Source organism: Neotabrizicola shimadae (assembly GCF_019623905.1).
Taxonomy (GTDB): domain Bacteria; phylum Pseudomonadota; class Alphaproteobacteria; order Rhodobacterales; family Rhodobacteraceae; genus Neotabrizicola; species Neotabrizicola shimadae.
In genome coordinates this window covers 54,454-109,483 of record NZ_CP069371.1, presented here as the reverse complement: position 1 = coordinate 109,483, position 55,030 = coordinate 54,454, and the positions used below count along the sequence as shown (strand labels likewise).

Below are 55,030 nucleotides of genomic sequence, written 5' to 3'. Positions count from 1 at the left end.
GGCTGTCGGCGAAGCGATGACCGTCTACGCCCAAAGCTCTGCGATCCGGGCCATGCATGTAGCCCTTGGTGACCCCTGGCAGATCGAGCCCCGGGCGACGATCGTGGGTGCCTTCCTCGCCGCCATCGCGTCGCGGCTCATCGAGGCGCGACGCGTCAGATAGACCCGGACCATGCAACAGAATTCGATGAACTGCCTGCGATCACTCGCAGGCAAGCTCGGGCAGCGGCGCTGTCTCGAAGGTCAGGCTGTCGGCGCTCGTGACCAGGGCGAACTCACCGCCCGCCCGGAAGGTCGCAACCATCTTCGCCCAGTCCACAGCTTCAGCCGACGCTTGGGCAGCGACGCCGTTCTTGAGCGGCAAACGGGCTTGTTCACCGGACTTCGCGAGCACGACGACCATGTCCGGCGCGGCGTCCTTTTCGAAGCGGACCACAAGAGAACCGTTGGACGTCGGACCGAAGACGCGATCCGGATCGCAGACAAGCCGCACCTCACCTGCCTCGCTGATGAGCGCGTAGGTCGGCAGGCCACGCTCGACACCGACCGTCCAGGCGTCAAGCGCGTGGACAGGAACAGACATCGTCGCAAGCGCGGAAGCAACCAGAACAGGGGAGAGAACATGCATCGACAGGAACGCCTTTCGTGGTTCGCGTGGCGACAGCAAAGCACCACTTATGATGGCGTTAGATATGTCCTGAAGGCGCCTCTGTCCATGACTGCAAATCGTCAGCGACCGATCGGAGGCTGGCATGGAGGACGTCACTAGACCCAGATCCAAAAACCCGACCATTGATCGTCGTCTGTGGCGGATCGACCGTGAAGGCAGGGAACTCGTCGCAGAACGGCACCGTACCGCCGGCGGTCGCTTCAGGACCGTATGGCTGGTCCCGGAGGAAACCCTGCGCGGCGTCCTTTGGGTGGAGGTTGTCGAGAAAGAATCGGGCGATCCGTCGCTATGACCCATCAGCTTTCTGAATCGGAGCGCCCGGATCGATTCAGAAAAGCAATTGGACTTGGAGGGCAGCAAGTCGGAGTCTGTGCAGGGGAGGACCGCCATGGCTCTGGCGCATCTGCATCGCATCGACTCTGAGGGCAACATGGCGCGGCTCTACTGCATCGATGTTGCGGCGACGTTGTTCGGCGACGTCTCCGTCTTGCGAACCTGGGGCCGGATCGGGACCCACGGCCGGACGAGCATCGAAACCTGTGCTTCCGTTGAAGAAGCGGAGAGGGCGGCATCCCACACGCTCCGACAGAAGATGCGGCGGGGCTATCTGCCGGCAGGCCAAATGGTACCGCCAGACCTTGCGGTGTGAGATCTGTCAGGCCTTCCGCTGAAGCCTGCCCTCCAGCTCGGCTCCGGCCTCGATGGCGATCCGATCATGGATGACATCGGCCTGCACGATCGCACTTGGCGCGAGCTGAACGTTTCGAGCCGAGATCATGCCCGAAACCGCCCCAAGCACGACGAGGTCGTGGGCGACGACGGAACCTTCAACACGACCTGACCCAGCGACGGTGATCTCCGGCGCCCTCAATGAGCCAATTACGTTGCCTTGGACCTCGATCGGTCCACTGGAGGTGGTATCGCCTTCGACGACAAGGTCCTGCGCGAAAACGCTGCGGCGGGCGTTTGCGACGGCCGGGTCCGGCCAACGGTCGAGGTCGCCATGTGGGGTCTTCATCTTGGTGCCGCCTCAGCTCAACTTCGTGCCGCACGACTGGACCAGAAGCGAAACGAAAGGGCAACGCGCGGCGCTGTGATCGGCGAAGAAGCGCGGCAGCACTCGGCGATGTACAACACATCCGGCCAGGGTCGTCGCCGGTCGTCCCTCATGAGCAATACAGTTTGCGCCTATCGCTCATGAGGAAGCGTCAGACTGTTGGTTGGTGTTGTCCACGATGAAAACGAAGGGCTAGGGTATTCCGGTGAACTTCCGGCGAGGGTGATGATGATGGAACACGAAGGGCGCAATAGCTTGACTGATCCCGCCTCCAACTTCAGGCATGAGGAGTTCGAAGGCGAGATGAAGCTGCGCCTCGCCGTTCCCTTCGATGCCTGGGAGCCCGTCTGCAGGGGAGGGTCTATAACGACCGGAGCGCGCGCTCATCTGGCCCGCCTTTCCGAAGCCGGCAACGGAGGCATGGCCTGATACGCTCGGGTCGGGCCTAGTAGTCGACCGCCATCTTGTCTGCAGTTGTCCGGATCCCATGCGCGACCGGTGGTTCCGCCGCTAATCGGGTGTAATTGGGTCAAGAAATGGGTTGCGGGAAATGGGTGTTATTGGGTATAGAATTGGGCATGATCCAAACCCATACGCTCCGCATCACCCCGACCTTTCTTTCGATCATCGCCGAAATTGACGAGTTCAAGGGCGCATGGCGCGCGCTCGGAAGTCTCGCTCCCGAGCGGCTGTCCGCCTTACGCCGTGTCGCTACGATCGAAAGCATCGGTTCCTCGACCCGCATTGAAGGAAGCCGCCTCTCAGATCAGGAGGTCCAGCGTCTGCTCTCCAACCTCGACATCCAGACCTTCTCGACCCGGGACGAAGAGGAGGTCGCAGGCTACGCCCAGGTCATGGACACGGTCTTCGCCTCGTGGCGCGACATGGACGTGACCGAAAACCATATCCGCCAGTTGCACCGGGACCTCCTGCGGCACAGCAGCAAAGACCAGCGACACAGGGGGGCCTGGAAGACCGCGCCAAACTCGATCGCAGCTTTCGACGAGACAGGGCGGCAGATTGGCGTCGTGTTCGAGACCGCCACACCCTTCGACACCCCGGGCCGCATGGCTGAACTGATCGACTGGTACAACACCGCCACCCGGGACCGTGATCTGCATCCGCTGCTTCTGATCGGAGTCTTCGTCGTGGTCTTCCTCGAGATCCATCCGTTCCAGGACGGCAACGGACGTCTCAGCCGGATCCTGACCACCCTGCTGCTTCTGCGCGCAGGCTACGCCTATGTACCGTATTCCTCCCTCGAAAGCGTGATCGAGCAAAGCAAGGAGGCCTACTACCTGGCCCTTCGACAGACCCAGGGAACGATCAGGTCCGACAGCCCGGACTGGGAACCGTGGCTCAGCTTCTTCCTCACCGCGCTGCAGCGCCAGATGCATCGTCTGCGCGCGAAGATCGAGCGTGAACGACTGTTGATGGGCAGCCTTCCGGAAGTTTCCGCGCAACTCTTGGACCTCGTGCGAGACCACGGTCGTCTGACCATTGGCGACGCCGAGCGCCTGTCCGGCCAGAACCGAAATACGCTGAAGCAGCACTTCCGCGCGCTGGTGGCAGATGGCCACCTGAGCCTTAACGGCGCCGGGAGGGGGGCCTGGTATTCGCTCCGATAATTTTGATTATGTAATTTTGAGCATCGCTCCGATCCGGCAGGCGAGACGCCGACAGTCGAGTCCCACATCCGCTGTAGGATGATCTACAGCACGGGATCGATTGACAATGGCGCCGCTGTAGTTTACGTGCTGTAGAGAAATCTACAGAGTTCCAAACATGCTGCTCCCAGATGTTTGCACCATTCATAGTGGATACACGGCCAGGGGCCGCCTGGAAGGCACGCACGATGGCGGCGTGCTTACGATCCAGCTGGGGGACATTTCGACAAATGGCAACATCCACCCAGAACGACTAACGCGCGTCCCGCTGGATGACTTGCCTGATCGTTATTTCGTAAGGCCTGGCGACGTTGTGTTTCGGTCGCGGGGAGAACGCAACACGGCCTCCGTTATTGACAAACGCCTCCAAGAGCCTGCGCTCGCTGTCTTGCCACTGCTGGTGCTCCGCCCAAACATTGATGTTGTGCTGCCGGAGTATTTAGCATGGGCCATCAATCAGCCGCCTGCGCAACGCCACTTTGATTTAGCAGCGCGTGGCACAAACATCCGGATGATCCCCAGATCTAGCCTCGACGACCTAGCCCTTGAGATTCCCGACATCGGAACACAGGAAAAGATCGTGGCGATCGATGCACTTGCTGAACAGGAACGGGCGCTAGCCATACTAGTCGCTGAAAAACGCAGAAAAATGCTGAGCCTGATCCTCGGTGAACGAGCGAACAAGCTTCGACCCGCAACATTGCAAGAAAGGGCGTCTAGATGACCGACCAACTCACGCAGCAACAGGTCAACCAGACGGCTTGGGCTGCTTGCGACACATTCCGGGGCGTCGTCGATGCCGGTCAATACAAGGACTACATCCTCGTGATGTTGTTCCTGAAGTACATCTCTGACCACTGGAATGATCACCTCCAAATCTATCGCAAACAGTATGGCGAGGATGAAACCCGGATCCGTCGCAGGCTGGAGCGCGAACGTTTCGTCCTTCCCGAAGGCGCCAGCTTCTACGACCTCTACGAGTCCCGGAACGAACCCAATATCGGCGAGCGGATCAACATCGCGCTGGAACGGATCGAGGATGCCAACCGCGCCAAGCTCGAAGGCGTGTTCCGCAACATCGACTTCAACTCCGAAGCTAACCTCGGGCGCGTCAAGGACCGCAACCGGCGCTTGAAGAACGTACTGGAGGATTTTGCCAAGCCTGCGCTCGACCTGCGCCCGAGCCGCGTGACCGAAGACATCATCGGGGAGTGCTACATCTACCTGATCTCGCGCTTTGCCTCCGACGCGGGCAAGAAAGCTGGCGAATTCTACACGCCCTCCGCCGTCTCCCGTCTGCTGGCCAAACTTGCGGCCCCGAAGCCGGGTGACACGATCTGTGACCCGGCCTGCGGGTCCGGGTCGCTGCTGATTCGTGCGGCCGAGGAAGTCGGATCGGAGAACTTCGCCCTCTACGGCCAGGAAGTGAACGGCGCGACCTGGGCGCTGGCGCGGATGAACATGTTCCTCCACGCGAAGGACGCCGCGCGCATCGAATGGTGCGACACACTCAACAGCCCCGCACTGGTCGAGGGCGACCACCTGATGAAGTTCGACGTGGTGGTCGCCAATCCGCCGTTCAGCCTCGACAAGTGGGGTGCGGAGAACGCGGATACCGACCAGTTCAAGCGTTACTGGCGCGGCATCCCGCCGAAGTCCAAGGGCGATTATGGCTTCATCACCCACATGATCGAGATCGCCAAGCGCCAGAGTGGCCGGGTGGCCGTCATCGTTCCGCATGGCGTGCTGTTCAGGGGTGGGGCCGAGGGGCGCATCCGCCAGGCGCTGATCGAAGAAAACCTGCTCGACGCAGTGGTGGGCCTGCCCGCCAACCTGTTCACGACCACGGGCATTCCGGTGGCCATCCTCGTCTTCGACCGCTCTCGCGAACAGGGCGGCGCCAACGAGGGCCGGCGCGATGTGCTGTTCATCGACGCCAGCAAAGAGTTCACGCCGGGCAAGACCCAGAACGTGATGGACGAGGCGCATATCAACAAGGTGCTGGAAACCTACGCTGCGCGGGAGGAGATCGAGAAGTACTCGCACCGCGCCAGCCCCGAAGAGATCGCCGAGAACGAATTCAACCTCAACATCCCCCGCTACGTCGACACCTTCGAGCCGGAGGAGGAAATCGACGTGGCCGCATTGCAGAAGCAGATCAACACCATAGAGGCCGAGCTGACCGAGGTGCGGAGCAAGATGGCTGGCTACCTGAAGGAGCTGGGCGTCGATGTCTGAGGGCGAGCTGATCCTTTACAGCACCGAGGACGGCACTGCGACGATCGGCCTGCGGGCCGTGGACGGCACCGTTTGGCTGAGCCAGCGGGAAATCGCGGAGCTGTTCGACAAGGACGTGCGCACCGTGAACGAGCACATCCGCAACGTTTTCGCCGAGGGTGAGTGCGATCCGGGAGCAACTATCCGGAAATTCCGGATAGTTCAAACCGAGGGCGCCAGGCAGGTCGAACGCGAGGTCGACACCTACAACCTCGATGTCATCCTGTCGGTAGGCTACCGGGTCCGCTCGACGCGCGGCACCCAGTTCCGCCGTTGGGCCACCACTGTCCTGCGTGAATATCTGGTCAAGGGCTTCGCCATGGACGATGCCCGGCTGAAGCAAGCCGAGCAATGGGACTATTTCGACGAGTGGCTTGCCCGCATCCGGGATATCCGCGCCTCGGAGAAGCGCTTCTACCAGAAGGTCCGCGACCTCTACACGACCGCCATCGATTACGACAAGACGTCCGAGCAGGCGCAGGCCTTCTTCAAGAAGGTGCAGAACAAGATGCTGTGGGCGGTCACGGGAAAGACGGCCGCCGAACTGATCGAGAACCGCAGCGATCCGAGCGCCCCCAACATGGGCCTGACCAGCTGGAAAGGCACAGTCGTACGCAAGGGCGATGTCGGCACCGCCAAGAACTACCTGAAAGCCGAGGAGGTCGAGGAACTCAACCGCATCGTCGTGATGTATCTCGACTATGCCGAGGACCAGGCGAGGCGCCGCCGCCCGGTCGCCATGGCCGAATGGGCCGACAAGCTTGACGCTTTCCTGTCCTTCAACGAACGCGACGTGCTGACCCATGCGGGGCGGCTGCGGATGGACGTGGCGCAGAAGCTGGCCGTCGAGCGGTTCGAGGTGTTCGACGCCAACCGCCGCGCCGCCGAGGCACTGGCGGCGGATGAAGCGGACATCGCGCAGTTGGAGGAGATGGAAAAGGCTGCGAAGGGGCGAAAGCCGGGTGACTACAATGAATAGACGGTTCCCGATGATGCCTGTGGCGGCCACCGGTGAAGTGCAAGGAGGACGCCAGCGGTCCCCTCACATGATCGAAGGACGAGTTGTCCCATATCTTCGTGTGGCAAACGTGTTCGATGGCTATATCGACTTCAGCGACATCAACGAAATGCCCTTTAAGCAGCGGGAGATTGAAACCTTCCGCCTCAGGCCCGGAGATATCCTCCTGAATGAGGGGCAAAGCGTGGAACTAGTTGGGCGTTGCGCAATGTACGCCGACGGGCCGGAAGATTGCTGCTTCCAGAATACGTTGATCCGTTATCGCGCTGGCCCGCAGACAGACGCCAACTTTGCGATTCAACTGTTCCGCTACTGCCAAGCCATCGGCATTTTTTCGAGGATCGCTGTCAAGACTAACTCGATTGCACATCTTGGCGTCTCGCGCTTCGCCGAGCTCGAGCTTCCATTCCCTCCACTCAGCGAACAGCGCAAGATCGCCGAAATCCTGCGGACATGGGACGCGGCCATCGAGAAGCTGGAGGCGCTGCGGGCGGCGAATCTTCAACGTCGCATCTGGATGCGCACTCATCTGTTCACGGGTCGCACGCGGCTGCCTAGTTACACGGGCGAATGGCGCGAAGTCGCGCTCGGCGAGGTGTTGACCGAACACGGCCTGCAAGGCACCGGCGCGGAGGAAGTCTTTTCCGTGTCGGTCCACAAGGGCTTGATCAATCAGATCGAGCACCTCGGCCGGTCCTTCGCCGCCGCCGACACCGGTCACTACAACCGCGTTCTACCGGGCGACATCGTCTACACCAAGAGCCCGACCGGAGACTTCCCGCTCGGCATCATCAAGCAGAGCAAAATCTCGGCAGAGGTGATCGTGTCGCCGCTCTACGGGGTGTTCACTCCCGCGACCCGCGCGCTCGGCGTCATCCTCGATGCTCTATTCGGGTCCCCGATCGCCGTTCGAAACTACCTTCACCCGCTGGTTCAGAAGGGCGCCAAGAACACCATCGCGATCACCAATCGACGTTTCCTGGAAGGCAAGCTGAACCTGCCGATGGACCCTGCCGAACAGGCCGCCATCGCTGCGGTAGTGGAAGCATCGCAGGACGAACTCACCGCCATTGAGGCGGAAATCGAAGCCCTCACTCGCCAGAAACGCGGCCTGATGCAGAAGCTGCTGACGGGTGAATGGCGCGTGAAGGTGGAGGCTGATTGATGGCCATCTCAGTTCGACAGCGCGACCCTGTGCGTGATGGCACCCTCGAGATCGAGGAATATCACCCTAACTTTGTCTGCGTGTACTTCGTCCCGCCCGAGTGGAGCCTTCAGGCCGCCAGGCTTGATCCGAAACAGGCAAAAGCGCACCGAACCAAGCTGTTGGATATCAACGGGCAAGACCGGTACCTGACTATCTACCCGATCGGGACTTTTGGCGACAAACCCGACTTCCTGAAACCGAAATATCGCCAAGTGGAGCGGATCACTATCGCCGACACGAATTTAGTGGTGCCGGGCTACGATGAGTTTTTCGCGCCGGGGGGCAGCGTGCCCACCACGCCCGACGCCGTAGTGGAAATGCTTGAAGACCTGCCATCAGCTTTCACAAAGGACTATGCATACGGGCTTGGCCTTGCAAAGCCATACCGGTTCATCATTGACGCTGTCGAAGCATTGTCGGACTGCACTGAGCTCGTGATCAGTGGCAAAGAAAAGACGGGCCCTGCTTCGAACGAGAAGCTTTTCTTCATTTCGAAACAGGACTTCGAACTGGCCCGACGCGCAATGAACAGCATCGACAGTCTGGTTCAGACCGCCGCTCGCTCCGTCAAGGGGACGGCAGCCCACAACATTCTGGCCGAGCGGCTTGGTGTGGCAAAGCTTGACCCCAAAGTTGGGCGGCACCCGTACCGAAAGCTGTTCACCACCTTTGCTCAGGGCAAAACAGAGCTCTCTGAAGATGATCAGAATGCCGTAATTGGCGCACTGACCAATCACGCCGCCGACATTGCCGAGGACCAGCCTGAAAAGCTTGCCAAGCTGAGGGGCGACATCGAGCTGGTTACGCTGGAAGCACTGATCAAGCGATACGAAGTAATGCTTAGCGAGACGCTCGTCGAAGATCGCTGGCAAGACTTCTTCAATGAGAACCCGTTCATCCTGAACATGGCTTTCGGTTATCCCATCATAAAGGTGCGCGGCCAGGCATCTGTTGGTGGACGGAAACTGTCTGGTGATGGCGAGAAGATCACCGACTTTCTGGTGAAGAACAGCCTCACCAACAATACCACGATCTTCGAGATCAAGACGCCGCAGACCGCAGTTCTCAACAAGACACCGTTTCGGGATGGAGTTTACACACCGTCGTCCGACCTCTCCGGATCAATCAATCAGGCGCTAGATCAGAAGTATCAGTTCCAGAGCCATATCGCGCAGATCAAGCATAACTCACGCATCTCGGACCTCGAGTCCTATGCCGTTCACTGCTGCCTCGTAATCGGAAAAACGCCCGAGGGTGACGACAGGAAGAAGTCCTTTGAGATTTTCCGACGGAATTCAAAAGACGTGGAGATCGTGACGTTCGACGAGTTGCTCGAAAAGCTTAAGCTGCTCAGTCTTTTCCTCCGCGCTGCAGACCATCCAATAAATGACGTGAAATCAAGAGGTGATCGCAATGGCTAAGAAACACATCGAAATGGCGATCGCCTATGACTTCGACGGCACGCTGGCGGATGGAAACATGCAGGAACACCAGTTCCTGCCCGACATCGGCATGAAACCAAAGGCTTTCTGGGCCGAAGTGAAGCGCCTTACGAAGGAGCATCAGGCCGACGAAGTGCTCGTCTACATGAACCTGATGCTGCGCAAGGCCGCTGCCGCCGGCGTTCCGGTGAGGCGCGACGATTTCAAGGCGCGGGGCAAGGCGATCCAGCTGTTCGAGGGGGTCGAGGACTGGTTCGACCGCATCACTGGCTATGGCAGGGCGCAGGGAGTGCGCGTCACCCACTATCTCGTTTCGTCAGGGAACGCTGAAATCTTCGCCGGGACGCCTATCGCCGCCAAGTTCGCCCAAGTTTATGCGTCAAAGTTTATGTTCGACCAGAATGGCGTTGCCGCGTGGCCGGCGCTTGCTGTCAATTACACCACCAAGACGCAGTATCTGTTCCGCATCAACAAGGGCGCCTTCGACCTGAGCGACAACAGCAAGGTCAACCAGTTCGTCGAGAAGCGTGACAGGCCCGTGCCCTTCGAGAACATGGTGTTCATCGGCGACGGCTCGACCGACATTCCGTGCTTTCGACTGGTGAAGGAACAGGGCGGACTTTCTGTGGCGGTTTTCAAGCCGCACACCAAGGGCGCGCGCGGCAAGGCCGACAACTACATCAAAGATGGTCGGGTGCACTGCGCTGTGCCTGCGATCTACACTGACGGTAGTGAACTGGACCGCGTCATCAAGGCAAACATCAACGCGATCGCGGCACGCGCGGCTCTGTCCGGGCTGTTTTCGGAAGGTCCGCAATGACCTTCGACGCCGCCGAGAAGCATCAGTCCCAGATCCCCGCCCTGCAGCTCCTAGTGGCGTTGGGGTTCACGCCCCTGTCTCAGGCCGATGCGGTGCGCCTGCGCGGCGGTCGTTTGCGCAACGTGGTGCTCGATGACGTCCTTGCGGACCAGCTTCTGCGGATCAACAGCTTCACCCATCGTGGACGGGAGTATCCGTTTGACCTCGAGGATGCGCACGAAGCCATCCGACGGCTGAAGCCCACGCCGGACCGGCAGAAGGGCCTGCGCGGGACCAACCAAGACATCTACGATACTCTCATCCTCGGCACGACCATCACCAAGACGATCCAGGGGGACTCGAAGTCCTATTCGTTCCGCTACGTCGATTGGGAGCAGCCTGCGAACAACGTCTATCACGTCACGGCCGAAGTCTCCGTCGAGCGGACGGCCAGCACCCAGACCAAGCGGTGCGACATCGTCGCTTACGTGAACGGCATCCCGTTCCTCGTGATCGAGAACAAGCGACCGACCGAGAGCCTTAAGAAGGCCGGTAGTCAACTGATCGGCTACCAGAACGAAGACAACATCCCGCAGCTGTTCCACTTCGCGCAGCTTCTCATGGTGATGAACCGTGTCGAGGCGCGCTACGCCACTGTGGGCACGCCGCGGCAGTTCTGGCAGACGTGGCGCGACGAGGAAGACAGGGACGAGATCATCGATCCGCTTGCCAATCGGCCGCTCACCGCGACGGAGGCCGACTCGGTCTTCTCTGGCGACTTCGCTTTTGCACGCGCGCATTTTGATGCCTTAGCCGCCGAGGGTGCACGAGCGATCACGGCGCAGGACCGAGCAATCCATGCGATGTGCCGACCGGAACGCCTGTTGGACCTGATCCGTCGCTTCACCGTGTTCGATGGCGGCGCACGCAAGGTCGCGCGCCATCAGCAGTTCTTCGGCATCCGGAAGGCTGTCGAACGCGTCCGCCAGTACAATCTGGACGGTCGCCGCAAGGGCGGCGTGATCTGGCACACTCAAGGGTCGGGCAAGTCGCTGACTATGGTGATGCTGGGGCGCTCTCTCGCGCTCGACAAGGCCATCCCCAATCCGCGCATTCTGATCGTCACCGACCGCGACGATCTCGACAAGCAGATCAAGGACACGTTCAAGTCCTGCGAGCTGGAACCCGTGCGGGCGACCAGCGGCGCCCATCTGATCGAGCTGATCCGAAACCGGACACCACTCGTGACGACCATCATCAACAAGTTCGATACGGCAGCCAAAGCCGCCGAGGACGTCGACGAGGATGCCAACGTTTTCGTCCTGGTCGACGAGAGCCATCGCTCGCAGACCGGCCGCTATGGCGGTCATAGCCAGTTCGCCACACGGATGCGCCGGCTGCTGCCGAAGGCCTGCTATCTCGGCTTCACCGGAACGCCACTCCTGAAGAAGGAGAAGAATACGCTCTCGACCTTCGGCGGCCTGATCCACAAATACGCGATCGACGAGGCTGTCGCCGACGGGGCCGTTGTGCCGCTCCTCTATGAGGGACGGCTTGTCGAGCAGCAGGTCCATGGCGGCGTGATCGACAAGTGGTTCGACAAGATCAGCGAGGGCTTGACCCCCAGCCAGAAGGCCGACCTGAAGCGCAAGTTTTCCCGGATGGACGCGCTCTCAAAGACGGGCCAGGCGATCCGAGCGAAAGCCTTCGATATCTCGGAGCACTTTCGCCAGCACTGGCAAGGCACGGGATTCAAGGCGCAGCTTGTGGCGCCGTCCAAGGCAGCGGCCGTCCGCTTCAAGGAGGTGCTCGACGAGATTGGGCACGTCACCAGCGAAATCGTTATCTCGCCGCCCGATGACAACGAGGGCAACGAAGAGGTCGACAAGGAATCGAAGGACCTCGTGCGCGGGTTCTGGGCGCGGATGATGGCCCGGTACAAGACCGAGGACGAATACACCCGGCAGATCATCGATGCATTCAAGGGGTCGGGCGGTCCAGAGATCCTCATCGTCGTGTCGAAGCTGCTGACCGGGTTCGATGCCCCGCGCAATACCGTGCTCTATGTGTGCAAGTCGCTGCGCGAACATAATCTACTGCAGGCGATCGCTCGCGTGAACAGGCTCTACGAAGAAGGCGCGACCGAGAAGCAGTTCGGCTTCATCATAGACTACGAGGGGCTACTTGGAGAACTCGACACGGCGCTGACGACCTACAGCGCCTTCGAGGGCTTCGACGCCGCCGATCTCGCCGGCACAGTCCACGATGTACGGGAAGAAATCAGGAAGCTGCCCCAGCTGCACGATCAGCTCTGGGACCTTTTCAAGCCGGTCAAGAACAAAAAGGACATGGAGCAGTTCGAACAGTTCGTCGCCGACGAGGCGATCCGGCAAGAGTTCTATGAACGACTGAAGGCGTTCAGCCGCTGCCTCCACATCTCGCTGTCGTCGGACAAGCTCTTCGACGTCTTCGACGAGGCGAAGATCAATGCCATGAAGAAGGACTGGAAGCAGTTCTCCGAGCTGCGGCGCTCGGTCCAGCTGCGCTACCAAGAGACCGTCGACGTCAAGGAGTTCGAGCCGAAGATCCAGAAGCTGCTCGACGACCATGTGGTTGCCATGCCGGCCGAGACGATCATCGAAATGGTCAACATCAACGACCCGGACGCGCTGAAAGCGGTAATGGAGGAGACGGGCGTCTCCGAAGCGTCGAGGGCGGACCGGATCGCCAGCGCGACGCGCCGGACCATAACCGAAAAGATGGACGAGGACCCGACCTTCTACCGCAGTTTCTCGGAACTGCTGGAGGAAACCATCCGCGACTATCGGGCCAAGCGGATTTCCGAACGGGACTACCTCAAGAATGTTGTCGATCTCGCGAGCAAGGTAGCGCGCAAGGAGCGGGGGCGCGAGGTGCCGGATGCGATTAAGGGTAACGACGATGGGCAGGCGTTCTTCGGCATCCTTGAAGGCGTGCTCGCGACCGACGACGGCAATCCGATTGTGGCAGATGAGGTTGCCGCCATTGCGCTCACGATCATCGACATCATCAAGTCCCATCATATCGTCGACGTCTGGTCCAACGACATCGCTCAGAACAAGATGCGCAACGCCATTGACGATTACTTCTTTGATGTCCTTCGCGATGAGCTGGGCATCGAACTGACCCTCGAGGTGATGGATGATCTCGAACTCAAGATCATGGACCTGGCCCGAGCACGGTTTCCTGGATGAAAGCGGAACGACACAGCGTCCGATATGGTGAGCACCAGATCGATTTCGCAATCGTGCGCCGAGACCGGACGACGCTGGAAATCGCCGTAGAGCCAGATGCCTCTGTTGTGGTCGCTGCGCCACGGGATGCCCAGCTGGCGGCTATCGAGGAGAAAGTGCGTAAGCGCGCCGCGTGGATCCGGCGCCAACAGCGGTATTTCATCCAGTTCCTGCCGCGCACCCCGGATCGCCAGTATGTGGCGGGCGAGACCCATCTTTATCTCGGGCGCCAATATCGGCTGAAAATAGTGCCGCACGTTCAAGCGACGGTGAAACTCGTCCGTGGCTTCATCGTGGTCCAAACGCACAGGCCCGAACGACCCGAAGTCACACGCGAGCTCGTAGAGGCGTGGTATCGGGAAAAGGCTCAAAACAAATTCGCAGAACGTCTCGAGGTAAACTTGCTTCGGTTCCCTGTACCCGAAGAATTTCGGCCTAAAGGACTGATTGTGCGTCAACTTCAGCAAAGATGGGGGTCGATGTCACCTTCTTCGCGCCTCATGCTCAATCGCAGGCTGATTGAAGCTTCCGTAGACTCCATAGACTACGTGATTACCCACGAACTTTGTCACATTGCTGTCCCGCATCATGGCCCGGAGTTCTTTGAGCTCTTGGGTAGGGTCCTCCCCGATTGGCCAGATCGCAAGGACAAGCTCGAAAAGAAGATGGCGTAAGCTGGGTCGCTATCTCGGCAACTGCTGTTGTCAGTCGACGTACCCGCGCCGCTTCTTCGCTGCTGCCAGCTTCATCAAAGCCGTGACGGCCTTGCCTTCATCAGGCATCATCTGCCCCCGAAAGCCGATCCGGCCCCATTCGCGCACGAGGCTCGCGCGACCGAAGAGGTCACTTTGCACGCTCAGCCGATAGAAGCGACGCATGTTGCGCGCCGGATCAATCCGGCGCAGCTGCACAACGGTCGGGAAGACATCGAGCTGGATCGGACTGTGGTACATGTAGTGATCGGATGAGATCTATACCACAATATCAGGTGGGCACCTGCGCTTCCACCTCGATTTCCCCGCGAGGGGAAAGGGGGCTCACGCCCCCTTCTCGAACTTCATGACCGGGATACCGAGCTTCTTGGCTTTGTCGGCGAGATTCTCTTGGATGCCATTGCCCGGGAAGACGAGGACGCCCACAGGCAGGACCTCCAGCATCGCGTCGTTGCGCTTAAAGGGGGCGGCCTTGGCGTGCTTGGTCCAGTCAGGTTTGAAGGCCACCTGTGTCACGCCGCGGGCCTCTGCCCATTTGGCGGCGATGAGTTCGGCGCCCTTGGGGCTTCCACCGTGCAGAAGGACCATGTCGGGATACTTGGTCCGGACCTGGTCGAGCTTGCCCCAGATCAGGCGGTGATCGTTGAAGTCGGTCCCGCCGGTGAGGGCGACCTTGGGGCCTGCGGGGAGCATCACCTCGGTCTCCGCGCGGCGCTTGGCGGCGAGGAAGTCGCGGCTGTCGATCAGGGCTGCAGTCAGGTGCTGATGGTTCACCTTTGAGCCGGTGCGGGGCCGCCAGGTCGAGCCCGTATGATGCCAGAACTCGGAGGCGGCGTGATCGCGCATCATGTCCATGCAGTTCCGCCGTTCGGTGAGGGTCAGGCCCTCGGCCGTCAGGCGCTCGAGTTCGGTCGATTTCACCTCAGAGCCGTCCTGCTCGCGCTGGAGGCGGCGCTGCGCCTGCTCGTTGTCGTCGAGCGACCGCTCGATCCGGGCGGTGGCGCGGTGGAAGAGGTTGACCTGGCCCCAGAGCACTTCTTCGAGGTCGGGTTCCATCCGGGTGTCGGCGAGGCTGGCGACGAGAGCGTCGAAGATGTCGGCGACGGCGACGGCAACGCGCTGCCCATCCGGCATCGGGCGCGGATCGGGCTCGTCTTCAAAGGGGCGGTAGCCGTAGAGCTGAAGCTCCTCGAGCGCATGGGCGGTCTGGGATGCGGTGTGGGCGGGTTCGTAAGCGTCGTCGCGGGTCTGGAACGTCATCTTCTTCTTGCCTCCGGGCCTGTCTCGTCCGCGCGACAACCCGTGCGGCCTTCATGGGCTGCGAAAGCCGTGGGAGGGGACGCCCCTTCACCCCCTTTCGGGGCCGGAACGCATGTGGAGGAGGACGGGGGGCGGCTGATTTGCCTCGCGATGCAAAGGCGGCTCTGCCGCCGGCGGAAATCAGTCGCCCCCCGTCCTTGAAGGGGCGGCCCCTTTGACGGCCGCCTGCCCATCTCTTGAAGGCCGTGTGGGTGACGGGTGGATGAGATTGCCCGGGAAGAGGCAAGGGATGACGGTCCAAACCTGCGATGGGTCCGTTCCCCCCTGCCCCATTGTCCTGAACTGCCGCTTGCCCGAGGTAGCTCAGATATCCAGGCGCTGCAGATCTTCAGGACCGATCTGTTTTGCAAGATGCTGACGCAGCTCCGCCGGTCCGTCTGCCCGAAGATCGTCGTTGAAGTCTCCGAGCCGTGGCTCGAGCACATGGGCTGCAATCCCGACCTCGGTGGCTCTGGCGCTCAACCTTTCCGCTGCGCGCTGCCCCGCCGGATCGCGGTCGATGGCGATGTAGAGGCGCCGCAACCCCTCCGGCAGCAGGACGGCTCCGAGGTGACCCGATGAGAGGGCGGCCCAGACGGGAAGGCCGGGGGCAGCTTCACGCACGGAGAGCATGGTCTCGATGCCTTCGCCGACAACGAGGATGTCATCACACAGCGTCAACCTGACGGCATTGCCCAGAAGGTGACCCATGGCCCGCCGCTGCGTCTCGACTGCCGCCTTGCCTTGGCCGTCAGGTGCAAGCCAAGTGCGATGCACACCCTGCAAGGCCCCTGCCCCATCGGTGACCGCAGCGATCAGCGCTGGTCGGGGAATGCTCTTGGTCTGGCCCTCATCCCGATGCCAGCACTTCGGGTGGAAGCGAAAGGCGCTCACACTGCCACCAAGGGTGATGCCCCGAGAGCGGAGATAGGTTTCCGCAAGCGTGCCTGCGACCGGCACCGAGGCCGCAAACAAGTGCGCCGCTGCCTCTGGCGTGCCGCCGGGGGATTTTGATTTTCTCGGGGAAGGACCATCCTGGAGAACCGGCGCCGGACGGCCAAGATGCGCTCGCGCCTCGGCGAGAAGGTCGGGAAAGCGGGAGATCCCGGTGCGCTCGCGGATGATATCGAGGAGATCACCATGTTCACCGGTCGCGCCATCGGTGAACTTGCCGGCGGCACCCGGCCCCGATGTGGGGCCGGTCAACCGCACGAACAGCGATCGACCGGGATTGTTCTGCAGATCGCCAACGATCCAGTAGGAGCCTTCCCGCCGTCCAGCGGGAAGGTAATGACGACAAACACTTTCGGCATGGGACGAAAGCTCACGCAAGAGGTCTTCTGTTTCCAATGACATGATCACACAATTCAACCAATGCGTGCGTGTAGACCAGAGACCGCAAAACGCGCAAGCAGCCGCTTGAGGACCGCGATCCCGGAAGGATCGGTGGGGCAGAACAGCCGCAGCTTCCACGCGATGATTTCCGAAAAGAAGCCATCCGCCTTGAGGCGATCCTTATGAGCTTCCGTGAAGCCCGAAAGCTCGATCCGGTTCACGCCCATGACGCGGGAGCGATGCAACTTCATCCCCTCGGCCAGACGCACGACGGTCTTGCCCTCGAGAACGAGGGCATGGACCTCAGCAGCCGTAAGCTTCGGGCCGTCGTCTGCCAGCGTGGTCGCGACCCAGGCGGGCGAGACTCGGCGGCCGATGATGCGCTGACCGTCATCGGTCTGCAGCCGGTAGACGCGGGTTTCGTCCTGGGGGAGTTGCTTCCAGATCGGCAGGAGAAGGCCCGCCACGATGTGGAGCGTGGCTTCCGAGAACTCCGGCACCTCGGCCAGTTCAGCCGTCCAAGCAGCGGCGAAAGCTGCTCGGTCGGCCTCCAGCCAGTGGGTGTCCTCCATCATCCGGGCTGGGACGGTGCTCGCCTCTGTCGGGCGGACCAGCCGCAGGCGTGGCTCGATGGTCCCATCGTCCAGCATCAGGCTGGTGGCAGGCACCTGCACCGCAGCGCGGCTTGAACGGCTGTTGACCAGCAGGCGTGCCTTCGAGTCGTCGAGCCAGTCGAGCGCATCCGCGAGCGAGGTCGGCGTGTTGCGGCGTTTCTCTGCGATGGTCAGAAGCTGGGTTTCCGCGCCGGAGGCCGGGTGGGTGTAGATGACACGCGCATCTATAACGCGGAAGCTCTCTGCCCGCAGCGTCTCGAGCCCAAGGTCATAGACCCCGGCCGCGATGGCCCCCTCGATCCGCTGATCGAGCAATTCCTCGAAGGCCGAGAAGAGCACGGCCTGCATGTGGATCGTCAGTGCCAGAAGCCGATTGAGGAAGGTCGTGATGGGCGGCAGGTCGTCCTTCAGACCGTTGTCATCGGTCAGGCTGAGGCCCGTTGCATCCTCGAAGGCACCGAGCGAACAGCCAGCCACATCGCCGCGATAGATGCGGCGGTAGAGTTGGCGCAGTGCGTCGCGGGCGTAAGGCGACTCGAGGTTGTCCTCCGGCCGGAACAGCCCCTGCCCGCCGGTTTGGCGCTGGCCCCGCGTGATCGCCCCGAGCGTGTCGAGGCGGCGCGCGATGGTCGAGAGGAACCGCTTCTCCGCCTTCACATCGGTGGCCACCGGCCGGAACAGCGGCGGCTGCGCCTGATTGGTGCGGTTGGTGCGGCCAAGACCCTGGATCGCCGCGTCGGCCTTCCAGCCCGGCTCGAGCAGGTAGTGGACGCGCAAGCGCTGGTTCTTTGCACCCAGGTCGGCGTGATAGCTGCGCCCGGTGCCCCCGGCATCCGAGAAGATCAGGATGCTTTTCTGGTCATCCATGAAGGCGGCCGTTTCCGCGAGGTTGGCGGAACCTGCACGACTTTCCACGACAAGCCGAGCGCCTGCGCCCTCGCCCTTGCGCACGATGCGGCGCGACCGGCCCGTGACTTCGGCCACGAGATCGGTGCCGAAGCGTTGGACGATCTGGTCGAGCGCGCCCGGGACGGGCGGCAGTGCGGCCAGCTTCTCGATCAGCGCGTCGCGCCGGCGGGCGGCCTCGCGGCATTCGACCGGCTGGCCATCGCGCATGACGGGGCGCGAGGACAGATTGCCCTCGCTGTCAGTGAAGGGCTCGTAGAGCTGCACCGGGAAGGAATGGGCGAGGTAATCGAGGACATATTCCCGCGGGGTGATATCGACGCGGATGTCGTTCCACTCCTCGGTCGGGATCTCCGACAGGCGGCGTTCCATCAGCGCCTCGCCCGTCGAGACGATCTGGATCACCGCTGCATGGCCAGCCGCGAGATCGGCTTCGATGCTGGCGATCAGTGTGGGGGTTTTCATGGAGGTCAGGAGATGGCCGAAGAAACGCTGCTTGGCGGATTCGAAGGCCGAGCGTGCGGCGGATTTGGCCTGGCGGTTCAGCGTGCCGCCGGATTCGCCAGTGATGTTGGCAGCCTCCATCGCGGCGGCGAGATTGTTGTGGATGATCACGAAGGCCCCGGCATAGGCATCGTAGATGCCGCGCTGCTCGGGGGTCAGCGCATGTTCCAGCATCTCGTACTCGACGCCGTCATAGGAGAGCGAGCGGGCAGTGTAGAGGCCGAGGGACCGCAGGTCGCGGGCGAGGACCTCCATCGCCGCGACCCCACCCGCCTCGATGGCTTGCACGAATTCGACCCGCGTCGCGAAGGGGAAATCTTCGCCGCCCCAAAGCCCGAGGCGTTGCGCATAGGCGAGATTGTGGACCGTCGTCGCGCCGGTGGCCGAGACATAGACCACGCGGGCATTGGGAAGCTTGTGCTGCAGTCGCAGGCCCGCCCTGCCCTGCTGCGAGGCTTCCGTGTCACCGCGCTCGCCCTTGGACCCTGCAGCGTTGGCCATGGCATGGCTTTCATCGAAAAGGATCACCCCGTCGAAATCCGCCCCCAGCCAGTCGACGATCTGGTCGACCCGGGACTTCTTGGCGCCGCGTTCTTCCGATCGGAGCGTCGCATAGGTGGTGAAGAGAATGCCCTCGGTCAGCGGGATGTCGCGGCCTTGGGCAAAGCGAGAGAGCGGCGTGACCAACAGGCGCTCCTGGCCAAGGGCCGACCAGTCGCGCTGCGCGTCCTCCAGCAGCTTGTCACTCTTCGAAATCCAGAGCGCCTTGCGACGACCTTGCGCCCAGTTGTCGAGCAGGATCCCGGCCGACTGGCGGCCCTTGCCCGCTCCGGTGCCATCTCCGAGGAAGAAGCCCTTGCGGAAGCGGACCGCGTCCGCGGCATCGTCGGGCGCGGCCGAGACCATGTCACCGGTGTCATCGACGGTCCACGAGCCGGCGAGATAGGCGTCATGCGCTTCGCCCGCGTAGATCACGGTCTCGATTTGCGCATCGGAGAGCAGACCGTTGCGCAGCACGGCGGCGGGGAGTTTCGGGCGGTAGGAGGGTTTCGGGGGCGCGACCGAAGCCATGGCCGCCGACTGCACCAGCTTGGTGGGGTGCGGGGCCGCGCCGGGGATGTCAATCGCCTGCAGGCGGAAGGTCTCGTAGATCGCGTCCGACAGGCGGGCAGCGCCGAGATCGTCCGCGGCCTCGCGCAAGGTATAGGACAGATCCTCCGTATCCGGCGTGGCGACATGCACGTCCACATTGGCCGCTGCCGTCGAACGCAAGGGTCGAGCGGCAGGACCGGACGCACGGGGCGGAAGTCCCCGGAAAGGGGAAGCGAGCTGCGATTGAGCGACGGCGCCCGCATCCAACGCGAGGCGCGGTGGGACCTCGGCCACGATCCGAGCGAGGAGTTGCGCCACATCCGGCGAGATGGAGCGTGCCAGATCAGCGGTAATGCCACCCCGCTCCCCGCCACGGCACTTGTCGAAGACCGAGATCCGGGTCTCGAAGCTGGTGCCGTGCTTGGCGAATGCGGCACCGGAGATGGCGCCGGTGAACACCAGATGCGCAGCCTCGGTGAGGCGGTCGAAGGTTTCCGCCCAGGCGGGCGCTTCGGGCGCGAAGCTGGCCCCTGTGACAGCGACCAGCCGACCACCGGGGGCCAGCCGGGCAAGCGCCGAGCGCAAATGCCGGGCCGTCGCCTCGGTCGTCCGACCATCGACATGGGCTACCGCCGAAAACGGAGGGTTCATCAGGACGACGCTCGGGCGCAAGCCCGCGTCCAGATGATCGTCGATTTGTGCTGCGTCGAAGGTAGTGACGGGACGCCCCGGGAATAGGTGGCGGAGAAGATCGGCGCGCGTGTCGGCGAGCTCGTTCAGCGCGAGGCTGCCGCCCGCGATCTCCGCGAGGATCGCCAGAAGCCCGGTCCCGGCCGAAGGCTCGAGGACGAGGTCACGGGGCGTGATCTGCGCTGCTGCCATTGCAGCCAGTCCCATGGGCAGCGGCGTCGAGAATTGCTGGAACCGCTCCATCTCCTCCGAGCGCCGCGTGTGCGTGGGCAAAAGGCCCGCCACCTTGGCGAGGATCGGCAGCAACGCGGCAGGTGAGCCCGCCCGGGCCAGAAGCGCGCGGCCGAACTTCCGCAGGAAGAGGACCAGTGCCACCTCACCCGCCTCATAGGCGAGCTTCCAATCCCATGCGCCATCGGCATCGGAGCCGCCAAAGGCGCGCTCCATCTCAAGCCGAAGACGCAGCGCGTCGATCTGGAAGCCCTTCGCCAGGTCGGGCTGCAGCGCCTCGGCCACGGCGAAGATCGCGGGCGCAGGATCGCGAGATGGAACAGGAACGGGAGGCGCAACAGGCGCGAGATAGGTCATCGGGGAACTCCGGAATGAGGGACAGGATGAGGCCCGGACGCCCTCTCTCGGGCACCCTCAGGCCTGATCTTCGCCCGCCCATCTCTCCCTCTCGAACCGACGCGTCCCGGTTGTCTGGCTTGATTTTGTTCTTGTTATGTTCTATATTGAGGGCCAAGCCAGCAAGGGAGTTTCCCGATGGACAGCACCACATACGCCTTGCCCGCAACGCCCAAGCAGATCGCCTATGCGCGGTCCCTCGCCCTGCGCAACCAGACCCTCCTGCCCTGGGAGGTTCAGCAGGACCGCCGGTCCTTGAGCGCCTGGATCGAGGCGCAGTCCCAGCTGAAGCCGGTCTCCGAAATGGACCGACTGCCCACGTCCAAGCAGGTGGCCTTCGCAGAGAAACTCGCCCGGATCAAACGGCGCGCCGTCCCGGAGGAATGCTTCCGCGACAAGGGGCTGATGTCGAAGTGGATCGACGGGAACAGGTGAGCACGGCACCGGCTGGCTCTGCTGGTTCCGGCCTTCCTGAGCTTCTGCCATACCGTGGCTTGGCAAACCGAGCGTCGTTGCCAACCTATAGGTTGGCAGACTGGCCCTTCGGGACATCAGCCTCGGTCAGACTCCTGTCCGAAGGACCAAGGGTTGGTCCCGACGGCACGCCGGGAGGTAAACCGCTGCGACCTTCGGCATCCACCGCAAGTCGTAGTCGTCTCTCGACCCAGCGTCTTCAGATCTTCCTCCACTTGGGGCTAACCCCTCGGTTCTTTGGAAATGGTGATATTGGAGCGTCCATAACGCTGGAAAGGCATCCTGATCAAAGATATCTGTAGATATCTCTTTGAAAATCTGTCACTTTAGGTATCATGGACGCCGCAAGGTCACAGAATCTGAAGAAGCTGCTCGATGCCGTGCCCGCCGGGTATCTGGTCGATGCCGCATGGCTCGTCTCCCAAGGCATCGCCTATGAGAGCTTCCGTGACTATGTGAAGCGCGGCTGGCTGCACCGCATCACCCGAGGCGTCTTCCGCCGTCCGCTCCCCAGCACCGCAGCCACGCCGACATCGAACAGCATCGACTGGAAGACCTGCATCCTTTCCACGCAGCACATCATGGGTCATGACCTGCATGTCGGCGCCACCACGGCGCTCGGCGAACAGGGGCATGCCCATTACCTGCGCCTCGGCGAAAGCTCTCCGGTCTGGGTCTATGGGGACAGTATCCCGAACTGGCTGGTGAAACTGCCGATGGATGCCGAGATCAGAACCCGCCCCCGATCCTTGTTTGCCGACCCGAAACTGGGCTTGATCGAGGGCAAAACGACTGGCCAACCATGGGACTGGGGTCTCACGATGTCGACGCCGGAACGCGCGATCCTTGAGGCCATGGACGAGTTGCCCGACCATGAAAGCTTCCACACGCTTGACATGGTTTTCGAGAGCCTGACGACCCTGCGCCCGAAACTGCTTTCCGATCTCCTGCAGGCCTGCCGCAAGATCAAGGTCAGGCGCTTGTTCTTCGTTTTCGCTGAGCGCCACGATCATCCCTGGCGCAAACGGATCGACCCGCAGGCCTTCGACCTCGGCAGCGGCGACAGAGCCTTGGTTCAAGGCGGCAAGATCCACCCGCGCTACCGGATCATGGTGCCGGAAGATTTCGTGAAACCGGAGGCCGACAGTGGCGCGTGAGACCTATGAAGCCCAAGTCGCGCTCCTGGTGCGCGTCCTGCCTCATGTCGCGGGCGAAAGCGTCTTCGCGCTCAAGGGTGGGACGGCGATCAACCTCTTTTACCGGGACTTGCCGCGGTTGTCGGTCGATATCGACCTGACCTACCTCCCAATCAAAGAACGCGCCGAGAGCCTGGACGAGATCAATGCCACGATGGATCGCATCGCGGCTGCCATCGAAACCGGTATCCGCGGCGCGAAATCTCAACGCATCCAAGGGGGCGGTGGCGGGGCCACGCGGCTGCTGGCGCGCCTCGGCAATGCCGAGATCAAGATCGAAACCTCGCCCGTCACCCGTGGCGTCGTCCACGACCCGGAAATCCGGACCGTCTCGGCCGCTGTCGAGGATGCCTATGGCTATGCTGAAATGCAGATCGTCTCGTTCGAAGACCTGTTCGCTGGCAAGCTGCACGCCGCCCTGGACCGGCAGCATCCTCGCGACCTCTACGACGTCACCCTACTCTACGAACACGAGGGCCTGACGCAGGAGCTCTTCCAGACCTTCCTGATCTATGTCGCAAGTTCGCCGCGCCCGGCGCATGAGTTGCTCGATCCGAACCTGATCGATCTCGGGCAACCCTATGCGCGGGAATTCGAGGGCATGACCAGAACCCCTGTCCCCCTCGATACGCTTCTGGCGACGCGCCTGAGATTAATCACCGATGTGCAATCGCGGCTCGATACCAAGGCGAGGCAGTTCCTCCTGACACTTCAAGACGGTGAGCCGGACTTTGCGGCCATCGACCGGTCGCAGGCGGCTCACCTGCCAGCCGTGCAGTGGAAACTCCTCAACCTGCGCAAGCTGAAGCGCGACAACCCCGTAAAGCACACCGCGCAGCGCGACGCCCTGCTGAAGCTTCTGGGCTGAATCGTGCACCGCGCCGTCGCGAGGCGGGTGAGCATTGGCCCCCTGGGTTGACTGTCTTGAATTTGCCTCCCGCCTCGGAATGGGGACCAGACAAAGCGCTGAAGCGCACTGACGCCTCAGCCATGGACTATCTCTCCAACCAATCGTGCCAGCCAAGTCGGGAACTGCGGCGCAGCAGACACCAGTTCTGTCTTTGCCGTGTCCGCGAGCTTGGATCGCAGGATTTGCAGGGCCTTGGGAGCCTCATCCGGCCCGAGCCAGGCAAGAGCCCGAACAACCTGGCCGGAGGTCTTGTTGCCAAGGGCCAACTGCCAGCGCGGCGCATAAAGCAGTTCGACCGCTTGCCGGCCAAGGTTCAGCACACGGCTTCGCCCGGAGGTGAGGTAAACCGACTTGACCGGCACCTGCGTGATCAGGCCCAGAGCGTTTGCCGCAGCAGCACCGCTCGGCACGATCGCCTCGCCCCGCTGCACAGCGAGCGCCTCAATCGCTTGTTCGGTCGAGGGGCTGCGCGGACCAAAGCGCGTTTGAACGGGGCGCATGTAGATGCCGCGTCCCGCCCGGATCAACTCGCCGCGCGTGGCCAGACGCGACAGCGTCTGATCGACCGCCGCGCGCGAGCCTAGGTGCAAGAGGCCCTTCGCTGCCAAGGATACCCCCTCCGGCAACGTCATCGCGACCTTCATAATGCTCTCGGCCATGCGCTCCATGATCGCTCCTTTGTCAGAAAAATGCGCAGGTTTCTGACAGTTTTCAACCGTGCGGTCTCACCCGAAGCGGCGACCTCCTTCGGTGAAGGTGTACTCGTTCACGATGATCCCCTCCTCGATGGCCTCGTCTGAAGTGAGATGGTCGTATTCAGCCTGAAGCTGGCGGTAGAGCCAGCGGGCCAGATCACGCAGCGCCTCGGTCACGATCTCCTCGGCGTCTTCGGTCGGCGGCTGCCAGGTCGGGCTGTCCCGCGTGACGTCGATCAACATGGTGTATTCGTGGTAGTAGCGGCCGCGGTGGCTGACCTCGGCGGCGAGCTGGTAGAAGTTCCGGCGCTGGATGGCCTGCAGCCGGTCGGCGATGCCGTGCAGCGTCGCGTCGCTCGGGGCGTAGTCCCGGATGCGCGCGGCCGCGCCCTTGGCGTGGCTGAGATACCCTTCGAACGACGCTCCGTCGCCCTGGCTGCAAAAGCCGGAGAACCAGATGCAGGGCTTGGCCCGCGTCCCGCCGCCCATCAGGCGGACGGGCGTGGTCTTGAGCCGGACGCCGAGGATTTCGCAGACCCGCTCGAAATCCTCATAGACCGCGTCCCACCAGTCATCGTGGGGTCCGAGTTCGCGATACCAGCTGCGCGCCTTTTCCTTTGCGGCATCCGAGAGTTCGGGAAATTGGTAGACGGTGGTGCAGATGATCTCAGGCATGTTCGTCCTCCCCGTTCAGCGCGGCGGCCAGCCATTCCTGGCTGCTGGTCCAGCCGATGGACTTGCGTGCGCCGAGATCGATGACATGCGCGCCGCCGCCGAAGGCGTCGAGGCGCGGTCGGGAGCAGGTGAGGGCATACTGGAAGCCCCAGAGGCCGATGAGGTCGATCTCTTCCGCAAGGCGCAACACGAAGCGGATGACGGCTTCGACATCGCCGTGGTCGTCGTCATGGATCCAGATGGCGCTGCCCTCGGGCGCGTCCTGGAGCACGAGATCAAAGCCCGTGACCTCCGGGTCATTGGCGTCCTGATCGGCTTCGCGCAAGCTCCGGAAGAGGGCGAGCGCGCGGGCAGCCTTGTCGGGGGTGCCGACATCGAGCAGGCACGAGAAATGGGTGAAGTAATCCGCCATGGGGACCTCCTGAAAGGGGAGAGCCCGGCCGAAAGGCCGGGCATTGGATGGAGTGAAAGGTTGGCTGGCAGCGATCAGGCAGTTGGCTGGTCGCCCGCCGCCTGTCGCGTGGCATGCGCGCAGAGCATCTGCCGGTAGAAGCGCTTGCGCGCTGCCCGGAAGCCGCGAACGGCGCGCGTGTCGCTGTGAAGCGCCCGGGCCGCCGCGCGCAGGACGGTGTAGGGCGAAGCCGTCACGAGCAGGCCGAGGCGCTGATAGGCCGGGTCAGTCATCTCAGATGACCTCGACCACGGGCGATGCGAGATGCGGATCGACCAGTGCCTCGATCCGCTCGGCCCGGCCCATCCATGGCTCGGGTCGGATGGCCTTCACCCAGTCGGCGAAACTCGGGATGAAGCCGAGATCTTCCTTCACATGCTGTTCGCCGACCCAGCGGGTCGGGATGACGCGTCCAGTCGACAGCGTGAGGGTCGGCCCGAAGATGGTCTCGGCCATGAAGATGCCCTCGGCATGGTGGCGCAAGGCCCGGTGCCGAAAGTCCGCAGTGATCTCCTTGCTCTGGTCGAACCAAGCATGCACGGCCATGTAGCAGTCGACCGTGCCGCCCCATTTCTTCACCGAAGAGAGGGCGTGGTGATAGCAACTGTCTTTCAGGAGACTGCAGAAGCGTAGTCCGTGGCGTCTCGCGCCATCGCGTTGATGATCGTGAGCAGCTTGCGGGCGCATGCTGTAATCGCAAGTTTCGGAGGCTTTCCAGAATCCTGAAGTCTGGCTCGAAACGCCGCCAACGTCGGGTCGAACCGGCTGGCTACAAACCCCGCGAGGTAAAGGGCTCGCCTGATGTCAGCTCGGCCACCCCAGACTCGTCTCTTGCCTCTGGATAAACCTGAGTCACAAGCCTGCGGCGCAAGTCCAGCAAGCGCAGCAATCTGCTTGGCCTTTAGTCTTCCGAGCTCGGGCAATCGGGCAAGTATCACGGCGACCAGTGCCGGTCCGATCCCGGGCGCTGTACGAAGTCGACGTGCTTGTTCGAGAAGAGACCCGGAAGCCGCGATGTGGCGAGCGATCTCCTTCTCAACTGCATCGAGATGATCTTCAAGACTCGCAACAAGACGCTGAATTTCCCGCCTGACCCATCCGTCCCGGCTTGTCCCAAGGCGGTTTCTCTCGGCCTGGATCGCAGCGACCAAATCCTCTCGTCGCGCCACGAGGTCAGCCAGGCGCACCCGGTCAGGATCCGGGATGGGGGAAGGAACGAGATCCAACGCTTTCCCCATTCGGGCAAGGATCGCCGCATCAACCTTGTCGGTCTTTGCCAGCTTTCCCGTCGCCCTCGCAAATTCGCGCGCCTGCCGCGGGTTCACACGTATGAAACGGGCCTCGGCTTTGATCAGGGCTTCGATCAATGGCCGCTCATAACCACCTGAGGCTTCCAACACGACAACTGCGTCGTTCGCTGCCTTGGCGAACTTTGCAAGCGATTGTTTTGTCGACTTTATCCGCTCATGGCGACCGTTGGACAGATAACAGACGTCGATCCAGTCCATGGCGACATCGACGCCAATGAATTCGTGAGAGGCCATTCCGGCACCTATCCTTGTTCTGCGGGATCGACACCTTGGGGAGTCCTCCCAGGCAACTGTTCAGGTTGAGCAACGGTCAGCTGGCGAGCCCCATGCTATCACTCGGGATTGTTTGCCCAGGGATGTGTCGGGGTCTCGCCAGCCACCCCGATTATGGCAGTTTCCCAATAGACAAGGGATGTGCCATCGCCGCCCCCTTAGAAATCATGTGTGTGGAGTTCGGACGAGGTGAAGCGCTCGTTGAACTCGAGGTGGATGCAGCGGGCCGCGGCGTCGAAACAGAACTCGCCCCAAGCGCCGTCGTTGTTTTCCCAACCGCCATGGGTGTCGGAGAGGAAGTCGTAGGCCAGCTGCTCCACGACATCTTCGAGCGAGAGCTGCCGCATCTCGACCTCGGGGTCGTCCCAGGTCAGCGCGGCACACTCGATCTCGGTCGCGGGGAACTCGACCGCGGTCTCGCCCGACCATGCGCCGATGCTTTCGATCTGGCCGCTGTCACCGGCACCATCGAAGGTCACGGTGACATGGGTGATGCCGGCGGCCATGAGACCGTCAAACAGGCGATCCTTGTTGCCGGGGCGCAGCGCTTCAATGCGGGCAGCACGTTCGGCATGCGCCGCGAAGATCTGCGCCATGTCGACGGTCGGGGGGGCCATCGGCGGCGCGAGGGTGGGTTCAGTCAGGTTCATCGTGTGTCTCCGGTAAGGGGAAGAGATCGGAGCAGGCCGAGGCGATCTCTCTCCCCCGGACGAACTCCAAATTCCCCCTGCCCTTCTCTGCCTCTCGGGCCTCAGGCAGCGACTTGCAGCGCCCGGGCGGCAAAGGCGCGCCAGAGCGGGTCTACGAGACGCCCATCCAGAAGATCGGCGCGGTGGCGCAGCCGTTGCGCCAGATCCGGCTCGCCCCAGGCAGTCGCGCGGCCGGCCTGCGCGCGCAGCTGGCTCGCCTCGGTCACGACGCCCCGCGCTTCAGCCGCGCTCGTCACCGGGTGGCACCATGCGACAGCGTGGTCGCTGGCGGCCCCGGCCAGCACAAGGCGCTCGTCGCGATCGAGGATCGCCAGAAGCTGGGGCGTGACATCCGTGGCCATCCCATCGGCATGGTCGATCGCGCCCAGCATGGCATCGGCCAGCGTCGCAAAGCGCGCGAGGACCAACGGCGCGGCCCGGCCCAACATGAGGTCGGCCGGTGCGCGGCGCGACAGGGTCAGGGCGAAGGGGTGATTGGGGTCGACATCACCAGTTGAAAAATGCGGCGGGACGCCCCGCGCGTAGGCGGTCGGCTGGATCGGCAAGGGCAGATCGAACATGGGGGAAACCTCCGACGGTGCGGGAAGACTCTCTCCCCGCCTCATCCGTCAAAGACCAAACCGCCGCCCTCTTCCTCGAAGGGGCGGCGGTGCCAAGTCGGAAAGACGCGTCAGAGCTTGCCGAGGGCCCGTAGGCTCAGCTCAGTCCCGGCGCCGACGATGATGTGGTCGTGCAGCGTCAAGCCGAGATACCTGCACCCCTTCTGGATCTCCTTGGTCATGCTGAGATCGGCCTCCGAGGGCGTCGGATCGCCCGACGGGTGGTTGTGGATCAGGATCAAGGCGCTGGCGTTCAGCATCAGCGCTCGCTTGATCACCTCGCGCGGATAGACCGGGACATGGTCGACCGTGCCGGTCGACAAGAGCTCATCGGAGATGATGCGGTTCTTGCGGTCGAGGTAGAGCACGTGGAACCGCTCGATTGGGCCGCGAACGGTGAGCGCACAATAGTCCATCAGCGCCTGCCAGCTGCCGATCACCGGGTTCTGACTGAGGTAGCGGCCGAGGATGTCGCGGGCTTCGAGGACGATGGTTTCTTCCTGGGGGGTCATGGGGGTCTCGCTGATTGCGCACGACGAAGCCCCCTGCGCTCTCGGGTCGGGGCCAGCGGCATGCATTTGAAAGGGGAAAGCGCGACCGCCGCAGATGCAGGCGGTCGCGTGGTCGGTCCCGGCGTCAGCCGACCCGGTCGAGGAGCTTCTTGGCGCGCCCTTCCATGTCGAGGCGGGCATCCTGCTGGGTCTTGTCGCGCGCGAGCCGAGTGATGCCCTGCACGAAGTCGAAGATGCTTTCGGGCGGGCGGCCTTCTTCCATCAGCACCTTCTCGATGATCTTGCCGGATTCGGCCTTCGAGAAGCCGCGCTTGCGCAGGAAGTCATCCCGGTCCTCGTCGGTCCGCGCGACGATCTGCTGCCGCGCGGCCTTGATGCCGTTCACGAAGCCCTGCGGCGAGGAATTGGCGAAGCGTGTCAGCGCCGGGGCCGCCTCATGCGCAAAGCGGGAAGCCGCGTATTTCGAGTGGCGGATGGTGATCTCCTGAAAATCCTCGACGCCCCAGAGGTTGCGGTTCTGGCACACCGCCCGCAGGTAGAAGCTTGCCATGCCGAGGGTCTTGGCCCCGACCTCGGAGTTCCAGCAGTAGAAGCCCCGGAAGTAGAGATCGGGGGAGCCGTCGGGCAGCCGACCCGCCTCGATCGGGTTGTGGTCATCGACCAGGAACAGGAAGACATCGCGGTCCGAGGCATAGAGCGTGGTCGTGTCGCGGCTGATCTCGACATCGGGGTTGTAGACCCCCGTCGACCAGTCAAGCACGCCCGGCACCTTCCAGCGCGTGTCACCGGTGCCATTGCCCGCGATGCGCTGCACGGCCTCAACCAGTTCATGGTCATGGATGCGGCCATAGTCGGGGCCGGTCACCGCGCGCAGTTCGGTGCGACCATCTTCGGTCTCGAAGGTCTTGACCTGCTCGGCGCGGTGGTTGGTCAGACCGTATTGGAGGTTGATGCCCGCCAGTGGCGCAGGCAGCTGCCGCAGGTAGGAGGCCGGAGCGCCGACGATGCTCGCAAGCTGACCGAAGGCCCAGTGCGTGGGCGCGACAGGTTCATGCGCTTTCGGCAGGACCAGGTGCAGCCGCTCGGCGCTGTCACGCGCGGCCTCGACCCGGATGTCAGCCGTCTGCACCACGCGGCTGCGGCTGCGCTCGGACCGTCCCTTCACCGATGCCCAAAGATCATCGAGCGACAGATACCGCTCATCATCCGGCCGGTTGAACCACTCGGACGACACCCGCCCGTTCCGCTCACCCCGGCTCACATCCACCTTCCAGCCACCAGCCTTCCTCGGTGCGACCGGATCCAGAACCTCCACAACGCCCATCGGCTATCTCCCGCGACGGGCACCGGGAGCCACTCTCCCAACCCTTAACCCGTCGCAGGGAAACCGGCCAAACTCGGACTCTCAGTCCTCGAATGAGCGCGGTTAGTCAGTCAGTCTTCTTGGCCCTGTTTCGGACGCGTGTTCCACATGGGCCGGATGCAAGGGTTGGATTCCTTACAGAAAGCGTATAAACGACCACTCAACAAGCATGGACCTGGGTGCAATCCCCGGGTGGCTCTTCCGGCCGCCGATCCGCCGGACAACCTGAACTGACCAACAGATCACATCTCGACCCGCGGACATTTGGCCCGGGTCGATCAGGAAAACTTTGCATGATTTCACTCGATGCCTACCGCGCGCAGTGGTTCGGCACCATCCGCGCCGATGTGCTGGCCGGACTTGTCGTTGCGCTGGCCCTCATCCCCGAGGCGATTGCCTTTTCCATTATCGCCGGGGTCGACCCCAAGGTGGGGCTCTACGCCAGCTTTTCCATCGCCGTGCTGATCGCCTTCGTGGGCGGACGGCCCGGGATGATCTCGGCCGCGACGGCCGCAACGGCGGTGCTGATGGTCACGCTGGTTCGCGACCACGGGCTGCAATATCTGCTTGCGGCCACGGTGCTGGCCGGGCTGATCCAGATCGTAGCGGGGCTCCTGAAGCTCGGCTTCGTGATGCGCTATGTCTCGAAGTCGGTGATGACCGGCTTCGTCAACGCGCTGGCCATCCTGATCTTCATGGCGCAGCTCCCGGAACTGGACCCGACCCAGGTCACATGGCTGACCTATGCGCTGGTCGCCGCAGGCCTGGCCATCATCTATCTGTTCCCTTATGTGACCAAGGCGATCCCGTCGCCGCTGGTCACCATCCTGGTGCTGACGGCGCTGACGATGGCCTTCGGCTGGGATGTGCGCACGGTGGGCGACATGGGTGCGCTGCCCGACACGCTGCCGGTGTTCCTGATCCCGGACATCCCCCTGACGCTGGAGACGTTGCTGATCATCCTGCCCTATTCCATCGCCGTCGCGGTGGTGGGCCTCTTGGAAAGCCTGATGACGCAGAACATCGTCGATGACCTGACCGACACCAAGTCGAACCGCAACCAGGAATGCATCGGGCAGGGCATCGCCAACACCGCCACAGGTTTTATCGGCGGCATGGCGGGCTGTGCGATGATCGGGCAGTCAATCATTAACGTGAAGTCGGGCGGTCGTGGCCGGCTGTCGGCCTTCACCGCCGGGGTGGTGCTGCTGATCCTCGTCGTGTTCCTTGGCGACTGGGTGGCGCAGATTCCGATGCCCGCGCTGGTGGCGATCATGATCATGGTCTCGATCGGCACCTTCTCGTGGTCGTCGATCAAGAACCTGACGCTGCACCCGCGCTCCTCCTCCATCGTGATGATCGCGACCGTTGTGACTGTGGTTTACACCCACAATCTGGCCATCGGGGTGCTGGTCGGGGTGCTGCTGTCAGGCATCTTCTTTGCCGGCAAGATCGCGCAGCTCTTCAAGGTAACCTCGACCATCTCGAAGGATGGCCGCGTGCGGACCTATGTCGTCGAGGGGCAGCTTTTCTATGGGTCGGTCGAGGACTTCATGAATGCCTTCGACTTCAAGGAGGCGCTCGATCGCGTGGTGATCGACGTGTCGGCCGCGCATATCTGGGACATCTCTTCCGTGCAGGCGCTGGACATGGCGGTGCTGAAGTTCCGCCGCGACGGGGCCGAGGTCGAGATAATCGGCATGAATTCAGCATCCGAGACCATCGTCGACAAGCTTGCCACGCATGACAAGCCAGGAGCGATGGACAAGCTGATGGCACATTGAGGGGGACAGGACATGACCGACCAACACCAGAAGATCGTCGCCCTCGTTGACGGCTCGATCTATTCCGCCAGCGTTTGCGACCATGCTGCTTGGATCGCCAGCCGCACCGGAGCACCGGTGGAATTGATCCACGTCCTTGGCCGTCGCGAGGCCTCAGACACCCACGACCATTCCGGTGCCATTGCGCTTGGGGCGCGAACGGCCTTGATGGAGCAACTGGCAGAACTGGACGCGCAACGCGCGAAGCTTATCAGCCACCGCGGTCGGGCGATCCTAGACGACGCGCAAGCCCTCTTGGAAAAGGCCGGTGTGACCGAAGTCACCACCAGGCTGCGCCTCGGCGATATCGTCGAAGCGGTCGCCGATGTCGAAGCCGACGCGCGCGTGATCCTGATCGGCAAGCGCGGCGAAGCGGCGGATTTTGCCAAGGGACACCTTGGTTCGAACCTCGAACGCATTATCCGCGCCAGCCACAAACCGGTCTTCGTCGCCTCGCGCGCCTTCAAGCCGATTTCGAAGGTGCTGGTCGCCTATGACGGCGGGGCATCCGCGATGAAAGCCGTTGACCACATCGCGCGCAGCCCGCTGTTTCAGGGACTCTCCGTGCATGTCGTGACCGTGGGCACTGCCACGCCGGAGGTCACCAAGGGCCTGGTCGATGCAAGCGCGATGCTGAAGGCCGCAGGAATCGAAGCGGAAACTTCAGTCCTGCCCGGCCAGCCGGAAACCGCATTGGCCAAGCTGGTGGAGGAAGCGCAGTTCGACATGCTGGTCATGGGGGCCTACGGCCACAGCCGCATCCGCAGCCTCATCATCGGGTCCACCACAACGGCCATGATCCGGTCCTGCAAGGTGCCGGTCGTGCTGATGCGCTGACCAATGACCAAACCGACTCAAAAGCTCATGAGACAGCGGTTCCTTCGGCGTGACCGGGCAGAACCGTTTGCCTTGTGACAGGAATCGCAGGAGACTGCCCAGCATGGAAACTCGGCCTGGCCGGATTGGCAAAGCGTCAGGCTGCTTTGCTGGATGTCGGCGCAGAACATCATGCCCAGTTACGTTGAAAGTCAGTCGCCCCGGAGATGCGCCCCGGCGTCATGGTCCATCTGACCGTTGGTGCGGACGAGATCGTTGCCCGCATCTCCCGCAGCGCCGCCGGGCAATTGGCATTTCAGCCCGGCGATGCGGCCCATGCGGTGCTCAAGTCCATGTCCCTTGCGCGCGACCACATCGCCAAGCGCACCGTCTCTTACAGCCAGCCGCGCCGCTTGAAGTAGAAGTACGGAAGAACAGCGGACAGGATCATCAGACCTATGGCAAAAGGATACCCAAGCGTCCATTTGAGTTCCGGCATGAACTCGAAGTTCATGCCGTATAGCGACGCGACCAGAGTGGGCGGAAGGAATACCACCGCCGCGACCGAGAAGATCTTGATGATGGCATTCTGCTCAATATTGATCAGGCCAAGGGTTGCATCGAGGAGAAACGTGATCTTCTGCGCCATGAACCCCAGGTGATCGGTCAGCGAGCGCACGTCGGACACCAGAGCCTTGAGCTGGTCGCGGACCTCCTTGCTGGTCTGAGTCAGCTTCGGGCCAAGGAAGGCAAGGACACGTTCAAGCGTTGCGAGGCTGTCACGGATGTTCGAGGTCAGATCGCCTTTGCGACCAAGCTCTTCGAGCGTCGCCTTGTAATTGGCATCCTTGCGCGCCTCTCTCCCCTTTTGGCCAAAGACGCTTCGTGAGATGGCATCGATTTCCCGCCCGGCCCGTTCGAGAATGTCGGCAAGACGGTCCACCACGGCCTCCAGCAATCCAAGCAGAATGGTCTCGCCACTCGTGAGGCCAAGAGACGTCTTTTCTGCGCGCTGTGGGAACGTCGTGAACGCGCGGGGTTCGGTATAGCGGATTGTAACCAGGCGATGATCGGACAGGATGAACGTGATCGGCTGGATGACGGCGTCATCGGCATCGGTGTGAGACGGGATCAGGGCTGTCATGAAATGCCCGCCATCCTCGGAGTAGAGCCTCGAGGATATCTCGATCTCCTGCATCTCGTCGCGCGTCGGAAGTTCCAGCTTGAGTTGTTGTTCCAACTCGGTCTCCTCCTCCCTGTCCGGATTGAACAGATCCCACCAGACAACCGTCTCCGCGCGGGCAGAGACAGGTTTCAGTTTTTCACCCAACAGTTCATATGCACGGATCATGCGGACCCTCCTGGAAAAGTACCTTTTTGTGGCACTATCCCTTTGACTTGAGATCGTGAAGTCGCTTTCTCAGGCAAGGTCCAAAAGCATCGGATGCAAGGACCCAGAGGAAACCAAATGGCGAACAAAGATCAAAGACGCAACCCGACTGCCGCCTTCGGCGTGGGTGCCATCGTGGGCATGCTCGGCGGGCTGATTGGCCTGGGAGGAGCCGAATTCCGCCTGCCACTCCTGATCGGGATGTTTCGCTTTGCCGCACTTGAGGCGGTGATCCTGAACAAAGCCACGAGCCTCGTCGTGGTCGCCACAGCTTTGCCGTTTCGCTCGAGCACTATTCCTTTTTCCGAGATCGCGGCACACTGGCCAATCATAGCCAACCTGCTTGTCGGAAGCCTCTTGGGCGCCTGGTTGGGTGCGGGCTGGGCCACGCGGCTCTCCTCGGCAGTGCTTTACAAGGTTTTGGCCGTTCTCCTTGTGCTGATCGCCGGTGTGCTGCTGGTGGGGCATGACGTTGCAACCTCGGGGGCGATGCTGACAGGTACTGCGCAGATGCTGGCTGGGGTTCTTGCGGGCTTCGGCATTGGCGTTGTCGCCTCGCTGATGGGCGTTGCGGGCGGCGAATTGCTGATCCCGACGCTGGTCCTGCTGTTCGGCGCCGACATCAAGCTGGCCGGGTCGCTGTCGTTGGCGGTCAGCCTCCCCACAATGCTGGTGGGTTTTGCCCGCTACAGCCGCGACCAGAGCTTCACGGTTCTTGCGCGAAATGGCCGGTTCGTGCTGGTCATGGCGGCGGGCTCGATCCTTGGCGCCTTCATCGGGGGCCAGCTTTTGGGCATCGTACCAAATGAAATCTTGCTGCCCTCTCTGGCGGCGATCCTGCTCGTCTCGGCCGTGAAGGTTTGGCGGCACAAGTAATTTGGCGAGTTGTCTTTTGCATGGAATTCGGGCCAAGCCCTGCCATGCAGAACATCATCGTCTTCTTCGCTGCCGCCTTTTTCGAGATCGCCGGATGCTTTGCCGTCTGGGGCTGGTGGCGGCTGGACAAAAGCGCGCTCTGGCTTATCCCCGCTGCACTGTGCCTTGGGTTGTTCGCCTGGCTGCTGACGCTGGTCGAGGTGGAACATGCGGGCCGGGCCTATGCCATTTACGGCGGCATCTACATCGTGGCGTCGCTCGCCTGGCTTTGGGTCGTCGAAGGCGCGCGGCCTGACAGATGGGACATGATCGGATCGCTGGTCTGTCTGATCGGGGCGGCGATCATCCTTTACGCACCGCGCGACGTCTGACCGCGTCACGCCAGCTTATGCCGTAGCGGGATCAGACCAAGCGCCGCGATGACGGCAAAAGCCGCTCCGGCAAGGAAGGTGGCCTCTGATCCGAAGCCCTGCCAGAGCCCGCCTGCGATCACACTGGCCAGAAGCAGCGCGCCACCCGTGATCAGGTTGAACATGCCATATGCCGTACCGCGCAACTCGGCCGGAACCGCTTCGGCAACCAGCGCGGAAAGAAGGCCCTGCGTGACGCCCATGTGCAGCCCCCAGAGCGCGATGCCCAGACCGAGGCCGACAAACCCGGGCGCCAGCGCCAGCACCAGATCGGCAGCGATCAGCAGGCCAAGCCCGGCCATCAGCATCGTGGGTCGGCTCATTCGATCCGACAAGACGCCCGCAGGCCAGGCCGACAGCGCGTAGACCGCATTCATCCCCACCAGAACCAGCGGCACCAGCATGAGAGACAGACCCACCTCCTCGGCCCGCAGGATCAGGAAGGCCTCGGAGAACCGCGCAAGAGTGAACACGGTCGCAACCGCGACAACGGCCCAGTACATGCCGCCCAGCATCCGCAACTCAGCCCGCGACAGCGGGTTGCGGACCTTGCGCAGCCCTGCCGTGCGGGCGGGTTCCTTCACGGCAAAAAGGATCAGGCCAAGCGCCATGAAGGCCGGGATGACGGCGACCCAAAAGACCGACTGGAAGTCATTGGCAAAAGCCCACATCAGCACGATCGCCAGAAGAGGGCCAAGGAAGGCACCGACCGTATCCAGCGACTGGCGCAGGCCGAAAGCTGCGCCGCGCCGTCCTTCCGGGGCAAGGTCGGCGACCAGCGCATCGCGCGGCGCGCCGCGGATGCCCTTGCCGACCCGGTCGATGAAACGGGCCGTGACCAGCCAGCCGATCGACGGCGCGAGCGGAAACACGGGCTTCGTCAACGCGGCGAGGCCGTAGCCAATGGCTGCCAGTTCCTTGCGCCGCCCAATCCGGTCTGACAGCGCACCGGAGAACACCTTGGTGATTGCGGCCGTCGCCTCGGCAATGCCTTCAATCACTCCCACAGTCAGCGCCGTCGCCCCAAGGCCAACGGTCAGATAAACCGGCAGCAGCGCATGGATCATCTCGGACGAGACATCCATCAACATCGACACGAAACCGAGCGCCCAGATTCCTGCGGGCAATCCCCGCCAGGGGGAGGCGGCCTTGTCCACCGTCGTTTCTGCCATGACGGCCTCCTCTGTTTGGCGTGGTGTTCCGGTCGGTCAGTCGTGGCGCTGGCACTCGGCCAAAGCTTCGGCCCGCGTCACACCGATATCGTCCAGCATCCGGTCCTCGAGCCGCGCCAACGCCGCGCTCTGCCGCTGCCTGTCTGCCCAGGCCAGGAGGGGCGAAGGCGCCGCGCTTTGCGCCAACGGCGGGAAATGCGGAAAGAAGGCATTCAGAGATCTGGTCTGTTTCATATCCATCCTCCGGGGTCAGCCGTTCTCGCCCTTCGCGTCAAAGACGCGCTTGGCGTAGTCATCCAGCACGGCCTCGCAGCCGTTCAGCCGCGTCCGTGCCTCCTCGGCACGCGCCGCACCGTAGAAATCGAGCTTGCCGATCTTTTCAAGCCAGCCCTGCAGCTTCTTCAGATCGACGTCGTTCTCTTCCAGCTCGGCATAGCTGTAGTGGCCGGCGGTGATTTCCTTCGCGACCTCGCGTTCGAAGTCGTCGCATTTGTCGATGAACTCGGCATAGGCCTCGTCCCGTTCCGCCTTGAAGCGGCCCACGACCTTCGCCTCCTGGCCCGGGTCCAGCGCGACGGTCTGCAGGATCACGCTCTCACCCTTGGCCTCGTCGATGTCGTTCTCGACCATCTTCAGGCGGCGAATGTGGTCATCCGTGCGGGGCAGCACACAGACGCCATTCTGAAGATAAACGGCACCCATCCCCTTCAGCTTGCGCCAGATGGCGATGCGTTTGGCCGAGGGTTCTGGAGGGACCTTGTAGGTCAGAAGGAGCCACGTGATTGCGGTCATTTGAACATGTATAATGTAACGATGGTTACATGTCCAGAGTTCCAATCGTCGTTGGCATGTTACTGCAATGTGCCAGGACTTTGTTCAAAGGCCGCACCGAACCCGGCGGGTTTCCCCGCCGGGCCCGAGGGAGACCCGTTCTCAGAACGGGATCTCGTCGTCGCGGTCGACCAGCTCGGGGTTTTCATTCTCGGCCGACTTTGGACGGCTCAGGAAGTCGACCTTCTCGGCGATGATCTCGCAGCCGTAGCGGTCCGTGCCGGTTGCGTCGGTCCACTTCGTGTAGTGGATGCGTCCGTGGACGAGGACCTTCATGCCCTTTTCGCAGTGCTCTGCGACGGTCTTGCCGAGACCGTTGAAGCAGGTGATGCGGTGCCATTCGGTGTCCATGACCCGGTAGCCGTTCTCGTCGCGCATCACGCGACCTTCCGAGAGGCGCGGCCGCGAGGTGGCCAAGGTGAAGTTGGTGATCTTGGTACCGCTTTGGGTCGAGCGCACTTCGGGGTTCTGACCGATGTTGCCGGCGAGGATGACGATGTTCTGCATTCTGTAGCTCCTGTTTTTCCTGTCCCTGGGACCGTCCCTTCGACAAGACCCGAAAGAAGCCTGTCGGGTGAGGCGTGCACGGCTGGTCCAGCAGACCAGACGGAAACCCCCAAAGGTCCGGGGTGGAGCGGGCAGCCCCAAAGGGGCAACACGGCCCGGACTGACGCGGGGTTGCGCGCCAGAGGCCGAACAGGCTTAGGGGATTGTCAGTCGAAGGGATGGCACCGGGGATAGGGGCGACCTGGGGCTCTCGCAGAACTCGGCCTTCCTGGCCAAGGCAACTTGGTTGAGGCATTTGCAAAACCGCCGACTCAGCGGCTCAAGCCAACCTCATCCCCCTGCCCTATCGCGGTGACCCCTGTGGGAGTTGCGATTTTGCGACGTGACGACTATCCCGAACCCATTATTCAGGACACGAGGGCCCAATGGCTGATTTCAATCTCGAGGCGATGTCGCTCAGGGAACTACGGCCATTGCAGAAGGACCTCGCCACGGCGATTTCCACCTATGAGGACCGGCACGAGGCCGAAACCCGCGCCAAGCTGAAAGCCATCGCCAAGGAGATGGGCTACTCCCTCGCCGAACTGATCGGTGTCGAGGTGACGACCACCCGTGCGCCAGCCGTGGCGAAATACCGACACCCGGGGAACGCGGCTGTCACCTGGTCGGGCCGTGGCCGGAAACCGCAGTGGTTCGTGGCAGCGCTGGCCGCTGGCAAGTCCGCCGCCGATCTGGCGGTCTGACGGAGTTGGGTGAACCGCACGGGCGAAGCATCGTCAAGTTAAGGAAACCGGTTTCTGCTGACATGACTGCCTGATCATGTTAAACGAACGTGTTTTTCTTAACACGACGCGGGGAACATGTTAAAGCCGACCTATGCCATTCCCGCCCTGCCACCCGCGGCAGAGATCGAAACTGTTACGGTGCTGAAGGCGCTCGCTCGCGCCAGCCGTGCTCTTGCGGATCTGAAGGGTCAGGCGAAGACCATCCCGAACCAAGGCATCCTGATCGACACACTGGCGCTTCAGGAAGCCAAGGCTTCTTCGGAGGTCGAGAACATCGTCACGACGCAGGACGAGCTGTTTCAGGCGGACCTTTTCCCTGACGATCCGCAGTCACCTGCGGCCAAAGAGGTGGCTCTCTATCGCGATGCGTTGCGGCTCGGATACGCGCGCTTGGGCGAAACCGGCGGCCTCATCCCGAATTCGGCGCTCATCGACATGTTTCGGTTGCTGAAGGGACGCAGCGACGGATTTCGCGTGACCCCGGGAACTGCCCTGAAGAACGAGCAAACAGGGGAGATCGTCTTCGTTCCACCCCAGAACGCGCATGAAATTGTCCGCCACATGACGGCCCTCGAAAAGTTCATCAACGACGATGACCTCAGCGACCTCGACCCCCTGATCAAGATGGCCTTGATCCATCATCAGTTCGAAAGCATCCACCCGTTTCCGGACGGGAACGGACGGATCGGGCGCATTCTGAACGTGCTCTATCTTACCCGGACTGGGTTGCTTGATATCCCGGTGCTGTACTTGTCGCGATTCATCACCCGCAACAAGGCGGACTACTATCGACACCTACAGGCGGTGCGCGACACCGGAGACTGGGAAGCTTGGGTCATCTACATGCTGGAGGCTGTGGCCGAGACTTCTGCCACAACGGTCGAGATCGTCACCGGCATCCGAAAGCAAATGGCGGATGTGAAGCATCGACTGCGGGATGAATTGCCCAAGATCTACAGCCAGGAACTTCTGAACAACCTGTTCCGCCACCCGTACACGCGGATCGAATATCTGCAGAACGATCTGGATGTCAGTCGGCAAACGGCCGCGAAGTATCTCGACACGTTGGCTGATCATGGCTTCGTCGAAAAGCACCGCACGGGTAAGCACAACTACTTCATCAACGTCGCCCTGGTGAAACTCTTCCTCGACGTGTCGGGCGGACCGTAAGCCCGACACCGGGCGTTCGGCTCCTTAGGCGGAAGAGCCGACCTCCCCGTCGGCTCAGATTTCCGGGTCACCGAGACGTCTGAAAGCCGAATGGCCCAGATCGGGGCTCCTGCCCCGATGCAGAGCCCTCGGCAAAGACCGTGGGCATTATGCCCACGGGTCGACCTCAGCGACCACTCGAACCTCGTCGCCGTCGATTTCATCGGCGGGGACGGCGCCGAAGGTTCCATCCCCTGCTTGGAAGACGACGATCGAGACCATGAGCGTGGCGGCGAGGGAGGCTGCGAAGGCGTGAGCATCTTTGCGGGACATCTGTTTGGCTCCTGTCTGGGAGGCGGGGGACCATCCCCCGCGCGACAGGACCCCGCAGGCCCGAAAACTGGCTGACATCACCGGGTGCGTTCGGCTCGTCCGAATCCTCCCGGCGGCACGGGCTCGCCCGTAGTCCGACCCCTCGCGGGTTGATCTCGAAGACAGGATTCGGGGCGAGAAAGGGAATGGCGAGCGGGGGATGGTGCCCTGACGACTGGAGCCTGTTGTTCCGCTGATGCTTCTAATGCCGCCAACCTCCCGGCCAGGCTCTTGGTTGAAGACCTCCTTCTTGGGGGATGGATCCTTTGGTGCCCCGCGATTTCGTGGGACGAGGGTGTGGTCTGTGAGAGGCCCACTCATGAGCAGGCCCCTCACGCATTGTCAGGGCTCAAGCGGCCAGGTCCGCGCCCCCTGCCCTCTCGCCGTTCTCGGCGCTGACGATTTCCAGCCGCGCATTGCGATAGCCCTCCCGCGCGATCCAGAGCTCCGCCACGGTGACGGACTCCGCCAGATGCAGCAGTTCGGTATTCCCACCGAAGTCCAGCAACACGCGGACCTGCCCGGGCTTAGGTTCCTCCGCCACCTCGAAGACCAACCGGCTGTCCGCCGAATGGCTCCGCATGATGGTCACGAGGATCACCCCGTCCGAGGAGAAGTTCCCCTCATGCAGCGTGAAGGAGGCCGGTGCTGCGTATTCCACGGGAGTTGGGCAGCTGTTCCACGCGAAGCTGGGCGCGTGTTCCACGGCATCGTGGGCATCGATTCCACGGACGCTCGGGCAGTTTTGCCGACAGCGTGATGGAGTCAGTGTTGAGCGGTGGGGTCAAGGATTTTCATCAGTGCTTTTTTGCGTCGCATGCTTTCACCGGAGAGAGGTAGGCGATGTGCGTTGTGTACGAGGCGATCAAGGATGGCGTCGGCAAGGGTTGGGTCACCAACGGCCTCATGCCAGTGCTCGACGGGGAGTTGGCTGGTCACGATGGTGGATCCACGTCCGTGTCTGTCTTCGAGGATTTCGAGGAGATCCCGCCGTTCAGACATTGTCAGAACTGATAGTCCCCAATCGTCGAGTATCAGCAGCTTGGTCTTTGCAAGTGTCTTGAGGAGGTTGGCGTGGCGGCCATCACCACGGGCAATGCTCAAGGTTTCGAACAGGCGCGGTACGCGGTGATAAGCAGCTATATGGCCGTCTCGGCAAGCTTTGTGGGCTAGAGCGCAAGCTATCCAACTTTTCCCCAATCCCGTCGGCCCCGTGATCAAGAGATTTTCGTGACGCATGATCCAACTGCCATCGATGAGGTGCGCCATCAGCGCCCGATCAATTCCGCGCGGGGTGCGCATGTCCAAATCTTCGACGCTGGCAGACTGGCGCAATGCCGCAAAGCGCAGCCGTGTCGCCATACGCTTGGTGTCGCGCTCCGTCGTTTCGCGGTCGACAAGCAAACCAAGGCGATCCTCGAAGCCTAGAGCATCGAATGTGGCCTCTGCACGGCGTTGCTCATCGAGTGCATTGGCCATCCCTGTCAGGCCGAGGGCGATTAGCCGTTCTGTCGTTGGGTGTTTCAGCAAGTTTTGGTTTCCTTCTAGTGATAGTAGCTCTGGCCACGGATGTTGGCGTGCTGCAGCGGCGCCTCTTCAGCGTTTTCGTCGAGGAAGGCTTGGTCTAGGCGGGCTTTGAGGATGGATTTGATGGAAGCCACAGATCGGGCGCGGATGCTCAAGCCCCGTCGGCAGGCCGCATCGATGCGTGCGGGCTCATAGCTCTTTGCCAAGGCCAAGATACCCAGACAGGTTCTGAAGCCCTGCTCAGGGTGGGGGCGGTCGGTCATGATGGTTTCGCAAAACGACGCCACGGACGGCCCAAGTTTTTCCGCCTGAGCGAGGATCCTCGCGGGCGTCCAGTCAGCATGCCGCCGATGGGCTGATGGCATATGTTCCGCGAGTGTCACATGGCTACGTCGACCCAGGCAGCGCGGATGGCTGGCAACGCGCACACCCTTATGGAAGACCTCCACCACATCGCCACAAACTCTGATATCGACTTCCTGGCGGATCAGACCAAAGGGCACAGAATACCAAGAACTATTCACCTCAACATGGTAATCGGGCGCAACACGAGCCTTCTTCCAAAGCGCAAATTCGTAGGGCTCAGATGGTAGAGGCTGGAGGTTGGGTCGATCCAGGGTCGCAAAAAGATCAGCTCGACTGGCGCTGTAGCCGCGCATGACACGCGTGTTGAGCCGATCAACCAACAGTTTTATCGCAGCATTGAGATCGCGCAGGCAGAAGAAGCGGCGATTGCGCAAGCAAGCCAGTACCCAGCGCTGTGCAACCTGCACTGCAACTTCAACTTTGGCTTTGTCTCGGGGCTTGTAGGGACGTGCAGGTAATACAGCCGTCCCATAGTGCGCGGCCATTTCCGCATAGGTCCGGTTCAATCCTGGATCGTAGCGATCTGCCTTCAGAACAGCCGACTTCAGATTGTCCGGTACAACAGCACGCGGCGCTCCGCCAAGGAAGGCGAACATTCGGACATGGGCAAGGATCCAGTCTTCAAGGCCTTCGGACCCGACAGCCTCGGCATAGGTGTAGTTGGACGCACCCAACGTGGCGACAAAGAGTTTCATCGCACGGGCCTCGCCCGTTACCGGGTCGATTACATCAATCGTGTCGCCCGCAAAGTCGACAAAGACTTTCTCACCACCAACATGCGTCTGCCGCATCGTCGGGCGGACACGACCCTTCCAAGCGTCGTAATGTTCACAGAACCAAGCATATCCAAAGCCATGAGGGTAGGCTTGCCGATACTCCTCCCAGAGCAAGGCGCGGGTGACCCCAGGGCGGCGCAACTCTCGGTCAATCTCAACCCAATCTGGAACCGGACGCTCCGGGTCGCTGACCGCAGGCGGCGCAGGAAAAAGTAGCAACTCAAGGTCATCGTCAGAAAGCCCGTCGGGCAAAGGCCAACTCAAGCCTGCTGCACGCGCACGACTTAAGTACGAACCTACAGTGCCCTTTCCCAACCCAAGCGACGCAGAAATCTGCCGCTCACTTAGCTTCTGCCCCAGTCGGAGCCTCAAAACATCGCGTATCCGTCGCATCGACAATCGTCCCGTTGGCATCTCGGCTCTCCCCTTCAAACACAGGGACACCGTAGCTTCAGATTGTCGGTCAAAACTGCCCACCTTCGCGTGGAACACATGCCCACAATGCCGTGGAACAGCCGCCCACGATCACGTGGAAACACTGCCCATCATCCCGTGGAATGACTGCCCACGATCACGTGGAACACGCAGCCGGTGCTGTGCATGTCGGATAAACCCGGGGCGGTTCCTTCTTCACAAGGCGGCCGACACCGTTCGATCGCTCCCATGCCGCGAGCTTCTTCGTGAAACGTGCCGGCGGCTTGGGACTGCCGTCGGTGTAACGGATCAGCGCCCCCAAAGGGGCTAAGTCGATGATGGTCGTTGCAGACATGATTCCTCATCCCGAATGCGAGAGTTCGCATTCATCATATTGATATTACTGTATTTTATCAGAGTGAGGGGCGGGTTTCCCCGCCTCCGGATGGCTCAGATCATTCCGCAGCCATCATGGACGCAGCACTCTCCGGCAGACCGGCCGTCAGGAAGGCCGGGAGATCGACGTCCTCGGGCTCGCCCGCATCTTCCCCCTGCCCTTCTGCGATCGGCTTGCCGTCTCCTGCCGCCAGATCGGCCCGACGCAGGACCTCGGGCAACCACGCGCTTCCCTTGAGGAGCCGCTCGGCTTCCGTGGCCATCTCGCCCTTCTTAAGGTGATCGAGAAGCTGCGCGGTCCCCTCCCCCTTCGCCTCGCGCACGGCCTCGAGGATCCGGGCCTTGGGAACGCGGTTGAGATAGCCATCGACCGTCGGCTCCCAGCCCGCTTCGACCATGTCGAGATCGACCGCGCGCGCCACGAGATCGGCATGGGCCATGCGGCGGGTCAGGCCACTGGCGGAGATGCCCGCCCCATAGGGGTTCACCTTCTCATGGAGGGCGTTGATCCCGAAGCTGAGGCAATGCGCCAGAAGCGCCAGACGACTGCCCTGGTCGAGCACGGACAGATAGTCCCAGAGCTCGGCATCATCGCCGAGAGGTAGATCAGCCTCCCAGGCGGCGTGACGCTCATCGACCAGCTTGGCGACGACGCTGTCCTTCAGATCGGGCGCCTGTGCCGACATGTAGACGTGGCGCACCGAGGCGTCGAGGCAGCTGCCCGAGGCCGAGGAGGTGCGGAAGGTGTCCGTCACCAGCTTCAGGAGCAGGAGTGTCAACGCGACGTCCGGCGAGCGCCCGATGGCCTCGCGCAGCGCAAGGGTCCGGTGGGCCGTCAGTTCCATGACCAGCCGCTCGGGCAGCGGCTTGAGCGCGCCGTCGTCTTCCTCCTCGGACGCATCCACGCCGATCGGCTGACCACCCGAAGTGATGACGGTGCCGCCGGCAGAGGTCGCCGACGGTTTCCAGCTGGAAACACCGACATCACCCCCCTGCCCCATGACATCCACGCCATCACCATCCTGGACCGCGGTCTCCTCGCGCGGCTCGTCCTCGGGCCGGACATAGCCGCGATAGACCGCGAGGCTGCCGTCCCGATCCAGCGTCACGAACACGCCAGCGCGCCCGAGCTCAGCGAGATCGTAGATCAAAGGCCGCTGTTCGAGCGCTTCCATCGCCATCTCGAGCTGACCGAGCCGGGCATCGATGTCCTCGGGGTATTCGTCCTGGCCGGAGTATTCCTCTTCCAGCCCGCGATACTCAGCGAGGAGCGAAGCGAGGGCCGCGCTTTCCTCGTCGGTCATCGGCGCGGCATCACCGGCGAGACGCCGCAGACCGTTGCTGTAGCCATAGGGCAGGTCAGTCGCCACCTCGATCCACTTCCAGCCTTCGGAAGCAAGCGCTTCGGCTTCGGCCTGGAGCTTCTCGGCGACCAGCCGCTCAAGCAGGGCAGGGTCCTCGAGCCAGCCGCCGTCATCGCCCTGGAAGAGATCGCGCAGCACGATACCGCCTGCCGCCTCATAGGCATCGACACCGACAAAGACCGCGCGACGATCAGACGCCCGGACCGAGGTCTCGGTCAGCATGCGCCGGATGGCATAGGGCTCCTTGTTCCACGAGTTCTTCACAGCCTCCCAGACCTGCGCCTGACGCGCATGATCGGGGTTCACCGTGAACGCCATCAGCTGTTCCAGCGTCATGCCATCCTCGGCATAGACCTCGAGCAGGGCAGGGGCCACGGACGCGAGTTTCAGGCGCTGCTTGACGATCTGCGGCGTGACGAAGAAGGCCGCCGCAATCGCTTCCTCGCCCTGACCCTTTTCCCGCAGGGCCTGAAACGCGCGGAACTGGTCCAGCGGGTGCAGGGCGACGCGCTGCATGTTCTCCGCCAGCGAGTCGTCCTCGGCGAGGATCTCCGACGCCGTATCCCGCACGATGCAAGGGATAGGCGCGGTCTTGGCCAGCCGCTTCTGCTTCACCAGCAGCGACAGTGCCTGGAAACGACGGCCGCCGGCCGGGATCTCGAACATGCCGGTTTCGACCCCTTCAGCATCGACCACGGGCCGGACGTTCAAGCCCTGCAGCAGGCCGCGCCGCGCGATATCTTCGGCCAGTTCCTCGATCGAGACGCCTGCCTTGATGCGCCGTACGTTGGACTGGCTCAGCACGAGCTTGTCGAAGGGGATGTCCCGCGAAGGGGACAGCGTGATTTTCTGGGCTGCTTTCGCCATCAGATCTTCTCCACGACGGGCGCCGGAAGCCACTCTCCCGATCTCACTTCCCGTCACCCCTCAAACCCCCAAACTTTTCCTCTCTTCTGCTACCGACGCATCGCCGCGTTACTTAACAGCTGTAAAGTCGCGCCGAACTTGATGATCGCTCCAAGACACTTAACAGCTGTTATGCAGCATTTCGCCGAGACATCAGCGCCATGACCATCGGCCCACAGGAGAATTCGCCCGCCGCTGCCTTGGATGTCAGCGCACGGAGGTAGCCACCGGGCGACCGGATGTCCGCAAAGCGTTCCAGCATAGCGACGACAACGATCGATGCCTGCTCGGGGCCCATGAACCGTTGCGCTTCTTCCCAAGCTGACGCGCTGATCCCCATGGCGGGCCGCACATGGCAAGCGGCGTCGAAAAGCTGATGCCAGTGGCGGATATCGCCTTGGTAAAAGGTTTTGAGCGACGGGCAGCCAGCGATCACCAGATGGAGCGGGATCTTTGGCACGCGTCTTGTGTCCGCTTCTTCCACGTCAGCAACAGGTGCATCCGTTTCAACATCTGGCGCGTCGGCCGCCGCCCCGCCTTTTTCTAAGGCAGGTTCAAGATCTACAGATTCTTTATTTGAATTATGATGGTGGCGCTCAAAACTGGCATCATTGGTGTTCATTTCTTCTGTTTCAGGGCCATCAATGACGTTGCGTGCGCGATCGAGAAGGGCTTCAAGGTCGGTCCGATATGCGGAGAGCTCCTCAAGCGTGAGCTTGCGGCGCAGGGCGCGCGCTGTGAGGACAGCCTTGTCGCGAAACTGATCCCACAGGCCAAGGCCGGGCTGGATCTCCTCTCCAAACTCCGCGAGGGCAGCGAGATCGCGCCGCATCAGGCTCACGACCTCCCGCAGTCGTCGCACACGGTCCTCGGCCTCACGCACGGCCTCTGCGGCCCGTGCCACCTCTTCGGACCGGCAGTAGAGTGGCGAGAGATCGAAGCCGAAAGCCACGCGCTCTTCGCCATGCTTACGGACATACCTCTTCCCGTTGGGGCTATCGCGGCGCATGAGCAAGCCAGCGTCCACCAGGCGTGCAATGTGCCTGCGCATGGTGGAGCAGGGCATGCCATTCAGCCGCTCGCAGATCGCCTTGTTGGACGGGAAGACGACCATTTCAGCGTTCCCTCCAAGCGCATCGTCCGGGAAGAAGCTGAGAAGACCCTGCATGACCGTCAAATCACGTTCTGTGACCCCAAAGGCCGCTTGCGCCTTGGACAGTTCGCGCAGGAGTTCCCACTTGTTGATGGGCTTACCCGGAACAGATACCTCAGGCCGCTCGACCACGCGCAGATGGGCGTGCGAGATCGGCCGCATAAACGGCGAAATCGGTGTGTACTCCATGATGTCATTCACGAAGGCAAAATTTCCCTGGCCCGCGAATCGCTTTGCGCTTGCGGGAAAGGGGCCAGATCGCTACATTCAGAGGTGCGAAAACTGAGTTTTGTAGCGGGCTGGTCCCGTGCGAAACCTAAGAAAGGTCTCGTGAAGCTTGCTTCTCGGGGCCTTTTTCTTTTCTGCCTGTCTCGTGCCTCCTTTTTGGTTGTTGCTCTTCCTCAGTCTTCCTTGCGCTTCCAGCGCTCGTGAAGCTCGGCGATCAGCTGCGGGGCCTTGCCCTCAAGCCAGCTGACAAAATCTCTGTCCTCGGCCTTCAGCTCGAGCTTGAACTGTCGGCCGCGGCGCCCTGTCGCGATGGTTGCAGCCCCGACACCCGGAATGGCCACACTAGGTGCCCCTCGGGGGCTTGATGGGCGGGTCGGCCGCTCTGCCTGCACCACTGCGGCGAGGACGGCCAGGAACGCGGCGTCCGACTTTTCGTCAGGTCCACCGGAGTGAGAGGACCTGGTCTCTGCCGCTACTGCAGCGAGGTTCTCACGGTCCACAGATGCATCGCCCAGTGACTTCTTGAGTTCCTCCCAACGAGGCCGGCCGATACCTGGCGCAGCACCTATCGCTAGGACGAGGCTCTCGCCAACCGCGCGAACGACGCTTAACAGCTGCGACACACCAGCTTCGGTAAGACCTAGAACCTCAGCCACGCCCTTGTTGGTGCGTTCCGCCTCTCCCAGGTGATCGCCATTGAGCAAGGCTGCCGCCACCAAGGCACGTTCGATGAAGCTCAGGTCGCGGCGTTCTTGGTTCTCGAGCAGCTGATCCCGAAGCGCCTGATCCCCGTCCATTTCGGTGACGATCGCACGGACCTTGATCCCGAGATCCCGGCAGGCTTCAAGCCGACGCCGCCCGTAGATCAGGCTGTAGCGATCCCCTTCGAGAGGTCGCACGAGGATCGGCACCCGTTGGCCACTTCTAGAGATCGATGCCTTCAGCCCCGCAATCTCGATTTGAAGACGGTCATCCAGCCTGCCCACGGTCTCGATATGGTCAGGCTCGATCTCGAATACGCCGCCCCGCAGCCTGCGCCCCTCAAGAGCGTCGGGGGCATTGCGCAAGGTCTGCAAGGGCAGTCCCAGTTTAGGCTTTCTTGCCATTGCGTCCCCACGTGCTCTGGATGATCCCGGCGATCTCGTCGTTGACGGCATTCATGGACTCGATGGCGCGGTCGAAGGTCTGGCGCGTGAAGTCCTTCTTGTCCGCCTCATACAAGGTCTGCTTGGTCAGCCCGGCATCCGATATCGCCGTCGACTCGACCATGTGGTTGGTCAGCACCGAACGCCCGAAGAGCCCGCGGATGAAGGCGATCACCTCGGTCTGTGGGGCGTCGCCCACCTTGTAGCGGGTCGGCAAGAACCGCAGCCAATCGAAACGCAGGTTGGCGCCTGCATCGCGGATCACACCCAACAGGTCTGCCGTCATCCGCAGGAACTGCGACATCGACATGAGGTCGAGCATCTGTGGATGGACCGTCACCAGGACGCCCGAGGACGCGGAAAGGGCAGACATGGTCAGGAAGCCCAGTTGCGGAGGGCAGTCGATCACGACGACATCGTAGTCACTTTCGACGCTGTCGAGGGCGTCTCGGACTCTCGCGAAGAAAGCGCGGGCGCCGCCACGCTGGATCGCGGCCGGGGTCTCGTGCTCGAACTCCATGAGCTCGAGATTGCCCGGAATGAGATCCAGGCCACGGATGTAGGTCTTCCTGATGACCTCGGAAACCGGAACAGGGTCGTCATACCGGACTGCGTCGTACAGCGTCCCGCCTTCCATGAGGTCCAGTTCAGGCTGGATCCCATGCAAGGCGGACAACGACGCCTGCGGATCCAGATCAATGGCCAGCACACGATAACCCTTGAACGCGAGTCTCTGCGCAAGGTGCGCTGATGTGGTGGTCTTGCCGCTTCCACCCTTGAAATTCACAACGGAAATGACTTGCAGCTCGTCGCCCTTACGACGGCCCGGCACGTACGTTCCCGGCTTCTTGGCGTTGGCCTCAAGGCTTTGTCTTATCTCCCAGACATCGTCGAGAGTGTAGCGGCGATGGCTACCGGCCGTCGTCTCAACGTCGGTGATCTTGCCTTCCCGATGAAGTTTGCGAAGGTAGGTATGATCGACACCGAGCAACTCGGCCGCCTCACCGCTCGTCAAGCTGCGCATCACCTTCTTCGCATCGGGTGGGAAGTGCGCTGCACGTTGTGCATGCAGGTTCGAAGCCAAGAGTTCGGCGTAGTGGCCAATGGCGGCGTCCAGGTCTTTGTCTATCTCGGTCATGCCCCGCTCGATCCGTGGGCGCGATTTTTATGTGACCGCGCGTTATTTTTCGAGACTATTGCCTGACCGATCAGATTCGCGCAAGCACTTTCTAAATCTGGTGTCAGCCACTGCGTGACGCACAAGAGTAGCCCAAGCTCGCGGACAGGCTTGCCTATGTAGCTAGTGTGATATACATTACTGATCGTATATCCACGCAGGAGGCCAAAATGCAGGTCGCGAAATGGGGCAACTCGCTCGCTGTCCGCTTGCCCGCGGAGCTTGTCCGGGAACTTGGCCTCAAGGAAGGCGATCAGATCGATCTGGTCAAGGACGACGGCCAGGTCAGAGTTCGTCGTCTGGCGCGCGCGGATGAGGTGCTTACGGGTCTGCGCCGCTTCCGGGGCAAGCTGCCCGCTGCAGAGCGCCTGAGCCGAGATGACGCGCATGAGCGCTGAGTTCGCGGACACGAATGTCGTTCTTTACCTGCTCGACGATGGCCCAAAGGCCGATCGCGCCGAGATTATCCTGGGGCAGGGGCCCCGGATCAGCGTTCAGGTCCTAAACGAGACGCTGGTGAACTGTCGCCGCAAGGCTGGCCTAAGCTGGGAAGAAGCAGGGGCGTTTCTCGAAGGAGTGCGTGCTTTGTGCCCCGTCGAAGACCTGACCCTCCAGACCCATGACGTCGGCCGTGCCTTGGCGGAACGCTACGGCTTCTCGATCTACGACGCGATGATCGTGGCCAGCGCTTTGGTTGCGGGCTGCACCACGCTGTGGAGCGAGGACATGCAAGATGGCCTGCTGGTCGAAGGCCAGCTTCGCATCATCAACCCCTTTGCGTGAGCAGAGAGTTTCTGAGCATGGCGCTGGCCAAAGCCTTGTAATCCTTCCATGTCGTGGAGAATTTGCAAGGTATCTCGACTACGCAAGCAGCCCCAGCCTCTCAGCCCTTTCCAGCAGCATCTTCACCGAGGAGGGTTGCCAGCTTGTCCGCCCGCGGGGCGTACGCTCGCGCATCGCTTCCAGTCGAGTGCAGATCGCCTGAAGTGTGATGTCGGGGTCCGCGCCCTTGATGGCGGCGACGATGGCGGGCAGGCGGTCGTCGGTCTCGCGGCGGCCGGCGCGGTCCAGTACTGTGGGCGGTAGGAAGCCGTCCCGCACATAGGCGTTGACTGCGCGCAAAAGGCGGCTTTGCGTCCATTGGCGCTCGCGGGGCAGGGGGCCGTTGACGATGCGCAGCACGTCTTCCCAGGCCATGTCGGGCCGCAGGCGTCGCACATGGGGCACCCAGTCCTGCGCCGTCTCGTTCAGGCGTTCCATGTAGCCGTCCTGCCGCGCCAGCCGGACCTTGCGCAGCGCCGCCGGATCACGGGCGCGCAGGCCCGGGTTACCGCCGACCCTGCCTTTGGTCCGTGCGCTGGCCAGTCCGGCCTTGGTGCGTTCGCGGATCAGGGCGCGCTCGAACTCAGCGGCGGCGCCCAGGACCTGGAGAGTGAATTTGCCCTGCGGGGAGGACGTGTCGATCGGGTCCATGAGCGAGCGGAAGAAGGCGCCCTTGGCTTCCAGCCGCTCGATCACCTCCAGCAGATGCGAGAGGGATCGCGCGAGACGGTCGATCCGCACGACGACCAGCGTGTCGCCCTTGCCGATGCGTTCCAACACCCGCGCAAGCACCGGTCGCGCACGATTGCCGCCCGAGGCCTGCTCCTCGTGGATCTCGACGCAGCCCGCGGATTTCAGGGCCTGCGACTGGGGCAGGGGGGTCTGATCCTCGGTCGAGACGCGCGCGTAGCCGATCAGGGGCATAAAATCAGGCCATTTGCAGTTTCATATATCAGCAATAAACGACCGTTTGTAGACGAATGCAACGGCACTCTCGGTAGCACAGTTCATCAATATCGCCTTGATTTCCACTGGCTGAGCGCAATCGGAGAGTCCCCGCAGTCCATCGCGCGCGCGTGCTATATACAGTGTCTCAGCACATCCCGAAAAAACCCTTGGGTAAGATGCAAAATGATTGTATTTTGCACATATGAAGCCACAAGCATTCGCTGAATATGATTTTCTTGATGATCCTCTCGTCGACGTCGAGGAGGTCGACAAGGTGTCCGACGAAGATCTGTGGTTTCTGCCCGGTCCGACAGAAGAAGAGCCGGACGATTTGCCGCCCGGGCCAAGGGCGGAACCCCCCGAGACCGCGGCTCTCGACGACTGGCGGAAGGCCGAAGCGGGCCTTGCCGCGCGTCTTGCCCGTGTTGCTGGCCGTCTCGGCGCGCTTGACGACCGGTTGAAGCGCGGCCCGGAAGGCTGGCGGCACAGGCTCGCCCTGATCGAGGGAGCCGACCTCAGCTGGTTCATGGGTGATCGCCTCGGTCCGGATCGGCTGGCGCTTTGGATCTCAATGCGCTTATCAGGCGTGCAGGACGACACAGCGGCGCTGGCGCGTGTCGTATGGGCAGTGCGCCGCCTGAGCGGCGGCCCGGGTCCAGAGGTGGACCTCTCTGCCTTCCTCGACCGGCGCGACCCCGAGAACTTGGGCGTTGAGGCCGAACCTTTTGCGGATCGTGCAGCCGGCTGGACCGGTCTGATGGCACAAGCCGCCGATCTACACCCAATCACCCGCGCCTGCATGGGCTTTCACCTCTGGAGCCTCGCGGGCCTCGGGCAGCATGGCGACCTGATGGAAGCGGCGGTCACAGCCGCACGGATCGCGGTCAGCGAGGGCAAGGGGGCGATCTTTGCACCTCTGGCTATTGGCGGGGCAGAGGGGTTGCGCGCTGGCGGCCCACCCGCTGACCGTCTGGCGCGTTGGCTCTCAGGGATGGAGAAGGCCAGTCTGACTGCCATGCGGCACCTCGACGATATCGAGGCATGGTCAGCCAGGGTAGAAACCGAGATGTTGGCACTCTCAGGAAAGACGCCACCGGCGTTGCGCGCCGTGCTGACCGAATGGCCTCTCATTTCCGCCGGGATGGCTGAAGCCCTTACCGGAGCCAGCCGTGCCGCCGTTCAGCGTAACCTCACCTGGATGGAAACAAGAGGTTTGATCCGAGAGGTGACAGGGCAGGGAAGGTTTCGGATGTGGCGCGCAGCGACCAGATCGTGAAGACAGCTATTGGTCACTGTTGTTTGCGGGATCTGGTAGTTTCCGTTGCGTCTGAATGGAATGACGCACCGAGTCCCGAAGTAATCCTGACGCCGGGAAAACTGTTCTGCCCGCTGTCCGTAGCGGCTAGGGCAACTTGCGATAGGCGTTTAGCCCGCCAGCAATGAATCGGGCGTTCTTGTAGCCCATGTCCTGCAAAGTGGCGGCTGACAACGCGCCGCGATTGAACGCGTTGCAGTAGCAAAGGATTGTCTGGTCGAGATCGGGCAGGGCGGCCTCCACGTTCATTTCCAGCTTGCCACGACTTATGTGCAAAGACCCGGGAATATGCCCGGCGTCATGCTCTTCCTTGTCGCGGATATCGAGGACGACAGCTCCCGCTTTCAAAAGCCCGTCGACCTCTTCGGGCGCCACACCAGCGACACGGCTTTGCGCTGCATCGGCAAGTGCCTGAAATTTCTGAGTGTATGCCATTCGGTTCCTCGTATTTCGATTGTGCGGACGTTCAGGGGTCTGGAGGGTCGGCTTGATCACAGTGGCTTGCGGGCCACGAAGTCGATCAGGGCAGATTTCCCGACATGCCTGCTGCCTTCAGAGAGCTCGGACTCATATTCCGCAAGGTGGAGGATCTCTAGACCGTTGAAACGGTCGGCCAGTAAATCGGCAGTGTAGAGGTTTTCGAGAATGCGCGGACCGCCCGTGTTATGGGCAAGTTGCGCCGGAGTATAGCCGTGCAGCAGCAGCAATCCTCCGGGGGCAAGGGCACGGATCATTCCCGCAAAGATCTTATCGCGCAAGGCGGGGCCCGCAAACTGGATGAAAATGGCCGCCACGACATCGTATGCGCCCGCGCCCCAGTCCCAGCTGGCGATATCGGCCACATGGAAATCCACAGTTGCAGCGCGTGATTTAGCAAGCACACGTGCCTTCCCCACGGCGACATCCGAGGCATCCATCGCTGTCACCGCCAACCCTTGCGCGGCGAGAAAGACCGAGTTGCGTCCCTCCCCATCCGCGACACACAGGGCCGTCTGACCTGCGGCAAGTCGATAGGCTTCACGGCGCAGGAAGGCAGCCGGCTCAGTGCCGAAGAGATAGCCGGGGGTGTTGTAGCGCTCGTTCCACATGTTCAGTGCCCCATTCCTGCGAAGCATTTGCGAAGGTCAGTTTTTCAAACTTCCAACGGCCATTCTGTGTCGCTCACACCACTGAACGCCCCTCGGTCGTTGGCACCAGCGAAAGTTGGCCGGGGCTGGTGGCATCCCGCACTGGGCTCGAGGGTGCAGGGGAAGTCGCAATTGGCTGGGTTTCTTTGGACAGAGTGCTAACGGCCTCAAACTGCGACAGGAAGATATGGCCCTTGAAATGGTCCATGAAATCCGACCGTTTCAGCGCGTCCATCACCGGGCCTTTGACTTCGGACAGGTGGAACCCGATCCCGGCGGAGCCGAGGCGGTGGGCGATGGCCTCGAGGCTTTCCAGAGCGCTCGCGTCGATGGCGTTTACGGCGGGGCACATGAGGATGACGTTCTTGAGCGCGGAGTTGTCGGCGATACGGTCGTAGATCGCATCCTCCAAGGCGCGGGCATTGGCGAAGTACAGGCTTTCGTCCACGCGGATCGACAGGATCGCAGGATCGGTGATCACGTCATGACGGTCGACGTTGCGGAAATGCTCGGTCCCCGGCACCTGACCCACGATGGCCATATGCGGACGCGAGGTGCGCCAGAGGAACAGCAGCAGCGAGAGGGAAACGCCAGCTGTGATCCCCGCCTCGACGCCCACCAGCAGCACGGTGAGAATGGTGACGGCCATGGCGGCGAAGTCGGCCTTGGAATAGGCCCAGGTGCGGCGGATAGCGGCGATATCGACCAGGGACAGAACGGCCACGATGATCGTGGCGGCCAGCACCGCTTGGGGCAGGAACCGGAATAGGGGGGTCAGAAAGACCGTGGCGGCAAGGATGCCAGCGGCGGTGAAGGCCCCCGCCAGCGGCGTTTCGGCCCCTGCGTCAAAGTTCACCACCGACCGGGCAAAGCCGCCC

At 62.2% G+C, this 55,030-nt stretch carries 58 protein-coding genes, 2 pseudogenes and 1 other annotated feature (2 of these 61 running past the window's edge); of the genes and pseudogenes, 26 read left to right on the top strand and 34 right to left on the bottom strand.

Translation table 11 applies throughout. The features are described from left to right. A protein-coding gene (locus tag JO391_RS20790; protein WP_220664693.1) for a hypothetical protein crosses the window boundary here: on the top strand, window positions 1–163 show its 3' portion. 512 nt of this gene lie to the left of the window's left edge; 163 of the gene's 675 nt are visible here — the last part of the coding sequence; the start codon falls outside the window, past its left edge; it ends in the stop codon at window positions 161–163. Between the two features lie 39 nt (window positions 164–202). Here the strand turns inward: JO391_RS20790 and JO391_RS20785 are convergent, their stop codons facing one another. Beyond that, entirely contained in the window at window positions 203–667 is a 465-nt protein-coding gene (locus JO391_RS20785; RefSeq protein ID WP_220664692.1) for a hypothetical protein, read from the bottom strand. Between the two features lie 85 nt (window positions 668–752). Here JO391_RS20785 and JO391_RS20780 point away from each other — a divergent pair, with 85 nt between their 5' ends. Together JO391_RS20780 and JO391_RS20775 are read left to right on the top strand one after the other, a co-directional pair. Continuing rightward, on the top strand, window positions 753–962 hold the full coding sequence (locus tag JO391_RS20780) for a hypothetical protein (RefSeq protein ID WP_220664691.1): 210 nt from the start codon (window positions 753–755) through the stop codon (window positions 960–962). A 96-nt stretch (window positions 963–1,058) separates the two neighbouring features. Then, the gene (locus JO391_RS20775; protein ID WP_259444932.1) at window positions 1,059–1,319 is read left to right on the top strand and encodes a WGR domain-containing protein; all 261 of its coding nucleotides are present in this window, start codon (window positions 1,059–1,061) and stop codon (window positions 1,317–1,319) included. Between the two features lie 6 nt (window positions 1,320–1,325). Here the strand turns inward: JO391_RS20775 and JO391_RS20770 are convergent, their stop codons facing one another. Further along, on the bottom strand, window positions 1,326–1,688 hold the full coding sequence (locus tag JO391_RS20770) for a bactofilin family protein (RefSeq protein ID WP_220664690.1): 363 nt from the start codon (window positions 1,686–1,688) through the stop codon (window positions 1,326–1,328). Window positions 1,689–1,952: 264 nt separating this feature from the next. On the opposite strand from JO391_RS20770, the gene JO391_RS20765 reads away from it, so the two are divergent. From JO391_RS20765 to JO391_RS20720, 10 genes are all read left to right on the top strand, one after another. Continuing rightward, window positions 1,953–2,156, top strand: coding sequence for a hypothetical protein (locus tag JO391_RS20765; protein ID WP_220664689.1), 204 nt, complete (start codon window positions 1,953–1,955; stop codon window positions 2,154–2,156). A 149-nt stretch (window positions 2,157–2,305) separates the two neighbouring features. Then, on the top strand, window positions 2,306–3,355 hold the full coding sequence (locus JO391_RS20760; RefSeq protein WP_220664688.1) for a Fic family protein: 1,050 nt from the start codon (window positions 2,306–2,308) through the stop codon (window positions 3,353–3,355). A gap of 157 nt (window positions 3,356–3,512) precedes the next feature. After that, on the top strand, window positions 3,513–4,118 hold the full coding sequence (locus JO391_RS20755; protein ID WP_220664687.1) for a restriction endonuclease subunit S domain-containing protein: 606 nt from the start codon (window positions 3,513–3,515) through the stop codon (window positions 4,116–4,118). Next, window positions 4,115–5,632: a type I restriction-modification system subunit M gene (locus tag JO391_RS20750; RefSeq protein WP_220664686.1), complete on the top strand. Its 1,518-nt coding sequence runs from the start codon at window positions 4,115–4,117 to the stop codon at window positions 5,630–5,632. Before JO391_RS20755 ends, JO391_RS20750 begins: the two co-directional genes overlap by 4 nt. Next, window positions 5,625–6,650: a virulence RhuM family protein gene (locus JO391_RS20745; RefSeq protein ID WP_220664685.1), complete on the top strand. Its 1,026-nt coding sequence runs from the start codon at window positions 5,625–5,627 to the stop codon at window positions 6,648–6,650. Before JO391_RS20750 ends, JO391_RS20745 begins: the two co-directional genes overlap by 8 nt. 109 nt (window positions 6,651–6,759) lie before the next feature. Continuing rightward, window positions 6,760–7,854 (top strand): restriction endonuclease subunit S, encoded by a 1,095-nt coding sequence (locus JO391_RS20740; RefSeq protein WP_220664684.1) that lies wholly within the window; start codon window positions 6,760–6,762, stop codon window positions 7,852–7,854. Beyond that, window positions 7,854–9,317, top strand: coding sequence for a Shedu immune nuclease family protein (locus tag JO391_RS20735; RefSeq protein WP_220664683.1), 1,464 nt, complete (start codon window positions 7,854–7,856; stop codon window positions 9,315–9,317). Before JO391_RS20740 ends, JO391_RS20735 begins: the two co-directional genes overlap by 1 nt. Next, window positions 9,310–10,158 carry an HAD family hydrolase gene (locus JO391_RS20730; protein ID WP_220664682.1) on the top strand — a complete coding sequence of 283 codons (849 nt, stop codon included), beginning with the start codon at window positions 9,310–9,312 and terminating at the stop codon, window positions 10,156–10,158. Before JO391_RS20735 ends, JO391_RS20730 begins: the two co-directional genes overlap by 8 nt. Beyond that, entirely contained in the window at window positions 10,155–13,370 is a 3,216-nt protein-coding gene (locus JO391_RS20725; RefSeq protein WP_220664681.1) for a type I restriction endonuclease subunit R, read from the top strand. Before JO391_RS20730 ends, JO391_RS20725 begins: the two co-directional genes overlap by 4 nt. After that, window positions 13,367–14,083: a M48 family metallopeptidase gene (locus tag JO391_RS20720; RefSeq protein ID WP_220664680.1), complete on the top strand. Its 717-nt coding sequence runs from the start codon at window positions 13,367–13,369 to the stop codon at window positions 14,081–14,083. Before JO391_RS20725 ends, JO391_RS20720 begins: the two co-directional genes overlap by 4 nt. Window positions 14,084–14,113: 30 nt before the next feature. On the opposite strand, the gene JO391_RS20715 is transcribed toward JO391_RS20720, so the two are convergent. The 4 genes from JO391_RS20715 to JO391_RS20700 form a co-directional block, all read right to left on the bottom strand. Continuing rightward, the gene (locus JO391_RS20715) at window positions 14,114–14,362 is read right to left on the bottom strand and encodes a WGR domain-containing protein (RefSeq protein ID WP_220664679.1); all 249 of its coding nucleotides are present in this window, start codon (window positions 14,360–14,362) and stop codon (window positions 14,114–14,116) included. An 84-nt stretch (window positions 14,363–14,446) separates the two neighbouring features. Beyond that, window positions 14,447–15,382 carry a DUF2493 domain-containing protein gene (locus JO391_RS20710; RefSeq protein WP_220664678.1) on the bottom strand — a complete coding sequence of 312 codons (936 nt, stop codon included), beginning with the start codon at window positions 15,380–15,382 and terminating at the stop codon, window positions 14,447–14,449. Between the two features lie 363 nt (window positions 15,383–15,745). Next, entirely contained in the window at window positions 15,746–16,777 is a 1,032-nt protein-coding gene (locus JO391_RS21845; protein ID WP_220664677.1) for a DUF7146 domain-containing protein, read from the bottom strand. Window positions 16,778–16,788: 11 nt separating this feature from the next. Continuing rightward, complete coding sequence (locus tag JO391_RS20700) at window positions 16,789–21,150, bottom strand: strawberry notch-like NTP hydrolase domain-containing protein (RefSeq protein WP_220664676.1); 4,362 nt, start codon at window positions 21,148–21,150, stop codon at window positions 16,789–16,791. Window positions 21,151–21,327: 177 nt separating this feature from the next. Here JO391_RS20700 and JO391_RS20695 point away from each other — a divergent pair, with 177 nt between their 5' ends. The 3 genes from JO391_RS20695 (at window position 21,328) to JO391_RS20685 (ending at window position 23,727) form a co-directional block, all read left to right on the top strand. Beyond that, window positions 21,328–21,624, top strand: a complete 297-nt coding sequence (locus tag JO391_RS20695) for a hypothetical protein (protein WP_220664675.1) — start codon at window positions 21,328–21,330, stop codon at window positions 21,622–21,624. A 374-nt stretch (window positions 21,625–21,998) separates the two neighbouring features. Beyond that, complete coding sequence (locus JO391_RS20690; protein ID WP_220664674.1) at window positions 21,999–22,820, top strand: type IV toxin-antitoxin system AbiEi family antitoxin; 822 nt, start codon at window positions 21,999–22,001, stop codon at window positions 22,818–22,820. Further along, window positions 22,810–23,727: a nucleotidyl transferase AbiEii/AbiGii toxin family protein gene (locus JO391_RS20685; RefSeq protein ID WP_220664673.1), complete on the top strand. Its 918-nt coding sequence runs from the start codon at window positions 22,810–22,812 to the stop codon at window positions 23,725–23,727. The genes JO391_RS20690 and JO391_RS20685 overlap by 11 nt, the downstream gene beginning before the upstream one ends. Before the next feature lie 116 nt (window positions 23,728–23,843). Here the strand turns inward: JO391_RS20685 and JO391_RS20680 are convergent, their stop codons facing one another. The 10 genes from JO391_RS20680 to JO391_RS20635 form a co-directional block, all read right to left on the bottom strand. Beyond that, a complete protein-coding gene (locus tag JO391_RS20680) occupies window positions 23,844–24,437 on the bottom strand; it encodes a DUF6088 family protein (protein ID WP_220664672.1) in 594 nt (197 codons plus the stop codon). Between the two features lie 57 nt (window positions 24,438–24,494). Further along, entirely contained in the window at window positions 24,495–25,139 is a 645-nt protein-coding gene (locus JO391_RS20675) for a DUF8835 domain-containing pootine (RefSeq protein ID WP_220664671.1), read from the bottom strand. Continuing rightward, entirely contained in the window at window positions 25,132–25,551 is a 420-nt protein-coding gene (locus JO391_RS20670) for a hypothetical protein (protein ID WP_220664670.1), read from the bottom strand. The genes JO391_RS20675 and JO391_RS20670 overlap by 8 nt, the downstream gene beginning before the upstream one ends. A 74-nt stretch (window positions 25,552–25,625) precedes the next feature. Continuing rightward, on the bottom strand, window positions 25,626–25,823 hold the full coding sequence (locus JO391_RS20665) for a hypothetical protein (protein ID WP_220664669.1): 198 nt from the start codon (window positions 25,821–25,823) through the stop codon (window positions 25,626–25,628). A 1-nt stretch (window position 25,824) separates the two neighbouring features. Then, window positions 25,825–26,205 carry a DUF6915 family protein gene (locus JO391_RS20660; protein WP_220664769.1) on the bottom strand — a complete coding sequence of 127 codons (381 nt, stop codon included), beginning with the start codon at window positions 26,203–26,205 and terminating at the stop codon, window positions 25,825–25,827. Next, window positions 26,202–27,134, bottom strand: a complete 933-nt coding sequence (locus tag JO391_RS20655) for an IS110 family RNA-guided transposase (RefSeq protein WP_220664668.1) — start codon at window positions 27,132–27,134, stop codon at window positions 26,202–26,204. Before JO391_RS20655 ends, JO391_RS20660 begins: the two co-directional genes overlap by 4 nt. Window positions 27,135–27,331: 197 nt before the next feature. Further along, window positions 27,332–27,823, bottom strand: coding sequence for a DUF6878 family protein (locus JO391_RS20650; protein ID WP_220664667.1), 492 nt, complete (start codon window positions 27,821–27,823; stop codon window positions 27,332–27,334). A 101-nt stretch (window positions 27,824–27,924) separates the two neighbouring features. Further along, window positions 27,925–28,443 carry a DNA repair protein RadC gene (locus JO391_RS20645; RefSeq protein WP_220664666.1) on the bottom strand — a complete coding sequence of 173 codons (519 nt, stop codon included), beginning with the start codon at window positions 28,441–28,443 and terminating at the stop codon, window positions 27,925–27,927. Window positions 28,444–28,553: 110 nt separating this feature from the next. After that, window positions 28,554–28,994, bottom strand: a complete 441-nt coding sequence (locus JO391_RS20640) for a JAB domain-containing protein (RefSeq protein ID WP_220664665.1) — start codon at window positions 28,992–28,994, stop codon at window positions 28,554–28,556. A 124-nt stretch (window positions 28,995–29,118) separates the two neighbouring features. After that, entirely contained in the window at window positions 29,119–30,318 is a 1,200-nt protein-coding gene (locus JO391_RS20635; protein ID WP_220664664.1) for a DUF932 domain-containing protein, read from the bottom strand. Window positions 30,319–30,525: 207 nt separating this feature from the next. Continuing rightward, window positions 30,526–30,583, top strand: a sequence feature (sul1 is cis-regulatory element that is thought to sense ions involved in sulfur or methionine metabolism; They are found in Alphaproteobacteria). 67 nt (window positions 30,584–30,650) lie between these two features. Here JO391_RS20635 and JO391_RS20630 point away from each other — a divergent pair. From JO391_RS20630 to JO391_RS20620, 3 genes are all read left to right on the top strand, one after another. Continuing rightward, window positions 30,651–32,141 carry a SulP family inorganic anion transporter gene (locus JO391_RS20630; RefSeq protein WP_220664663.1) on the top strand — a complete coding sequence of 497 codons (1,491 nt, stop codon included), beginning with the start codon at window positions 30,651–30,653 and terminating at the stop codon, window positions 32,139–32,141. 12 nt (window positions 32,142–32,153) lie between these two features. Continuing rightward, entirely contained in the window at window positions 32,154–33,017 is an 864-nt protein-coding gene (locus JO391_RS20625; protein WP_220664662.1) for a universal stress protein, read from the top strand. A 221-nt stretch (window positions 33,018–33,238) separates the two neighbouring features. Continuing rightward, window positions 33,239–33,418 carry a TOBE domain-containing protein gene (locus tag JO391_RS20620; protein ID WP_259444931.1) on the top strand — a complete coding sequence of 60 codons (180 nt, stop codon included), beginning with the start codon at window positions 33,239–33,241 and terminating at the stop codon, window positions 33,416–33,418. Here the strand turns inward: JO391_RS20620 and corA are convergent. Then, window positions 33,391–34,347, bottom strand: coding sequence for a magnesium/cobalt transporter CorA (gene corA / locus JO391_RS20615; protein WP_220664660.1), 957 nt, complete (start codon window positions 34,345–34,347; stop codon window positions 33,391–33,393). The genes JO391_RS20620 and corA overlap by 28 nt on opposite strands. A gap of 117 nt (window positions 34,348–34,464) precedes the next feature. Here corA and JO391_RS20610 point away from each other — a divergent pair, with 117 nt between their 5' ends. Both JO391_RS20610 and JO391_RS20605 read left to right on the top strand, forming a co-directional pair. Then, window positions 34,465–35,262 (top strand): sulfite exporter TauE/SafE family protein, encoded by a 798-nt coding sequence (locus JO391_RS20610; RefSeq protein WP_220664659.1) that lies wholly within the window; start codon window positions 34,465–34,467, stop codon window positions 35,260–35,262. 44 nt (window positions 35,263–35,306) lie between these two features. Next, window positions 35,307–35,633 carry a YnfA family protein gene (locus JO391_RS20605; RefSeq protein WP_220664658.1) on the top strand — a complete coding sequence of 109 codons (327 nt, stop codon included), beginning with the start codon at window positions 35,307–35,309 and terminating at the stop codon, window positions 35,631–35,633. A 5-nt stretch (window positions 35,634–35,638) separates the two neighbouring features. On the opposite strand, the gene JO391_RS20600 is transcribed toward JO391_RS20605, so the two are convergent. The 4 genes from JO391_RS20600 to JO391_RS20585 form a co-directional block, all read right to left on the bottom strand. Continuing rightward, on the bottom strand, window positions 35,639–36,844 hold the full coding sequence (locus JO391_RS20600; protein ID WP_220664657.1) for an MFS transporter: 1,206 nt from the start codon (window positions 36,842–36,844) through the stop codon (window positions 35,639–35,641). Between the two features lie 36 nt (window positions 36,845–36,880). After that, the gene (locus JO391_RS20595; protein ID WP_220664656.1) at window positions 36,881–37,078 is read right to left on the bottom strand and encodes a DUF1127 domain-containing protein; all 198 of its coding nucleotides are present in this window, start codon (window positions 37,076–37,078) and stop codon (window positions 36,881–36,883) included. A 15-nt stretch (window positions 37,079–37,093) separates the two neighbouring features. After that, window positions 37,094–37,636, bottom strand: coding sequence for a Chromate resistance protein ChrB (locus JO391_RS20590; protein WP_220664655.1), 543 nt, complete (start codon window positions 37,634–37,636; stop codon window positions 37,094–37,096). Window positions 37,637–37,777: 141 nt separating this feature from the next. Beyond that, a complete protein-coding gene (locus tag JO391_RS20585) occupies window positions 37,778–38,182 on the bottom strand; it encodes a single-stranded DNA-binding protein (RefSeq protein WP_220664654.1) in 405 nt (134 codons plus the stop codon). Window positions 38,183–38,607: 425 nt separating this feature from the next. Between JO391_RS20585 and JO391_RS20580 the strand changes: the two genes are divergently transcribed. Further along, window positions 38,608–38,925 (top strand): H-NS histone family protein, encoded by a 318-nt coding sequence (locus tag JO391_RS20580; protein WP_220664653.1) that lies wholly within the window; start codon window positions 38,608–38,610, stop codon window positions 38,923–38,925. A gap of 117 nt (window positions 38,926–39,042) precedes the next feature. Further along, window positions 39,043–40,137, top strand: a complete 1,095-nt coding sequence (locus JO391_RS20575; protein ID WP_220664652.1) for a Fic family protein — start codon at window positions 39,043–39,045, stop codon at window positions 40,135–40,137. Window positions 40,138–40,284: 147 nt separating this feature from the next. Here JO391_RS20575 and JO391_RS20570 read toward each other — a convergent pair whose 3' ends face one another. The 9 genes and pseudogenes from JO391_RS20570 to repA form a co-directional block, all read right to left on the bottom strand. Then, window positions 40,285–40,449, bottom strand: coding sequence for a hypothetical protein (locus tag JO391_RS20570; protein ID WP_220664651.1), 165 nt, complete (start codon window positions 40,447–40,449; stop codon window positions 40,285–40,287). Between the two features lie 388 nt (window positions 40,450–40,837). Next, window positions 40,838–41,143 (bottom strand): annotated as a pseudogene (locus JO391_RS20565) (UCP036055 family protein); the annotation flags it as partial. Window positions 41,144–41,253: 110 nt separating this feature from the next. Then, window positions 41,254–42,018, bottom strand: coding sequence for an IS21-like element helper ATPase IstB (istB, locus tag JO391_RS20560; RefSeq protein WP_220660781.1), 765 nt, complete (start codon window positions 42,016–42,018; stop codon window positions 41,254–41,256). Window positions 42,019–42,032: 14 nt separating this feature from the next. Continuing rightward, window positions 42,033–43,571, bottom strand: a complete 1,539-nt coding sequence (gene istA / locus JO391_RS20555; RefSeq protein WP_220660780.1) for an IS21 family transposase — start codon at window positions 43,569–43,571, stop codon at window positions 42,033–42,035. Between the two features lie 169 nt (window positions 43,572–43,740). Then, a pseudogene (locus JO391_RS21650) lies at window positions 43,741–43,926 on the bottom strand (UCP036055 family protein); the annotation flags it as partial. A 100-nt stretch (window positions 43,927–44,026) separates the two neighbouring features. Next, complete coding sequence (locus JO391_RS20550; RefSeq protein WP_220664768.1) at window positions 44,027–46,198, bottom strand: ParB/RepB/Spo0J family partition protein; 2,172 nt, start codon at window positions 46,196–46,198, stop codon at window positions 44,027–44,029. 169 nt (window positions 46,199–46,367) lie between these two features. After that, window positions 46,368–47,579 carry a plasmid replication protein RepC gene (gene repC / locus JO391_RS20545; protein ID WP_220664650.1) on the bottom strand — a complete coding sequence of 404 codons (1,212 nt, stop codon included), beginning with the start codon at window positions 47,577–47,579 and terminating at the stop codon, window positions 46,368–46,370. Between the two features lie 212 nt (window positions 47,580–47,791). After that, window positions 47,792–48,724 (bottom strand): plasmid partitioning protein RepB, encoded by a 933-nt coding sequence (gene repB / locus JO391_RS20540; RefSeq protein WP_220664649.1) that lies wholly within the window; start codon window positions 48,722–48,724, stop codon window positions 47,792–47,794. Next, the gene (gene repA / locus JO391_RS20535) at window positions 48,708–49,901 is read right to left on the bottom strand and encodes a plasmid partitioning protein RepA (RefSeq protein WP_220664762.1); all 1,194 of its coding nucleotides are present in this window, start codon (window positions 49,899–49,901) and stop codon (window positions 48,708–48,710) included. Before repA ends, repB begins: the two co-directional genes overlap by 17 nt. A 209-nt stretch (window positions 49,902–50,110) precedes the next feature. On the opposite strand from repA, the gene JO391_RS20530 reads away from it, so the two are divergent. Then, on the top strand, window positions 50,111–50,338 hold the full coding sequence (locus tag JO391_RS20530) for an AbrB/MazE/SpoVT family DNA-binding domain-containing protein (RefSeq protein WP_018065893.1): 228 nt from the start codon (window positions 50,111–50,113) through the stop codon (window positions 50,336–50,338). Next, window positions 50,328–50,723: a PIN domain-containing protein gene (locus tag JO391_RS20525; RefSeq protein WP_018065892.1), complete on the top strand. Its 396-nt coding sequence runs from the start codon at window positions 50,328–50,330 to the stop codon at window positions 50,721–50,723. Before JO391_RS20530 ends, JO391_RS20525 begins: the two co-directional genes overlap by 11 nt. 78 nt (window positions 50,724–50,801) lie before the next feature. On the opposite strand, the gene JO391_RS20520 is transcribed toward JO391_RS20525, so the two are convergent. Then, complete coding sequence (locus JO391_RS20520) at window positions 50,802–51,686, bottom strand: recombinase family protein (protein ID WP_018065891.1); 885 nt, start codon at window positions 51,684–51,686, stop codon at window positions 50,802–50,804. A gap of 226 nt (window positions 51,687–51,912) precedes the next feature. On the opposite strand from JO391_RS20520, the gene JO391_RS20515 reads away from it, so the two are divergent. Then, a complete protein-coding gene (locus JO391_RS20515; RefSeq protein ID WP_220664767.1) occupies window positions 51,913–52,986 on the top strand; it encodes a hypothetical protein in 1,074 nt (357 codons plus the stop codon). A gap of 126 nt (window positions 52,987–53,112) precedes the next feature. Here the strand turns inward: JO391_RS20515 and JO391_RS20510 are convergent, their stop codons facing one another. The 3 genes from JO391_RS20510 to JO391_RS20500 form a co-directional block, all read right to left on the bottom strand. Then, a complete protein-coding gene (locus tag JO391_RS20510) occupies window positions 53,113–53,460 on the bottom strand; it encodes a rhodanese-like domain-containing protein (protein WP_220664761.1) in 348 nt (115 codons plus the stop codon). Between the two features lie 56 nt (window positions 53,461–53,516). Further along, complete coding sequence (locus JO391_RS20505; RefSeq protein ID WP_220664760.1) at window positions 53,517–54,113, bottom strand: class I SAM-dependent methyltransferase; 597 nt, start codon at window positions 54,111–54,113, stop codon at window positions 53,517–53,519. Between the two features lie 73 nt (window positions 54,114–54,186). Continuing rightward, a protein-coding gene (locus JO391_RS20500; protein WP_220664759.1) for a SulP family inorganic anion transporter crosses the window boundary here: on the bottom strand, window positions 54,187–55,030 show its 3' portion. Its footprint extends 974 nt past the window's final position; the window shows 844 of its 1,818 coding nt (coding positions 975–1,818); its start codon lies beyond the right edge, outside the window; it ends in the stop codon at window positions 54,187–54,189.

Bases quoted from the DNA above. Each gene is read 5' to 3' on its own strand.
- JO391_RS20585 (WP_220664654.1), bottom strand. From the start codon at position 38,182: ATGCAGAACATCGTCATCCTCGCCGGCAACATCGGTCAGAACCCCGAA.
- JO391_RS20575 (WP_220664652.1), top strand. From the start codon at position 39,043: ATGTTAAAGCCGACCTATGCCATTCCCGCCCTGCCACCCGCGGCAGAG.
- JO391_RS20510 (WP_220664761.1), bottom strand. From the start codon at position 53,460: ATGGCATACACTCAGAAATTTCAGGCACTTGCCGATGCAGCGCAAAGC.
- JO391_RS20520 (WP_018065891.1), bottom strand. From the start codon at position 51,686: ATGCCCCTGATCGGCTACGCGCGCGTCTCGACCGAGGATCAGACCCCC.
- JO391_RS20505 (WP_220664760.1), bottom strand. From the start codon at position 54,113: ATGTGGAACGAGCGCTACAACACCCCCGGCTATCTCTTCGGCACTGAG.
- JO391_RS20725 (WP_220664681.1), top strand. From the start codon at position 10,155: ATGACCTTCGACGCCGCCGAGAAGCATCAGTCCCAGATCCCCGCCCTG.
- JO391_RS20630 (WP_220664663.1), top strand. From the start codon at position 30,651: ATGATTTCACTCGATGCCTACCGCGCGCAGTGGTTCGGCACCATCCGC.
- JO391_RS20570 (WP_220664651.1), bottom strand. From the start codon at position 40,449: ATGTCCCGCAAAGATGCTCACGCCTTCGCAGCCTCCCTCGCCGCCACG.
- repC (WP_220664650.1), bottom strand. From the start codon at position 47,579: ATGGAGTACACACCGATTTCGCCGTTTATGCGGCCGATCTCGCACGCC.
- istA (WP_220660780.1), bottom strand. From the start codon at position 43,571: ATGCCAACGGGACGATTGTCGATGCGACGGATACGCGATGTTTTGAGG.
- JO391_RS20780 (WP_220664691.1), top strand. From the start codon at position 753: ATGGAGGACGTCACTAGACCCAGATCCAAAAACCCGACCATTGATCGT.
- JO391_RS20730 (WP_220664682.1), top strand. From the start codon at position 9,310: ATGGCTAAGAAACACATCGAAATGGCGATCGCCTATGACTTCGACGGC.
- JO391_RS20710 (WP_220664678.1), bottom strand. From the start codon at position 15,382: ATGACGTTCCAGACCCGCGACGACGCTTACGAACCCGCCCACACCGCA.
- JO391_RS20605 (WP_220664658.1), top strand. From the start codon at position 35,307: ATGCAGAACATCATCGTCTTCTTCGCTGCCGCCTTTTTCGAGATCGCC.
- JO391_RS20720 (WP_220664680.1), top strand. From the start codon at position 13,367: ATGAAAGCGGAACGACACAGCGTCCGATATGGTGAGCACCAGATCGAT.
- JO391_RS20625 (WP_220664662.1), top strand. From the start codon at position 32,154: ATGACCGACCAACACCAGAAGATCGTCGCCCTCGTTGACGGCTCGATC.
- JO391_RS21845 (WP_220664677.1), bottom strand. From the start codon at position 16,777: ATGTCATTGGAAACAGAAGACCTCTTGCGTGAGCTTTCGTCCCATGCC.
- JO391_RS20665 (WP_220664669.1), bottom strand. From the start codon at position 25,823: ATGACTGACCCGGCCTATCAGCGCCTCGGCCTGCTCGTGACGGCTTCG.
- JO391_RS20715 (WP_220664679.1), bottom strand. From the start codon at position 14,362: ATGTACCACAGTCCGATCCAGCTCGATGTCTTCCCGACCGTTGTGCAG.
- JO391_RS20765 (WP_220664689.1), top strand. From the start codon at position 1,953: ATGATGATGGAACACGAAGGGCGCAATAGCTTGACTGATCCCGCCTCC.
- JO391_RS20700 (WP_220664676.1), bottom strand. From the start codon at position 21,150: ATGACCTATCTCGCGCCTGTTGCGCCTCCCGTTCCTGTTCCATCTCGC.
- JO391_RS20745 (WP_220664685.1), top strand. From the start codon at position 5,625: ATGTCTGAGGGCGAGCTGATCCTTTACAGCACCGAGGACGGCACTGCG.
- JO391_RS20770 (WP_220664690.1), bottom strand. From the start codon at position 1,688: ATGAAGACCCCACATGGCGACCTCGACCGTTGGCCGGACCCGGCCGTC.
- JO391_RS20620 (WP_259444931.1), top strand. From the start codon at position 33,239: ATGGTCCATCTGACCGTTGGTGCGGACGAGATCGTTGCCCGCATCTCC.
- JO391_RS20635 (WP_220664664.1), bottom strand. From the start codon at position 30,318: ATGGGCGTTGTGGAGGTTCTGGATCCGGTCGCACCGAGGAAGGCTGGT.
- JO391_RS20695 (WP_220664675.1), top strand. From the start codon at position 21,328: ATGGACAGCACCACATACGCCTTGCCCGCAACGCCCAAGCAGATCGCC.
- JO391_RS20775 (WP_259444932.1), top strand. From the start codon at position 1,059: ATGGCTCTGGCGCATCTGCATCGCATCGACTCTGAGGGCAACATGGCG.
- JO391_RS20645 (WP_220664666.1), bottom strand. From the start codon at position 28,443: ATGTTCGATCTGCCCTTGCCGATCCAGCCGACCGCCTACGCGCGGGGC.
- JO391_RS20515 (WP_220664767.1), top strand. From the start codon at position 51,913: ATGAAGCCACAAGCATTCGCTGAATATGATTTTCTTGATGATCCTCTC.
- repB (WP_220664649.1), bottom strand. From the start codon at position 48,724: ATGGCAAGAAAGCCTAAACTGGGACTGCCCTTGCAGACCTTGCGCAAT.
- JO391_RS20525 (WP_018065892.1), top strand. From the start codon at position 50,328: ATGAGCGCTGAGTTCGCGGACACGAATGTCGTTCTTTACCTGCTCGAC.
- JO391_RS20595 (WP_220664656.1), bottom strand. From the start codon at position 37,078: ATGAAACAGACCAGATCTCTGAATGCCTTCTTTCCGCATTTCCCGCCG.
- JO391_RS20690 (WP_220664674.1), top strand. From the start codon at position 21,999: ATGGACGCCGCAAGGTCACAGAATCTGAAGAAGCTGCTCGATGCCGTG.
- repA (WP_220664762.1), bottom strand. From the start codon at position 49,901: ATGACCGAGATAGACAAAGACCTGGACGCCGCCATTGGCCACTACGCC.
- JO391_RS20590 (WP_220664655.1), bottom strand. From the start codon at position 37,636: ATGACCGCAATCACGTGGCTCCTTCTGACCTACAAGGTCCCTCCAGAA.
- JO391_RS20655 (WP_220664668.1), bottom strand. From the start codon at position 27,134: ATGGCCTCTCACGAATTCATTGGCGTCGATGTCGCCATGGACTGGATC.
- JO391_RS20755 (WP_220664687.1), top strand. From the start codon at position 3,513: ATGCTGCTCCCAGATGTTTGCACCATTCATAGTGGATACACGGCCAGG.
- JO391_RS20675 (WP_220664671.1), bottom strand. From the start codon at position 25,139: ATGCCTGAGATCATCTGCACCACCGTCTACCAATTTCCCGAACTCTCG.
- JO391_RS20670 (WP_220664670.1), bottom strand. From the start codon at position 25,551: ATGGCGGATTACTTCACCCATTTCTCGTGCCTGCTCGATGTCGGCACC.
- JO391_RS20530 (WP_018065893.1), top strand. From the start codon at position 50,111: ATGCAGGTCGCGAAATGGGGCAACTCGCTCGCTGTCCGCTTGCCCGCG.
- JO391_RS20580 (WP_220664653.1), top strand. From the start codon at position 38,608: ATGGCTGATTTCAATCTCGAGGCGATGTCGCTCAGGGAACTACGGCCA.
- JO391_RS20760 (WP_220664688.1), top strand. From the start codon at position 2,306: ATGATCCAAACCCATACGCTCCGCATCACCCCGACCTTTCTTTCGATC.
- JO391_RS20600 (WP_220664657.1), bottom strand. From the start codon at position 36,844: ATGGCAGAAACGACGGTGGACAAGGCCGCCTCCCCCTGGCGGGGATTG.
- corA (WP_220664660.1), bottom strand. From the start codon at position 34,347: ATGATCCGTGCATATGAACTGTTGGGTGAAAAACTGAAACCTGTCTCT.
- JO391_RS20650 (WP_220664667.1), bottom strand. From the start codon at position 27,823: ATGAACCTGACTGAACCCACCCTCGCGCCGCCGATGGCCCCCCCGACC.
- JO391_RS20610 (WP_220664659.1), top strand. From the start codon at position 34,465: ATGGCGAACAAAGATCAAAGACGCAACCCGACTGCCGCCTTCGGCGTG.
- JO391_RS20735 (WP_220664683.1), top strand. From the start codon at position 7,854: ATGGCCATCTCAGTTCGACAGCGCGACCCTGTGCGTGATGGCACCCTC.
- JO391_RS20680 (WP_220664672.1), bottom strand. From the start codon at position 24,437: ATGGAGCGCATGGCCGAGAGCATTATGAAGGTCGCGATGACGTTGCCG.
- JO391_RS20550 (WP_220664768.1), bottom strand. From the start codon at position 46,198: ATGGCGAAAGCAGCCCAGAAAATCACGCTGTCCCCTTCGCGGGACATC.
- JO391_RS20750 (WP_220664686.1), top strand. From the start codon at position 4,115: ATGACCGACCAACTCACGCAGCAACAGGTCAACCAGACGGCTTGGGCT.
- JO391_RS20640 (WP_220664665.1), bottom strand. From the start codon at position 28,994: ATGACCCCCCAGGAAGAAACCATCGTCCTCGAAGCCCGCGACATCCTC.